Here is a 55,468-nt window from a genome sequence, read left to right as displayed (position 1 = left end):
AGGTGGCCGTCCCGCAGGCCGTGCCCACCCGCTCGCTGAACAGCACCGTCCGCGCCGTCTCGTACCGGCCGCCGCGCCGCGCGTACTCCGCCCGCCAGTAGTCCTGCACGCTGTTGACCACCCCCACGATCCGGCAGTCCTCCCGGGTGTTGGCGTCCGAACCCCGGCGGCAGGCGGCGGCCACCCCCTCCGCCGCCGTGGAGCTCGCCGCCGGATCGGGGCCCTCCTCGGTCAGCCCCAGCTCCTCCGGTCCCACCCCGAAGAACAGCCCCAGCAGCAGCGCGATCACCCCCACGATCCCGCCGCCCACCGTCGCCCGGCCGCCGGGCACCCGGCTGCCCCGCACATCCGACACCTCGGAGGTGTCCAGGTCCGCGTCATCGTCGAACCGCACGGCCGGCCCACCGCCCTCCACCGCCGCCGGCACGCCCCGGACCCTGCCGCCGGGGCCGGCGGTCTCCTTCCGTGAGCATGTCCGAAAAGCAGTTGCCGATGCCCGTTAGACTGGCCCGTATGGCCATTCTCCTTGCGCATTAGAGCGGCGTCGAAGCCCCGCCGAGCCGTCCTTCCGCCGTTCCGCCCCTTCCGCCGCCCTGGAGTCTGTCCGTGATCACCGCTTCCGGTATCGAGCTGCGCGCCGGTGCCCGCGTCCTCATCGAGTCCGCTTCCTTCCGTGTCGCCAAGGGCGACCGCATCGGCCTGGTCGGCCGCAACGGGGCGGGCAAGACCACCCTCACCAAGTGCCTGGCCGGCGAGGGCCAGCCCGCCGGCGGCACCATCAGCCGCTCCGGCGAGGTCGGCTACCTCCCGCAGGACCCGCGCACCGGCGACCTCGACACGCTCGCCCGCGACCGCGTCCTGTCCGCCCGCGGCCTGGACGTGCTGCTGAAGAAGATGCGCGCCAACGAGGACCGCATCGCCAACGGCACCGGCGCCACCCGCGACAAGGCGCTGCGCCAGTACGAGCGGCAGGAGACCGAGTTCCTCACCAAGGGCGGGTACGCCGCCGAGGCCGAGGCGGCCACCATCGCCGCCGCCCTCGGGCTGCCCGACCGGGTGCTCGGCCAGCCGCTGCACACCCTCTCCGGCGGCCAGCGCCGCCGGGTCGAGCTGGCCCGCATCCTCTTCTCGGACGCCGACACCCTGCTGCTGGACGAGCCGACCAACCACCTCGACGCCGACTCCATCGTCTGGCTGCGCGACTACCTCAGGACCTACCGCGGCGGCTTCATCGTCATCTCCCACGACGTCGACCTGGTCGAGACGGTCGTCAACAAGGTGTTCTACCTGGACGCCAACCGCTCCCGGATCGACGTCTACAACATGGGCTGGAAGCTCTACCAGCAGCAGCGCGAGGCCGACGAGAAGCGCCGCAAGCGCGAGCGGGCCAACGCCGAGAAGAAGGCCGCCGCGCTCAACACCCAGGCCGACAAGATGCGCGCCAAGGCCACCAAGACGGTCGCCGCGCAGAACATGGCCCGCCGCGCCGAGCGGCTGCTGTCCGGACTGGAGGAGGTCCGCCAGTCCGACAAGGTCGCCAAGCTCCGCTTCCCGGAGCCCGCGCCCTGCGGCAAGACCCCGCTGACCGCCGAGGGGCTCTCCAAGTCCTACGGCTCGCTGGAGATCTTCACCGACGTCGACCTGGCCATCGACAAGGGCTCCCGGGTCGTCATCCTGGGCCTCAACGGCGCCGGAAAGACCACCCTGCTGCGGCTGCTGGCCGGGGTGGAGAAGCCCGACACCGGCGAGGTCACCCCCGGTCACGGCCTCAAGATGGGCTACTACGCGCAGGAGCACGAGACCCTCGACCCGGACCGCACCGTCCTGGAGAACATGCGCTCCGCCGCGCCCGACCTGGACCTGGTCGAGGTCCGCAAGACGCTCGGCTCGTTCCTGTTCTCCGGCGACGACGTGGACAAGCCGGCGGGCGTGCTGTCCGGCGGTGAGAAGACCCGGCTGGCGCTGGCCACCCTGGTCGTCTCCTCGGCCAACGTGCTGCTGCTGGACGAGCCCACCAACAACCTCGACCCGGCCAGCCGCGAGGAGATCCTCGGCGCGCTGCGCACCTACAAGGGCGCCGTCGTCCTGGTCACCCACGACGAGGGCGCGGTGGACGCGCTCCAGCCGGAGCGGATCATCCTCCTCCCCGACGGGGTCGAGGACCTGTGGGGCGCCGACTACGCCGACCTGGTCGCCCTCGCCTGACCCACCCTCCGGCCACCCCCGGTATGGATCATTCGGCCTAGGCGTGATCCATCATCTGAGTGAGCGCGTCTGGTACTCCGGCGTGGCGGCGACTGAATCCCCCATTCCGCTCTGCCCCCGGTGTGGCCTGCATCACGCCGCTCTGACCTGCTGTTTCTTCCCCGGCCCTCGATTCCGGAGCGGCCGGGGCCGTCCCTTCGGGCCGTCCGGACCCGGCTTCGTGCCGTACGGACCTTGTCGAATGGGTGGCCAGGAGCGCCGGTAGGGGTGATCATGAGAAGACCAGAGCGCACTTCCCATGAGGAGGCACGGGTGGCCGAGACTCTGAAGAAGGGCAGCCGGGTGACCGGCGCCGCGCGCGACAAGCTCGCGGCAGACCTGAAGAAGAAGTACGACTCCGGTGCGAGCATCCGCGCGTTGGCCGAGGAAACCGGCCGTTCGTACGGGTTCGTGCACCGGATGCTGAGCGAGTCCGGAGTCACACTGCGGGGACGCGGCGGAGCGACCCGGGGCAAGAAGGCCGCTTCGACGGACTGACGCTCCGACGGTGAGGCCGTCCCCCTCCGCGAGCCCCCCGGCCCGCGGAGGGTGAGCCTTCCGGGTGCGCGCGCCGGACGGCGCTGCCGTGGTCACCGGTCCACCCGGTCCACGGCGCCGCCGACCGGGTGGTTACTGTGCAGTCACTTGTGTGGCGGCCGACCGTCCTGTGCGGCCGGTCGGCCGTCGCGCGCAGCCGTGACGCACGGCCGTGCCACGGCCACCGCACAGGACCCGGAGGAGCCATGACCTCGCCCGCCCCCGCCGATGTGCCCGCCCCCGCCGACGTGTTCGAGAAGGACGGTGTACGGCTCACCGTGGAGGATTCCGTCGCCACGGTGACGCTGGCCAATCCGGCCAAGCGCAACGCGCAGTCGCCCGCCCTGTGGCGGGCCCTGGTGGAGGCCGGGCGGTCGCTGCCCGGCAGCGTCCGGGTCGTCGTGCTGCGCGGTGAGGGCAGGTCCTTCTCCGCCGGACTCGACCGGCAGGCCTTCACCCCCGAGGGCTTCGACGGCGAGCCGTCCTTCCTGGACCTGGCGCGCGGTTCCGACGCCGAACTGGACGCGGTCATCACCGAGTACCAGGAGGCGTTCACCTGGTGGCGCCGGAACGACATCGTCTCCATCGCCGCGGTCCAGGGCCACGCCATCGGTGCCGGCTTCCAGCTCGCCCTCGCCTGCGACCTCCGGGTCGCCGCGCAGGACGTGCAGTTCGCCATGCGCGAGACCAGCCTCGGACTCGTACCCGATCTGACCGGCACGCATCCGCTGGTCGCCGCCGTCGGCTACGCCCGGGCGCTGGAGATCTGCGCCACCGGCCGGTTCGTCCACGCCGACGAGGCCGAGCGGATCGGGCTGGCCAACATCGTGGTGCCCACCGGTGAACTCGACGGCGCGGTACGGGACCTCACCGCCGCGCTGCTGGCGGCCCCCCGGGACGCGGTCGTGGAGACCAAGGCCCTGCTGCGGGGCGCCCAGGCCCGAACCTACGAGGAGCAGCGCACCGCCGAGCGCGCCGCGCAGGCCCGTCGGCTGCGCGACCTCGCCGGCCTCACCGACTGAGCCCTGTCGGCCCTGTCGGCCCTGTCGGCCCTGCCGGAGAGGGGCCGGCCGCCCTCAGCGCGTCCCGGTGACCACCACGACCACCGGTGGCCCGTCCTCCTCCGCCACGGCCCGGAGAGCGCCGCGCACCGCCCGGGCGACGTCCAGCGCCCGGCGGCCCGCGGCGGTGGCCAGCTCCACCCGCAGCTGATCGGCCGTCCGGTGCACCGGACGGCCGAAGGCGCCGGTCAGCCGTGCCACACCGGGAACGGCCGCGGCCACCGCCTCGGGTGACCCCACCTCCGCCCCGGCCGCCCCGGTCTCCGCCTCCGGTGCGCCCTCGGCCTCGGCGGGCGGGCGCTCCGGTGGGGCGTCCAGCAGCGCGGTCACCCGCAGGTCCACCGCGTCCACCCGCAGCCCCAGCAGCTCGTCCGCCGCCGCGAACAGCGCGGTGCGCAGCCGTTCCGCCACCTCGGGGAGCACCGTCCCGGCCACCGCCGCGAACTCCGCCTCCACCCGCAGCGGCCCCCGGGGCAGCGCACCGGGCGGTTCCGGTGCCACGGGCTCCGCCGCGGGCTCCGCCGCGGGCGAGCCCGCCGCCGAGCGCACCCGCACCCTGCCCGGCGCGGCGTCCGGCGCCGCCCGGCCCATCGCCTCGCCCAGCACCTCCGCGGCCGCCCGCTCGGCGATCCACGCCCCGTCCGCGAGATCGCCCAGCGGCAGCAGCAGCCCCGGGGCGAGCGCACCCCGGAGCGAGGCGGTCCAGCCACCGCCGCCCGTGCGCCCTCCTTCGCTCCCGACGCCGGCGTCTTCGCCCGCTTCACCCTCGGCCGTCTCCCTGCCCGCTCCCGTACTCATTCCTCCACCCTGCCGCATCCCCGACGCGCGACACGCGAACCACTCGTAATGTGGTCAAAAGAGGGCATTCGACTCAGGGAACATCAGACTCCGCCGGAACCAGGATCAGGATCGGGATCGCGTCAGGGATCAGGATCGGATCGGCTTCCGGCGTGACGTGGAAGGGATGGACGCTGATGACCGACACGTCGCAGTCCGTGCAGGCGGCCCAGTCCGAGAGGGCCTCCCGGGTCAGGGAGCCGGCGGCCGAGGAGAGCAGAAGGGCGTCCGGCGGGCGCCGCGGCGGCGACCCGGCCAGCCGGGGCCGTACCACCATCGCGGACGGCGTGGTCGAGAAGATCGCCGGCATGGCGGCCCGCGACGTCGTCGGCGTGCACGCCATGGGCGGCGGGCTGTCCCGCACCTTCGGCGCCGTCCGCGACCGGGTCCCGGGCAAGTCCAGTGTGTCCCGGGGAGTCAAGGCCGAGGTCGGCGAGGTGCAGACCGCCCTCGACCTGGAGATCGTCGTGGACTACGGCGTCTCCATCTCCGATGTCGCCGGTGCCGTCCGGGAGAACGTGGTCTCGGCCGTGGAGCGGATGACCGGGCTGGAGGTCGTCGAGGTCAACATCGCCGTCAGCGATGTGAAGCTCCCGGACGAGGAGGACGAGGACGAGGAGCAGGAGACCCGGATCCGATAGGGCCCGGCCGGTCGCCGAGGCGGCGCAGGCCCCGGCGGCGGCCGGTGCGGGCAAGGTGTGGGCAGCGTGCGAGAGGAACGGACGCATGAACATGGCGGTGGTCGGCCTGCTGGCCGGTATGGCGCTGGGCTTCGCCGGCTACTTCGGCGGATTCGGCGCGTTCGTGCTGGTCGCCGCTCTGGGCGCGATCGGCTTCGTGGTGGGCCGGTTCCTGGAGGGCGACCTGGAACCCGGCGAGTTCTTCCGGAGCCGCGACCGCGACGACCGGCGGCGGTGACGGGATGGCGGGGGCGACGGCCTCCCCGCCCGGCGCCCGGCGTGCGGCGGAAGGCGGAGAGACGGACGACGGGTCCCGGCCCGACGGCGGAGCGGACGGCGGCCGGGTCAGTGCCGCCGAACGCGGGGCGACGAGTATCGCGGACCGGGTGGTGGCGAAGATCGCCGCCCGGGCCGCGCGGGAGGCGCTCGGCGCCGCCCCCGGAACGGCTGACCGGGCCGATCAGGGCGGCGGCCTGCCACCCGGGGCCGGGCCGCCCCGGACGACGGTGGTCGTCCACCGGGACAGCGCCCGGGTGCACGTCAGCCTGGAGCTCGGCTACCCCTGCGACCTGGCCGCCCGGTGCGCCGCGGTGCGCCGGCAGGTGACCCGGCGGGTGGAGACCCTGGCCGGACTGGCCGTACAGGAGGTCGCGGTGCATGTGGAGCGGCTGCACTCGGCGCAGACCTCGGACAAGAGCGCGAGCGGCGGGAGGGTGCGATGAACGCGGCCGAACCGGACCCGGACCCGGCCCCCACCCGGCAGGTGGCGATGACGAAGACCGGGACCGGAGGGACGGACAAGTCCACCGGTACGGACGGGACGCCGGCCGCCGAAGCCCCCGCCTCCTCCCGCCGCCGCGGCCGCTTCTGGTCGGTGCGCCGGGTGCCCGCCACACTGCTCGCGCTGGTCCTGCTCGGCGGGTCGGGCCTGCTGCTGTACGACCTGGCCTCGGTGCGCGCCGGACGACCCGGCATGCGGTGGCGGCGGGCGCTCACCGAGGATCTGGCCACCCGCCCCCTGGACAACGTGTGGACGGTCGTCGCCGCGGCGGTGGCGGTGGTGCTCGGCGTGTGGCTGCTGGCTCTCGCCCTCACCCCCGGGCTGCGTGCGGTGCTGACGATGCGGCCCGGACCGCACGGCCTGCGCGCCGGCCTCGGCCGGGACGTGGTGGAGCGGGTGCTGCACGACCGGGCGATGGCGGTTCCCGGGGTGCGTTCGGTACGGGTACGGGCCAAGCGCCACAAGGCCGCGGTCCGGGCCGTCGCCCACTTCCGCGAACTGCCCGAGGTGCGCGGCGACGTGGAGGCGGCCCTCGCCGCCGGGGTACGGGAGCTGGGCCTGGCCCGGCCCCCGGCGGTGGCGGTGCATGTCGTACGCCCACCGGGCAAGCGGTGACGGGCGAGACGGGAGCAGAGAGGTGGCAGGGATGCTGCGGCGAGCGAACCGGGTCCTGGTGGGCCTGCTCGGACTGGTACTTCTCGGCGCGGGCGGTGTGCTGCTCGCCGCCGCGCTGGGGCTGGACGTGCCGTCCTGGTGGCCCTGGCACGGCCCGGACTCCGCGCTGCTGAGCGACGCCGCGCGGGACCGGGTGCCCTGGGTGGCGGCCGTCGCCGGCTCGGCCGCCCTCATGGTGCTCGCGCTGATCTGGCTGCTCGCCCAACTGCGCCGGCCGAGGCTGGCGGAGGTGCTGGTCGACACCGGCGACGGCGAGGGGGCCGTGCTGCGCGGGCGCGCCCTGGAGGACGCGGTGGCCGCCGAGGCCGAGTCCATGGACGGGGTCTCCCGGGCCCGGGTCCGGCTGACCGGCCGCCGTACCGCACCGGCCGCCCGGGTCTCGCTGCTGGTGGAGCCGTACGCGGCACCCGGCGAGGCCCTGACCCGGCTGGCGGACGGCCCCCTGCGCCACGCCCGCGAGTCCGCCGACCTGCCCGCCCTCCCGGCCGAAGCCCGCCTACGCGCCGCCCGCCACCCCTCCGGCCGCGTCAGCTGACCAGGGCCCCCGGGGCCGTCAGACCCCGCCCCCCCTTGCCCCGCCCTCCGAGGCACCGTCAGGCCCCGGCCCAGGAAGGCCCGAACCACCACCCCGGCCCCGTCCCCGCTGAACCCGCCACGGCCCCGGGCACGCCGCGACCACCGGCCCCGCCCCCCCTCGGGGCCACCGTCACACCCCGGTCTCCGGCTCCGGCCCCGGTGAGCATCGACCCCGGCCCGCCGAACGTCGGGACCCGGCCCGCCCCAACGGATGCACCGTCACACCCCGGCTCCGGCTCCGGTGAACGTCGTACCCGGTCCCCGCCCCGCCCGCCGGGGCCCCTCAGAAGCCGGCTCGGCTGCCGCCGTCGATCGGGACCATCACCCCGGTGATGTACGAGGCCGCGGGGGAGAGCAGGAAAGCGGCCGCCGTGCCGAACTCCTCCGGGGTGCCGTAGCGGCCCAGTGGAACCCGCTGCTCGGCGGCGGCGCGGGAGGCCGCCGGGTCGCCGCCCAGGGCGTCCAGCTCGCGGATCCGGTCGGTGTCGATCCGGCCGGGGAGCAGCCCGACCACCCGTACCCCGCGCGGCCCTACCTCGTCCGCCAGCGAGGCGGCGAAACCGGCCAGCCCGGGCCGCAGCCCGTTGGAGATGGTCAGCCCCGGGAGCGGCTCGTACACCGAGCCGGAGAGCACCAGGCCGATCGCCCCGCCGTCACCCGTCTCCACCAGCGCCGCCGCCGAGGCGCGGGCCAGCCGGACCGCGCCCAGGAAGACCGACTCGAAGGCGGCCCGCCACTGCTCGTCGGTGTTGTCCAGCGCCGAACCGGGCGGCGGGCCGCCCACGCTGACCAGGGTCCCGTCGAACCGGCCGAACCGTTCCCTCGCCGTCCCGATCAGCCGTTCGGCCGCATCGGGGTCGGCGTTGTCCAGGGGCACGCCCACCGCGCCCGGCCCCAGCGCCTCGGCCGCCGCTGCGACCGCCTTCTCGTCCCGTGAGGAGAGGACGACCTTCGCGCCCTCGGCCACCAGTGCCCGCGCGCAGGCGTGGCCCAGTCCGCGCGAGGCGCCGGTCACCACGTACACCCGGTCCTTCAGTCCCAGATCCATGCGCCTATCCTGCCGTGTCCGCCGCACCCGCCCCGTCGGGGGCTTCGGCCAAGGCGTCGGCCGGGGCGGCTGGTGCGGCCGGGGCGGCCGGGGCGTCCGCGTTCTCCCGTTCCAGCGCGAGGGCGGTGTTCACCAGCCCGATATGGCTGAACGCCTGCGGGTAGTTGCCGAGCTGGCGACCGGCCGAGGCGTCGTACTCCTCCGCCAGCAGCCCGACGTCGTTGCGCAGCGCCAGCAGCCGCTCGAACAGCTCCCGGGCCTCCTTCACCCGGCCGGTCATCAGCAGCGCGTCCGCCATCCAGAACGAGCAGACCAGGAACGTCCCCTCCTCGCCGGGCAGTCCGTCAACGGCCGCGCCCTCGGTGCTGTACCGGTGGATGAAGCCGTTGTGGCCCAGCTCCTCGCGGATCGCGTCCACGGTGCCGATCGCCCGCGGGTCGTCCGGCGGCAGGAAGCCGAACCGCAGCATCAGCAGGACCGCCGCGTCCAGCTCCTTGGAGCCGTACGACTGGGTGAAGGTGTTGCGGACCGGGTCGTACCCGTTCTCGCAGACGTCCTTGTGCACCTCGTCGCGCATCCGGCGCCAGCGGTTGACGTCACCGGGCAGCGACGGATCGTCCTCCATGGTCCGCACCGCCCGGTCCGCGGCCACCCAGGCCATCACCTTGGAGTGCACGAAGTGCCGGCGCGGCCCGCGCACCTCCCACAATCCCTCGTCCGGCTGGCGCCAGGTCGACTCCAGGAAGCCCAGCAGGCTCAGTTGGAGGTTCCAGGCGTGCCGCTGCGCCGGCAGCCCCGCCTCCCGCGCCAGCCACAGCGAGTCGATGACCTCCCCGTAGACATCGAGCTGCAACTGCTCCACGGCGGCGTTCCCGGTGCGGACCGGACTGGAGCCCGCGTACCCGCGCAGCCAGGGCAGCTCCGCCTCCGGCAGCCGCCGTTCGCCCGCCAGCCCGTACATGATCTGCAGGTCCGCCGGGTCGCCGGCCACCGCCCGCAACAGCCAGTCGCGCCACTCGGCGGCCTCGTCCAGATAGCCCGCGGCGATCAGCGCGCCGAGCGTGAGGGTGGAGTCCCGCAGCCAGCAGAAGCGGTAGTCCCAGTTCCGTACGCCGCCCAGCTCCTCGGGCAGCGAGGTGGTCACCGCGGCCACGATCCCGCCGGTGGGGGCGTAGGTCATCGCCTTCAGGGTGATCAGGGAGCGCAGCACCGCCTCCCGGTAGGGCCCCTGGTAGGTGCAGCGCCCCGCCCACTCGGCCCAGTCCTCCAGGGTGTGCTCCAGCGCCTCGAACGGGTCGATCTGCGAGGGGCGCACCTCGTGCGAGGGATGCCAGGTCAGCACGAACGCCACCTGCTCGCCCTCCGACACCTCGAACGCCGAGCAGGTGCTGAACTGCTGGCCCCAGGTGCGGACCTCCGGCTCGCTGCGGAGCCATATCGAGTCGGGGCCCGCGACCGCCACCCGGTGTCCGTCCACCCGGCGCACCCAGGGCACGATGTTGCCGTAGTCGAAGCGCAGCCGGAGCACCGAGGACATCTCCACCGTGCCGCTGACGCCCTCGACGATCCGCACCACGTCCGGGGCCTGGTCGCGCTGCGGCATGAAGTCGACGACCTTCACGGTGCCGGTACGGGTCTCCCAGACCGTCTCCAGTACCAGGGACTCGCCCCGGTAGCCGCGGGAGGTGCACCGCCCGGCGCCCTTGGGGGCGAGCCGCCAGTGCCCGTTGTCCTCCGTGCCGAGCAGCGCGGCGAAACAGGCCGCCGAGTCGAACCGCGGCAGGCACAGCCAGTCGATGGAGCCGTCCATGCCCACCAGCGCGGCGGTCTGCAGATCGCCGATGAGGGCGTAGTCCTCGATACGTTGTGTCACGCTCTGGCGTCTTCCCACCTGGTACGACGGCTAAGCCCGCCGCCGCGGCGGTCGCCCCCGCCCGGCCCACGGACCGAGGCCGCCCGCCCGGAAGCCGCGCCGCGCGGACGGTGGCCGGCCGGGCAGCCGCGGCCCGCCGGAACTGCCGGGACACGGCAATGACAGGCCCCGAGCGGGGGTGGGATCATGGTCACGGCCCCGGGAGTTCTCCGGGGCGGTGCGCAGGGCCGGTACGTCCCGTACCGGGGTCCGTACGAAGGGGGCGGGGGACATGGGGGTATTCCTCGGGCTGGGCATCGCCGGGATCGTGCTGCTCGTCGCCTCCCTGGTGCTCGACGGAGTGCTGGAGGGCGTCTTCGACGGGGTGGGCGGCCTGCTGGACGGCTGGCTCTCCCTGCCGGTGATCGCCGGGTTCGTCTCGATGCTCGGCTTCACCGGGGCGATCGTGCTCGGCACCACCGGGCTGGGCGCGGGCCCCGCCACCGAGGTCGGAGCCGTGGCCGGCGCCGGCGCCGGGTGGCTCACCTGGCGGGTCAGCCGGGCCCTGATGAACGACGGGGGTACGGGCGCCCCGCGCGGCGACGACCTCGTCGGCACCACCGGGACGGTGGTCACCGCCATCCCCGGCGAGGGGTACGGCGAGGTGCTGCTGCGGGTGGCCGGCCAGCCGGTGAAGTTCGCCGCCAGATCGGCCGGCCCGGTCGGGCGCGGCGCGGAGGTCTGGGTCGAGCAGGCGCTGTCGCCCAGCGCGGTCCTGGTGCGCCCGGTGGAACGCTGACGGATCGTTTCCCCACGCGTCCCCGCCCCTCCGGCTCCGCCACTCCCCCCCGTCGCCGCCTTCCGTTTTCCCTTCCGTGTCCGCTTTCTCTTCCCTTTCCGCATGTCAGCCCCATCGATCTGCCTCCTCGGGACGGCAGGAGGGAGACACGTCATGAGTCCGGTCGCCATCGCAGTGGTGGGAGTCGTCGTACTCCTGGTGCTGCTCGGCCTCGTCGTGATCACGCGCTACAAGGTCGCCGGTCCGAGCGAGGCGTTCATCATCACCGGCCGCCGCGGCAAGAAGTCCACCGACCCGGAGACCGGGCGGGTGTTCACCGACAACAGCGGCCAGAAGGTCGTGGTCGGCGGAGGGGTCTTCGTCGTCCCCTTCGTCCAGCAGCGGTTCACCCTGGACCTCTCCTCCCGGCACATCCCCGTCGCCGTGCGCGGTGCGGTGACCCTGCGCGGGGTCAAGGCCAACCTCGAAGGTGTCGCCATCGTCAAGGTAGGCGGCGGCGAGGACTCGATCCGGGCGGCCGCCCAGCGGTTCCTGATGCAGCAGAACGGCATCGTCGGCTTCACCCAGGAAGTGCTCTCGGGTGCGCTGCGGTCCATCGTGGGCCGGATGTCGGTGGAGGACATCATCCGCGACCGCGCGGCGTTCGCCGGGCAGGTCGCCGAGGAGGCCGAGGCCAGCTTGTCCGGGCAGGGCCTGGTGCTGGACGCCTTCCAGATCCAGGACATCACCACCGAGGGCTCCTATCTGGAGGACCTGGGCCGGCCCGAGGCCGCGCGCGCCCGCCAGGAGGCCGACATCGCCGAGGCCGTCGCCCGCCGGGCGTCGGAGCAGGCCCGGCTGAAGGCCGAGGAGGAGATCGCGATCGCCCAGCGGACGTTTGCGCTCAAGCAGGCCGAGATCAAGGCGGAGACCGACGAGGCGGCCGCGAAGGCGGCGGCCGCCGGGCCGCTCGCCGAGGCCGACCGGCAGCAGGAGATCCTCAGCCAGCAGGAGAAGGTCGCCGAGCGGCAGGCCGCGCTCACCGATCGGGAGCTGGACACCCAGGTGCGCAAGCCCGCCGACGCCGCCCGCTACCAGGCCGAGCAGGAGGCCGAGGCCCGCCGGATCGCCCAGGTCAAGGAGGCCGAGGCGGACGCCCAGCGGGCCCGGCTGACCGGTGAGGGCGAGAAGGCCCACCGGGCGGCGCTGGCCGACGCGGTGCGGATCGAGGGTGAGGCCGAGGCCGCCGCCATCGCCGCGAAGGGCTCGGCCGAGGCGGAGGCGATGCGGAAGAAGGCCGACGCGTTCGCCCAGTACGGGGACGCGGCGGTGCTCCAGATGCTGGTCGAGGTGCTGCCGCAGGTCGTCGGCAAGGCGGCCGAACCGCTGAGCGCCGTGGACAAGATGACGGTCATCTCCACCGACGGCGCCACCAAGCTGACCCGGACCGTCACGGACAACGTGGCCCAGGGCATGGAGCTGCTGGGCTCCGCCACCGGTCTCGACCTGGCGGACCTGCTGAAGGGGCTCACCGCCCGCAGCCTCGGCACGGCGCCCGTGCCGGAGCAGTCCGCCCCGACCGGCGGGCAGGCCGGCTGACGCCGACGGAGGCGAGGCCCTTGGGCAGGCGTCCGGAGGGGCCCGGGTCAGGTGGCAGGAGTCAGGAGGCGGTGCCCGGGGTCCCCGCCACCGCCTCCGGACGCTCGCCGTCCGCGCCCCCGGCCTCCGCTGCCGCCGCCGCTTCGGCCGCGGCGGCGGCCAGCCGGTCCCGGCGCTCACGCCGGACCAGGACCACCCAGCCCACCGGCACCGCGGCGACGAACAGCCACCACTGCACCGCGTACGCCATATGGGGGCCGATGGAGTCGTGGTCGGGCTCAGGGATCTGCTCGGGACGGCCGTCGGCGGGCGTCGGAGCGGTCTGCTCCACATACCCGCCGAGCACCGGTCGCCCCAGGGTCCTCGCCGCCTGCCCGCTGTCGATGAGCATCACCTGGCGGGGCGGCAGGCCCTTGAGATCCTTGATCCCGCTGGCCCCGGTCGTCTCGTCCGCCTTGAGCCGGCCGGTGATCGTCACCCGGCCCTTGGGCGCGGGCGGCACCTCCGGGTAGGTCATCTGGTCCGGGGCGGCGGGGACCCAGCCGCGGTTCACCAGCACCGCGCGGCCGTCGGGGAGCACCAGCGGGGTGAGCACCAGCACACCGATCCGCTCGTCGGCCGAGGTGCGCCGGCGCACCACCACCTCGTGCTTCGCGTCGAAGGTGCCGGTCACGGTGGTGCGGCGCCAGTAATCCGAACGGGGCACGGTGTGACCCGGGGAGGTCAGCTCCGTCACCGGTACCGGCTCCGCCCGCAGGTTGTCCTCGATCAGCCCGTTCTGCTCCACCCGGTGCTCGTGCCGGTGGTACTGCCAGAAGCCCAGCTCGACCATCACGGGCATGAGCACGAGGGCCAGCAGGGTGAGGATCACCCACTGCCGGGACAACAGGAAGCGGTACACCCCATGACCGTACAACTCGGGCCCCGGACCGCCAGGCCCGGGGTCCCGCGCAGAGCCCGGCCGACCGCGACCCGGCCCGGGGTCCCGGAGGGCCCGCCAGGAGCGGGGGAGGCGAGAGCCGGGAGCCCGACCCGGACGGAGCCCCGGTTGCCCGCCGATCCGGCTCGGGCCGCCCGGAGCGGGGGAGGCGAGGGCCGAGAGCCCACCCCGCGGAGCCCCGCTTGCCCGGCGACCCGGCCCGGGCCCCGGTGGTCCGGCCCGGCCCTTGCCGCCCGGTGGTCCCTTCCGCACGCAGCCGCCCGGCGGTCCGGCCCGGCCCTTGCCGCTCGGCGATCTGGCCGGGCCGTCACCGGCCTACGCGCCGAGCCGTCACCGACGGCCGACTCAGGCCCGGCCTGGGCCGGTGTTCCGGGGCCGCCCCGGACCACTGGCAGTTCGGGCCGACCCCTGCCTGCGAGTCCGGCCGCCTCGGCCTACGCGCCGGCCGCCCCGTGCCGGCAGCTCGTAGGGCACCGTACCGACGGTCCGGGGGCCGATCTCGGCCTACGGGCCCGGGGCCGTCCCCGCGTCGGCAGTCCGGGTCGGCGTCGGCCGACCGTCCGGGGCCGCCTCGCCGGCGATTCGGCGGAGGTGGGCCCGGGCGGTGATGCTGCCGGGCTTCGGGCCGCGCCCGACACCGCGCCGCTCAGACCTTATCGACGATGCCGACCGCCCCCCTCTCCGCGCGGGCGCAGTGCGCTCCGCAGAACCAGTGCCCCTCCACCTCGACGCCCTGCCCGATGATCTGGACCCGGCAGTGCTCGCAGATCGGCGCCATGCGGTGGATGGCGCAGGCGAAGCAGTCGAAGACGTGCACCGCGCCCTGCGCGTGCACCTCGAAGGACATGCCGTAGTCGTTTCCGCAGACCTCACAACGTGCCATGCGCCACAGGGTGCGGCGCGGCACGCCGCCCGCCGGGGAGCAACGCCCGGTCCGTCACCCGTCTGCCGCCGCGCTCCCGCCGGGGGCCGGGGCGACGTCCCGCAGCAGCTGGGTGAAGGCCGCCTCGTCGATCACCGGGGTGCCGTACGCCTTCGCCTTGACCGTCTTGGAGGTGGCCGAGTCCGGGTCGTTGGTGACCAGCACACTGGTGAGCCGGGAGACGCTGGTGGCGATGTGCAACCCGGCCTCGACCGCGCGGTCCTCCAGCAGCTCTCGCTCCACCGAGGTGTCACCGGAGAAGGCCACCCGCATCCCCTGCACCAGCGCCCCGCCGACCTCGTAGCGGCCCGGGTTCGGATACGGGCAGGGCGTCCGCTTCCTGGTGGGGCGCCAGCCGCCCGGGCGGTACGAGGCCTGCCGGCCGACCCGCGGGGTGGCGGGTCCTGAGACCCACTCGGTCAGCGGCAGGCACTCCAGCAGCGGGAGCCGCACACCTCCGGCGGCGGCCGCGTGCAGGCTCGGCCGGAACGCCTCCGCCAGCACCCGGGCGTCGTCCAGGGCATGGTGCGCGCGCTGCTGCACCACGCCGAAGTGGCTTGCCAGTGCCTCCAGGCGGAAGTTGGGCAGCGGCAGGGCCAGCTCCTTGGAGAGCGCGATGGTGCACAGCCGCTGGCGGACCGGAGCGGTGCGCTCCGCCCGGGCGTACTCGCGGGCGATCATCGACCAGTCGAAGACCGCGTTGTGCGCGACGAGCACCCGCCCGTCGAGTCTCGCCGAGAACTCGGCCGCGATCTCCGCGAAGAGCGGAGCCCCTTCCAGCACCTCGCTGGTCAGTCCGTGGATCCACACCGGGCCCGGGTCGCGCTCGGGGTTGACCAGGGTGTACCAGTGGTCCTCCACCTCGCCCCGGGCGTCCAGCCGGTAGACGGCAGCCGACACTATCCGGTCGTCGCGGGCGAGCCCGGTGGTCTCCACGTCGACCACCGCGTACCCCTGTGGGTAGGCGGCGGGCCAGATGCCTGCTGTCGTCGGATCGTCGAGCATGGTTCCCGAGAATAGAGCCCGCCACCGACAACGCGGTCGGCGGGCGGCCCGGACACCCGTACGGCATGGGCGGATTGACCGAGTGGAATGTCCGTTTCATTGCGGTACGGGGGTGTGGTGTCGGGTGTAGTACCAGGCGTGATGGCTCGTCAGGTCGGCGGTTTCCGCCCGTCGGTCCGCCGCCGCTCGCCGTCGTCATCCGTGGTCCGTCCACCGCGCCGGGTCCGCTCCCCATCGCCCCGACGGGCGGGCCCAGTCCACCGGGCCGCCCTGGTAGGACACCGGTGAGCGCGCATAGCCCAGCACACCCAGAGGCCCGGTCCTCTCCAGCATCCACCGCCCGGGGTCGTCTCCCTCCCGGTCGTCCATCCCTGGAGGCACCGCCGCCGGGGCGTGCTCCGGGCGCAGTTCGCGGAGCAGCCAGTGCGCGGTGCGGGCGAGGGTCAGCCGGGCGAGGGCGCCGCCGCCGTCCTGGTGCCGCTCGGTCAGCGAGCGGAGCACGGCGGCGGCCAGCAGATAGCCCGTACCGTGGTCCAGCGCCTGCGCCGGAAGGGCGCCCGGGGCGGCCGGGGAGCCTTCCAGCTCGGCGATGCCCGTGGCGGCCTGGACCAGGCTGTCGAAGCCGCGCCGTCCCCGCCAGGGCCCCTGGCGGCCCCAGGCGGACAGTTCCGCGACCACCAGCCCGGGGCGGGCGGCGGCCAGCTCCCGGGCGCCGAGCCCGAACCGGTCGAGGGCGCCGGGCCGGTAGCCGGTCACCACCACGTCCGCCTGCCCGAGGAGGTCCTCGAAGGTCCGGCGGTCGGCGGTCCGGCCCAGGTCGAGCAGGGCCGACCGCTTGCCGAGCCCGGTGTCGTTGTGCGCCTCCTGACTCTCCGGCAGGAAGGGGGCGTCGATCCGCAGCACCTCCGCACCGAGCAGCGCCAGCGTCCGGGTGGCGACCGGCCCGGCCAGCACCCGGGTCAGATCCAGCACCCGCACGCCCGCGCACGGCTGGGCGAGCGTGCCGCCGGCCGGGAGCGGGAGGGAACCGCCGGTGCGCTCCCTCGCCGTCAGCGGCTGCCCGGCCAGCAGGGCGCCCTGCTCACCGGCCGCCCAGCGGCCCGGGGACCGTACCGCCACGGCGAGGCCCCCGGCCGCGTACACCGCCTCCTCCACCTCCTCGGCGGTCCGGGCGGCGACCGCCCGCGCCATCAGGGCGGGGAGCGCGTCACCGCCGTCCGGCAACCCGAGGGCGGCGAGCAGCCGGGCGCGGTGGTGCGGGTAGTTGGCGTGGGTGCGCACAAAGCCGTCCGAGGCGCGCCAGAACCGGGAGAGCGGGGCGAAGGTGTCCCAGGCCCGTCCGTCCAGCCGGACCAGCCGGTCGCTGACGAAGGCGGCGGCCACCGCCCCGTCGTCCACCGTGACCGGGGGGACGGATCGCCGCCCGGCACGTGTCGCGGCCAGCTCGGCGGCGGCCAGCGAGCAGACCGCCACCGCCGAACGGGCCAGCTCCCGCACCGGCAGCCGGGCGGGCAGCGGAACGCCATCCCTGTGGGCGGCGACATAAGTGACCCGGTCGAGGAGCGCGGGCCCGCCGTCGAGCGCCCGCCATGCCCCCGCCGCACCACCGCCGATGACGACCGGTTCTTCCCGAGGTTCCATGATCTTGAGGATGGCATCCGGCGCCGGGCCGCGGAATGGTGCCACCAGGCGAATGCGAGCGGGGGCCTTCCGGAGCAGGCGAAGGGGGCCTCCCGGTGTCATCGACCTCCGGGAAGCCCCCCGTCACCTACCAGAAATAGCGGACCCGCGGGTCCGCTACTTGCGGACGGCCCTCAGCGCGTTGGTCAGACCGGCGCCGTAGAAGCTGTTGTCGTCCACACCGCCGGTGCAGACCGCGTCCACCGTGCCGTCGCCGTTGATGTCGTACGGCTCCGGGCAGGCGGTGCTCTCGGCCTGGCTGGTGATCAGCCGCTCCACCTTGTCCGCCGAGGCGCTGGGGTGGGTGGACTTGATCAGCGCGGCCACACCGGCCACATGCGGGGAGGCCATCGACGTACCGGCCTTGTAGCCGTACTTGCCGCCCGGCAGCGTGGAGAGGATGAGGCCGTTGGTGGCCGGGGCCTGCGGCGGCTGGTAGACGGTGGAGTCACCGCCCGGCGCGGCGATGTCCACCACGCCCAGGCCGTAGTTGGAGTACGAGGACTTCAGGTCCTTGGCGCCGGTCGCCGACACGGTGATCACACCGTCCAGCATGGTCGGCACGTCCGGGCAGACCGACGGGTCGACCTTGCGCTCGACCGGGGTGGTGTCGTTGGGGCTGGTGGTGTCGGTGACCTCGTCCGCCGCCAGGTCGGTGCGGGCGTTGCCGGCCGCCGCGACGTTGACGGTGCCCTTGTCCCAGGCGTACGAGGTGGCCCGCTGGAGCGCCTCGACCAGGGCGCCCTGGTCCAGGTCGTTCTTGCAGGTGAACTGCCACGGGTCCACGTAGTAGCTGTTGTTGGTGACCTCGACGCCGTTCTCGGCGGCCCACATGAAGCCGCAGACCACGGCCTCGGTGTAGAAGAAGCCGTCCGGGGTGGAGACCTTGATGCCGGAGACCTTCACCCCGGGGGCGACGCCGGTGATGCCGACACCGTTCTTGGCGGCGGCGATGGTGCCCGCGACATGGGTGCCGTGGTCGCTCTCGCCGGCGGCCGGGCGCCAGGAGCCGGGCGTGGTGTCCGCCTTGCCGCTCACGCAGTTGGCGGAGGCGGCGGTGTCGAAGTTGGGCGCCAGGTCCGGGTGGGTGTCGTCCACACCGGTGTCGATGACCGCGACGGTCACCTTCTTGCTGCCGAGGGTCTTCTCGTGCGCCTTGTCGGCCTGGATGGCCGGCAGGTCCCACTGCAGCGGCTGGAACGGGTCCTCGTCTTCCTCCGCCTTCGCCGCCGCCTCGCGCGCGTCCTTGGCGCTCAGCGGCTGCTCGGCGACGCGGACGTCGGTGGTGCTCGCGGCGGCCAGCGGGGCGGTCCGGGTGGCGCCCGCGGACTTCACGCCCCGCACGGTGCGTATCGTCTTGGCGAACTCGGGGTTCGTCGAGTGGACGACGATCACGCCTATCTTGTCGTAGGACGTGACGATCTCCCCGCCCGCCTGGGATATCGCCTTCTTCACCGCCTTGGCGGCCGCGTTCCCGCCCGAGACGTTCACCACGTACGACAGCTTCGGGCCGACCGTGCGGACGCTCGCCACGGCGGGCGCCTCCGTCTGCGGGACGGCCGCGGCGGCCGCCGGCATCAGACCGAGCGAGGCGGTGAGGGCCAGACCGGCGGGCAGCGCGAGTACGCGCCCGCGACCGGTTCCCAGATGAGCCATGGGTTCTCCACATCATCCGTGACGTCCGTCCGCACACGGCTGCGTGTGGACGGGTACATGACGAGCGAAGCTATCGCCGATCATCCCCGTCCTTCAATGGGTGCAGGGGAGTTGGCGGTCAAGTGGATCGGCGCCCTCCGGAACCGTCGCGTTCTCCCCGCCCATGAGGCGCCCGGCGCGGGGGCGCACGCGGCCCGGCGCGCGGTGGCCGAAGAACGACCGTCACCGGAAAGAGGCCGCAGGTGAACCGCGTCGCCGCGGCGTCCGTGCCGTTGTCATGTCAGGGGGGCCGCCTCAATCGAGCGCCGGCTCCCGGCCGATCGCCGGCCGTCACGTCCGTTGCCCAGCGCAGCCGCGTCAACGAGGAGAGTTCCGTGGCCACCGCAAGCCCGCCGCCGCCCGAGGACCGACCGGAGCGCCGTCCCGTCCAGCCCACGACCGAGGAGTTCGAGCAGGTTCAGGGGAGCGCCGAGTTCGGTGAACTGCGCCGGTCCTACCGCTCCTTCGCCTTCCCGCTGACCATCGCCTTCATCTCCTGGTACCTGCTGTACGTGCTGCTGTCCAACTACGCGGGCGGCTTCATGGGCACCAGGCTCTTCGGCAACATCAACGTGGCCCTGGTCCTGGGCCTCGCCCAGTTCCTCACCACCTTCCTCATCGCCTGGCTCTACTCGCGCCACGCCGCGGCGAAGCTCGACCCCAAGGCCGAGGCCATCAAGTCCCGTATGGAGGCCGGAGCATGAGCAGCACCCACAGCGTCCTGCTGACCACCGCGGCCGCCAACGACGCCTCCGAGCACCGGCCGCTGATCATCACCCTCTTCGCGGCCTTCGTCCTCGCCACCCTCGCCATCACCATCTGGGCCGGCCGGCAGACCAGATCCGCGGCCGACTTCTACGCCGGCGGGCGGCAGTTCACCGGCTTCCAGAACGGGCTCGCCATCTCCGGCGACTACATGTCCGCCGCGTCCTTCCTCGGCATCGCCGGCGCCATCTCCCTCTTCGGCTACGACGGCTTCCTCTACTCCATCGGCTTCCTGGTCGCCTGGCTGGTCGCCCTGCTGCTGGTCGCCGAACCGCTGCGCAACTCCGGCCGCTACACGATGGGCGACGTCCTCGCCTACCGGATGCGCCAGCGCCCGGTCCGCACCGCCGCCGGCACCTCCACCATCGTGGTGTCGATCTTCTACCTGCTCGCCCAGATGGCCGGCGCCGGCGTCCTGGTCTCGCTGCTGCTCGGCATCACCTCCGACGGCGGCAAGATCGCCATCGTCGCCCTGGTCGGCGTGCTGATGATCCTCTACGTGACCATCGGCGGCATGAAGGGCACCACCTGGGTCCAGATGGTCAAGGCCGTGCTGCTCATCGCCGGCACCCTGCTGATCACCTTCCTGGTGCTGCTGAAGTACGGCTTCAACGTCTCCGAACTCCTCGGCAAGGCCGCCGAGAACAGCGGCAAGGGCGCCGCCTTCCTGGAGCCCGGCCTCAAGTACGGGCTGACGCCCACCTCCAAGCTGGACTTCCTCTCCCTCGGCATCGCCCTGGTCCTCGGCACCGCCGGACTGCCGCACATCCTCATCCGCTTCTACACCGTGCCCACCGCCAGGGCCGCCCGGAAGTCGGTCAACTGGGCCATCGGCATCATCGGCGCCTTCTATCTGATGACCATCGCCCTCGGCTTCGGCGCCGCCGCCATCGTCGGTCCCGAGGAGATCACCGCCTCCAACAAGGCCGGCAACACCGCCGCCCCGCTGCTCGCCCTGCACATCGGGGGAGTGGACTCGGCCGGCGGCGCCATCCTGCTCGCGGTCATCTCCGCCGTCGCCTTCGCCACCATCCTCGCCGTGGTCGCCGGACTGACCCTCGCCTCCTCCTCGTCCTTCGCCCACGACATCTACGCCAACGTCATCCGCAAGGGCCAGGCCACCGAGAAGGAGGAGGTACGCGCGGCCCGCTACGCCACCGTCCTGATCGGCATCGTCTCCATCGGCCTCGGCGCCATGGCCCGCGACCTCAACGTGGCCGGCCTGGTCGCGCTCGCCTTCGCGGTCGCCGCCTCCGCCAACCTGCCCACCATCCTCTACAGCCTGTTCTGGAAGCGGTTCACCACCCAGGGCGCGCTCTGGTCGATCTACGGCGGACTGGCCTCCTCCGTGCTGCTGGTGCTGTTCTCGCCGGTCGTCTCCTCCAAGCCGACCTCGATGTTCCCGGGCGTCGACTTCGCCTGGTTCCCGCTGGAGAACCCCGGGCTGATCTCCATCCCGCTCGGCTTCCTCCTCGGCTGGCTCGGCTCGCTGCTCTCCAAGGAGGAGCCGGACCGCGGCAAGTACGCCGAGCTGGAGGTCAAGTCCCTCACCGGCGTCGGCGCCCACTGACCCCGGACCCGGCCCCGGACCCGGGCCCTTCCGGCCACCTCGGGTGACCGACCGCGGCCGTGTCGTGGCGATCTCGTAGATCCCTACGACACGGCCGCGCCGCTTGTGTGGTCAATGGCCCGTGTCGTTGTCCTACCCCTCACGTAGGCTCAATGAGGAGATGCGAACCGGACAGACAGCCGGACAGACAGCCGGGAAGACGGACTGCCGGGAAGGGGGCCCTACCGTGCTCATCGACACCTTCGGCCGCGTGGCCACCGACCTGCGCGTGTCGCTCACCGACCGGTGCAACCTGCGCTGCACCTACTGCATGCCCGAAGAGGGCCTGCAGTGGCTCGCCAAGCCCGACCTGCTCACCGACGACGAGATCGTCCGGCTGATCCACCTGGCCGTCACCGAGCTCGGCATCACCGAGGTCCGCTTCACCGGCGGCGAGCCCCTGCTCCGCCCCGGCCTCGTCGGCATCGTCGAGCGCTGTGCCGCGCTGGAGCCCCGCCCCACCCTCTCCCTGACCACCAACGGCATCGGGCTGAAGCGCGCCGCGCCCGCACTGAAGGCCGCCGGCCTGGACCGGGTCAACGTCTCGCTGGACACCCTGCGCCCGGACGTCTTCAAGACCCTCACCCGCCGCGACCGCCACCGGGACGTCATCGAGGGACTGCACGCCGCCCGGGACGCCGGCCTCACCCCCGTCAAGGTCAACTCCGTGCTGATGCCCGGGCTCAACGACGACGAGGCACCCGAGCTGCTCGCCTGGGCGGTCGAGCACGACTACGAGCTGCGCTTCATCGAGCAGATGCCGCTCGACGCACAGCACGGCTGGAAGCGCGACGGCATGATCACCGCCGGGGACATCCTTGCCTCGCTGCGCACCCGCTTCACCCTCACCCCGGAGGGCGACGAGCAGCGCGGCTCGGCCCCCGCCGAGCGCTGGGTGGTGGACGGCGGCCCGCACCGCGTCGGCGTGATCGCCTCGGTGACCAGGCCCTTCTGCCGGGCCTGCGACCGCACCCGGCTCACCGCCGACGGCCAGGTCCGCACCTGCCTGTTCGCCCGCGAGGAGACCGACCTGCGGGCCGCGCTCCGCTCCGGTGCCCCGGACCGGGAGATAGCCGAGCTGTGGCGGACCGCGATGTGGGGGAAGAAGGCCGGTTCCGGTCTGGACGACCCCAGCTTCCTCCAGCCCGAGCGGCCCATGTCGGCCATCGGCGGCTGAGGCGGACAGCTGGGTCAGTCGCCGGTGCCGCCCTGCCGGGATTCCCACTCGGCCAGCGCCACCACGTCCTTCAGGAACCCGCGCACCCCCAGGAACTGCGACAGGTGCTCGCGATGCTCCTCGCACGCCAGCCAGGTCTTGCGGCGGTCCGGGGTGTGCAGCTTGGGGTTGTTCCACGCCAGCACCCACTCCGCCGCGGCCCGGCAGCCCTTCGCGGAGCAGATCGGAGCGTCGGCCTCGACGGGTTCGGGACTCGGAAACACGCGTACACGTCCAACGTTCGCAGAGGATCAGCGGGGAGGAGAAGGGCGAAAAAGGCGACGCCGGGCAGCCACGGGGGGAGCTGCCCGGCGTCGGTCCGTCGCTCCGACGGGGGATGCGGAGCGCGTAGAAAGTATGTCACGGGCAGCGGCCCCACGGGCACGGAAACACACGATCGATCTGAGCTTTTCTTGAGCTTCGCAGGCCGGAACAGAGGCTGAACGAGGCCGGAACGGAGCCGTCCGCGCGGAACCCTCCGCTCCACCGGAGCGGGCCGGGTGGAACCCCGCGCTCCACCTGCCGCCGCGCTCAGGCCGCCGGGTGCTCCGCCCCGTCACGCGGTCCCTCCCGAGGCTCCTCGTCCGGGCGGTCGCGACGGTCGTCCGCCGTCGCATCGCCCTGCGGGGACCCGGAGTCGCCCTGCGGGGTCCAGGAGCCCGCGGTGAGCATCGGCCGCTCCTGCGGTCCCACCCCCATGAAGCTGGAGGGCAGCGAAGGGGCGCTCTCCCGGCCCGCGTTGGCGATCACCACGGCGACGTACGGCAGCACCGCGCCGAGCACCAGGGCCACGATCGCCACATGGCGCTCCACGTTCCACAGCGAGGCGGCCGCGATCACCGAGAGCGTACGGATGGACATGGAGATCACATAGCGCCGCTGCCGGCCCCGGACGTCGTCCGCCAGGCCCTGGCGGGCGCCCGTGATCCGGAAGACCTCATCGCTGCCGTGCTTCCGCATCATGTGCCCCACCGCCCGCGTCCGCGTCCGGCGCTTCCCCGGCCGGACCTGCCTCCCACGGTACGCCCGCCATCGGCCGGCCACGAGAGGGGGTCCCACCAGCGGGGATGCCCCCGCCGGCGCCGCCCCCGCCGCTCACGCGCCGAAGTCCGACATGCGCGTTGCGCCAAGGCGCTCCAGACTTGTCGGGACTGCTCACGTCGATCCGTCAGAGGAGGCAGCCATGGGCTGGTTGTGGGCGATCATCGTCGGATTCGTGCTGGGACTGCTCGCCAAGGCGATCCTGCCAGGCAAGCAGCACAGCCCGCTGTGGCTGATCACCATCTTCGGCATCATCGGTGGCATCGTCGGCAACGCCCTCGCGCGGGCCTTCGGCATCGAGGCGACCCCCGGCATCGACTGGGGCCGCCACATCCTCCAGGTGGTCGCGGCCGTCGTCATCGTCGGCCTCGGCGACATGCTCTACATGTCCACCCGCGGCAAACGACATCAGCAGCGCGCCTAGCGCACGCACCCGCGGGGCCGCGGCCCCGTCGCGTACGAGTGAAGGGCGGCGGCCCGGGCACCGCAAGGCACCCGGGCCGCCGCCCCGTACATCCCACCGCCGGCCTCAGCCCGCGGCCGCCACCTCGATCGCGGCCAGGTTCTTCTTGCCGCGCCGCAGCACCAGCCAGCGCCCGTGCAGCAGCTCGTCGGCGGACACCTCGGCGTCCTCGGCGGTGACCTTCACGTTGTTCACGTAGGCGCCGCCCTCCTTGACCGTACGGCGGGCCGCGGACTTGCTGGGGGCGAGGCCGACCTCGGCGAACAGGTCCACCACGGCCCCCGGCGCCGCCACCTTGGCGTGCGGCAGCTCGGCGAGCGCGGCGGCCAGCGTCGCCTCGTCCAGCTCACCCAGCTCGCCCTGGCCGAACAGCGCCCTGGAGGCGTTGATCACGGCGGCGCACTGGTCGGCGCCGTGCACCAGGGTGGTCAGCTCCTCGGCCAGCGCCCGCTGGGCGGCCCGGACCTGCGGCCGCTCCTCGGTGACCCGCTCCAGCTCCTCCAGCTCCTCCCGGCTGCGGAAGGAGAGGATCCGCGCGTACGCGGAGATGTCCCGGTCGTCCACGTTCAGCCAGAACTGGTAGAAGGCGTACGGGGTGGTCATCTCCGGGTCCAACCAGACGGCCCCGCCCTCGGTCTTGCCGAACTTGGTGCCGTCCGCCTTGGTCATCAGCGGGGTCGCCAGCGCGTGCACGGAGGCGTCCGGCTCCAGCCGGTGGATCAGGTCGAGCCCGGCCGTGAGGTTGCCCCACTGGTCGCTGCCGCCCTGCTGGAGGGTGCAGCCGTAGCGCCGGTACAGCTCCAGGAAGTCCATCCCCTGGAGCAGCTGGTAGCTGAACTCGGTGTAGCTGATGCCCTCCTGCGACTCCAGCCGCCGGGCGACCGAGTCCTTGGTCAGCATCTTGTTGACCCGGAAGTGCTTGCCGATGTCCCGCAGAAACTCGATCGCGGACAGCCCCGCGGTCCAGTCCAGGTTGTTGACCATGACCGCGGCGTTCTCCCCCTCGAAGGAGAGGAACGGCTCGATCTGGGACCGCAGCCGGGACACCCAGGCCGCGATGGTCTCCGGGTCGTTCAGGGTGCGCTCGGCGGTCGGACGGGGGTCGCCGATCTGGCCGGTCGCCCCGCCGACCAGCGCCAGCGGCCGGTGCCCGGCCCGCTGGAGCCGGCGGACGGTGAGCACCTGCACCAGGTGCCCGACGTGCAGACTGGCCGCGGTCGGGTCGAAGCCGCAATAGAATGTGACGGGACCGTTCGCCAGAGCCTTACGCAGGGCGTCCTCGTCGGTGGACTGGGCGAACAGCCCACGCCACTTCAGCTCGTCGACGATGTCCGTCACGGTCTCGCGTCTCCTCAGTCCGTCGTGTTCACAGGTTTCCGGGCCAGTCTAGGCGGGTCACACCCCCTTGCTGACCGAGCTCATGTTGAAGTCCGGCACCCGCAGCGGCGGCATCGCGGCCCGGGTGAACCAGTCGCTCCACTCCCGCGGCAGGGTCCGCTCGGTGCGGCCCGCCTCGACCGCCCGGGACAGCAGGTCCACCGGCGACTCGTTGAAGCGGAAGTTGTTCACCTCGCCGACCACCTCGCCGTCCTCGACCAGGTACACCCCGTCCCGGGTCAGCCCGGTCAGCAGCAGCGTCGCCGGGTCCACCTCGCGGATGTACCAGAGGCAGGTCAGCAGCAGCCCGCGCCCGGTGGCGGCGGTCATCTCCTCGATGGACCGCCCACCTCCGCCGTCCAGGATCAGGTTGCCCGCCGCCGGGGCCACCGGGAGCCCGGTCAGCTCGGCGCTGTGCCGGGTGGCGACCAGCCGCTCCAGCCGCCCGCCGCTCATCCACTCCACCGGCGCCACCGGCAGCCCGTTGTCGAACACCGAGGAGTCGTCGCCCGAGGAGTGCGCCACCACGAACGGCGCCGACTCCAGGCCCGGCGCGCCCGGGTCGCTGCGCAGGGTCAGCGGCAGCGGCGAGAGCGTCTCGCCCACCCGCGTACCGCCGCCCGGGCGGGAGAAGACCGTGCGGCCCTCCGCCGCGTCCCGGGCCGCCGCCGACCACAGCAGGTAGATCAGCAGGTCCGCGACCGCGGTGGGCGGCAGCAGCGTCTCGTACCGCCCGGCCGGCAGCTCCACCTTCCGCTCCGCCCAGCCCAGCCGGACCGCCAGCTCGGCGTCCAGGGCCAGCGGGTCCACATCGGCGAAGTCCCGGGTGGCGCGGCCCGCCCACGCCGAGCGGGTGCGGTCCGGGGACTTGGCGTTCAGCTCCAGCGTCCCGGACGGCTGGTCGTGCCGCAGCCGCAGCCCGGTGGAGGTGCCCAGATAGGTCGAGGTCAGCTCGTGGTTGGCGAAGCCGTACAGCTCCCGCCCGCCGGCCCGGGCCCGGCCGAAGGCCTCGCCCAGCGCCGGCGCGAACGCGGCGAACACCCCCGAGCCGGTCTCGGCCGGCGCGTCGGTGAAGTCCGGGCCGCCACCGCGGTACGCCGGCGCGTCCGCGACCAGCGGCCGGGCGTCCTCGGCCGGCCCCGCCGCCCGGGCCGCCGCCTCGGCGGCGCGCACCAGCGGCTCCAGCTCGTCGGCGGTCACCGCGGCCCGGGAGACCACCCCGGAGGCGGTGCCCTCGGAGCCGTCCACGGTGGCGATCACCGTCAGGGTGCGGCCCCGGGTGACCCCGTTGGTGGTCAGCGCGTTCCCGGCCCAGCGCAGATTGGCCGAGGACTGCTCGTCGGCGATCACCACGCAGCCGTCCGCGCGGGACAGCTCCAGGGCGCGCTCGACGATCTCGTACGGCTTGGCAGCGGGGCTCATCGGCCGGCCTCCTGGGTCGTGTTCAAGATGTTGACGCCGCGGAACAGGGCGGACGGGCAGCCGTGCGACACCGCCGCCACCTGCCCCGGCTGGGCCTTGCCGCAGTTGAACGCGCCGCCCAGGACGTAGGTCTGCGGACCGCCGACCTTCTCCATCGAGCCCCAGAAGTCGGTGGTGGTCGCCTGGTAGGCGACGTCCCGCAGCTGCCCGGCCAGCCGGCCGTTCTCGATGCGGAAGAACCGCTGCCCGGTGAACTGGAAGTTGTAGCGCTGCATGTCGATCGACCAGGAGCGGTCGCCGACCACGTAGATCCCGCGCTCCACCCCGCCGATCAGGTCCTCGGTGGACAGCCCGCCCGGCTCCGGCGCCAGCGAGACGTTCGCCATCCGCTGCACCGGCACATGGCCGGGGGAGTCGGCGAACGCGCAGCCGTTGGAGCGGCCCAGCCCGGTCAGCCGGGCGATCCGCCGGTCCAACTGGTAGCCGACCAGCCGCCCGTCCCTCACCAGGTCCCAGCTCTGCGCCGCCACGCCCTCGTCGTCGTAGCCGATCGTCGCCAGCCCGTGCTCGGCGGTCCGGTCACCGGTCACGTTCATGATCGACGAGCCGTAGGCCAGCTTGCCCAGCTGGTCGAAGGTGGCGAAGGAGGTGCCCGCGTACGCCGCCTCGTACCCCAGCGCCCGGTCCAGCTCGGTGGCGTGCCCGATCGACTCGTGGATGGTCAACCACAGGTTGGAGGGGTCCACCACCAGGTCGTAGCCGCCCGGCTCCACGCTCGGCGCGCGCATCTTCTCCGCCAGCAGCCCCGGCAGCCGCTCCAGCTCGGCGTCCCAGTCCCAGCCGGTGCCGGTCAGGTACTCCCAGCCGCGCCCCACCGGCGGCGCGATGGTCCGCATCGAGTCGAACTCGCCGGTCGTCGCGTCCACCGCCACCGCGGTCAGCTGCGGATGCACCCGCACCCGCTGCTGGGTGGTGACCGTGCCCGCCGTGTCCGCGTAGAACTTGTTCTCGTGCACGGCCATCAGGGAGGCGTCCACATGCGCCACCCCGTCGGCCCGCAGCAGCCGCGCGCTCCAGTCCGCGAGCAGCGCGCCCTTCTCCGCGTCCGCCACCGTGAACGGGTCGATCTCATACGAGGAGACCCAGGTGCGGTCCGCGTGCACCGGCTCCTCGGCCAGCTCCACCCTCCCCCAAGGACTTCGTCCAGGGGGGACCCCCACGTCCGAGCCCGCCGCCGCGATCACCCGCGCCGACAGCTTGGCCATCTCCACCGCCTGCGAGGCCACCTTCGCCGCCGCGTCCATGGACAGGTCCACCCCCGAGGCGAACCCCCACGCCCCGCCGTGCACCACCCGCACCGCGTATCCGAGGTCGGTGGCGTCGGAGGAGCCCGCGGGCTTGGCGTCCCGCAGCCGCCAGGAAGCGCTGCGCACCCGCTCCAGGCGGAAGTCGGCATGCTCGGCGCCGAGCGCGCGGGCCCGCGCGAGCGCCGCGTCGGCCAGCGCCCGCAGGGGCAGCGTGGTGAAGGCCGCGTCGATGGAATGAGGCACGGATTGTCTCCTGTCGTCGAGACGGGTCGCCCCGATCATGTCGCGCCCCGGGGACCGATTCCAGCGGGTTCGCCGACGGGGGAGCGGCCGGCCGGCCGCCCCGCCCCGCCCGCCGCCCCCCGGGGCCTTCCGGTGGATCCGGGGGAGTCAGGGGATCTTCTGTAGGGATCCGACAGCCCGTGCGGTACGCCACTGTCAGGGCCCGATTCTCCGTACCGCCCCCCCGACCGATAGTTTGCAGACGTACCAGACCGCAGAGCGAAAGGGTGAACCGTTGAGCCGCTCGGTTCTCGTCACCGGAGGAAACCGGGGGATCGGCCTCGCCATCGCCCGTATGTTCGCCGACGCCGGCGACAAGGTCGCCATCACCTACCGGTCCGGGGAGCCGCCGGCCGCCCTGACCGAGGCCGGCTGCCTGGCCGTGCGGTGCGACATCACCGACACGGAGCAGGTGGAGCAGGCCTACAAGGAGATCGAGGAGAGGCACGGTCCGGTGGAGGTGCTGGTGGCCAACGCCGGCGTCACCAAGGACCAGTTGCTGATGCGTATGACCGAGGAGGACTTCACGTCCGTCCTCGACACCAACCTCACCGGCACCTTCCGCGTCGTCAAGCGCGCCAACCGCGGCATGCTGCGCGCCAAGAAGGGCCGCGTGGTCCTCATCTCCTCGGTGGTCGGACTCCTCGGCTCGGCGGGGCAGGCGAACTACGCCGCCTCCAAGGCCGGCCTGGTCGGCTTCGCCCGCTCGCTCGCCCGTGAACTCGGCTCGCGCAACATCACCTTCAACGTCGTGGCACCCGGCTTCGTCGACACCGACATGACCAAGGCGCTCACCGACGAGCAGCGCGCCGGCATCGTCAAGCAGGTGCCGCTCGGCCGGTACGCGCAGCCGGACGAGATCGCGGCCGCGGTCCGCTTCCTGGCGTCCGACGACGCCTCGTACATCACTGGAGCCGTCATCCCGGTTGACGGCGGATTGGGCATGGGTCACTGAGTCACATGAGCGGAATCCTCGACGGCAAGCGCGTCCTGATCACCGGAGTGCTGATGGAGTCCTCCATCGCCTTCCACACCGCCAAGGTGGCCCAGGAGCAGGGCGCGGAGATCATCCTCACCGCCTTCCCCCGCCCGACCCTGACCGAGCGCATCGCCCGGAAGCTGCCCAAGCCCGCCAAGGTCATCGAGCTCGACGTCACCAACGACGAGCACCTGGCCCGCGTCGAGGAGGTCGTGCGCGCGGAGCTCGGCGGCCTGGACGGCGTGGTGCACTCCATCGGCTTCGCCCCGCAGGACGCCCTCGGCGGCAACTTCCTGAACACCCCCTTCGAGTCGGTCGCCACCGCGATGCACGTCTCGGCGTTCTCGCTGAAGTCGCTCACCATGTCCTGCCTGCCGCTGATGGAGAACGGCGGCTCGGTCGTCGGCCTCACCTTCGACGCGCAGTTCGCCTGGCCGCAGTACGACTGGATGGGCCCGGCCAAGGCCGCGCTGGAGGCCACCAGCCGCTACCTCGCCCGCGACCTGGGCGAGCGGAACGTCCGCTGCAACCTGATCTCCGCCGGGCCGCTCGGCTCGATGGCCGCCAAGTCCATCCCGGGCTTCGGCGACCTGGCCAAGGTCTGGGACGAGCGCTCCCCGCTGGCCTGGGACATGAGCGACCCGGAGCCGGCCGGCCGCGGCGTCGTCGCCCTGCTGTCGGACTTCTTCCCGAAGACCACCGGCGAGATCGTGCATGTCGACGGCGGTGTGCACATCATGGGCGCCTGACCGGCCCCCCGCGCCGTACGTATGTGAAGGCCGCGCCCCGTCCCGGATCGCCTCCGGACGGCGCGCGGCCTTCGCGCGTACCGGCCCGCCCTCCAGAGGGTCACCCCGCCGAGTCGTAGAGTCACCGCCACCACGGCAGAATGGGGACGGAACGGGACGAAGGTTCCGTGGCGTGTGGGGAGGTGTGGCTGTGCGTACGAAGCACCACCCGGCCGGTCGCCGGGTACGGCACCACCGGGGGCACCGGACGGCGGCGGCCCTGTCGGCCGTCGCGGCCCTCACGGCCGTACTCGCCGGCGGGGCCCTCGGAGCCAGGGCGTACGGCGGTGAGCGCGCCGACCGGGAGGCGGTCTGCCGCACCTCCGTCGAGGGCTCCCGGGTGACCGCGTACTGCCACAACCCCTACCCCCGCACCGACCGCGTCCAGCTCCATGTGGAGTGCGCGCGCTGGTGGGACATCGACTCCGACGGAGCGCCCGTGGACATCGCCCCGGCCGGCTACGCCGAGTTCGACGGCCGCTGCTGGAAGGAGATCACCACCGCCTGGCTCAGCCACCAGCCGGTGGCGGGCTGAGGCGGCGGGTCACCCGGCAGGCGCCGGGGGAGCGGCGACGTCCGCGGCCGATCCCGCACCCGGGCCGGTTTCCGCTGCCACGCCCGGGCCGGTGTCCGCTGCCGTGCCCGTGCCCGTGCCGGCATCCGTCGCCGTGCCCGTGCCCGCCGGCGCCCGCAGGCAGAGGAACGGATAGCCCGCCGCCTCCGACTCCGCCAGCTCCGCGTCGCCGGCCCGGATCGCCTCCACCAGCCGGGCGTGGTCCATGTGGTTCTCCGGCCGCAGCTCCTCGCCCACATCGGCCCGGAGCCAGTCCCGCAGCAGATGCCCCAGGTCGGCGTAGACCTCCGACAGCACCTCGTTGTGCGAGGCTGTCACCACGGCCTGGTGGAACGCCGCGTCCACCTGCACGAACAGCTCGGCGTCCCCGGCCTGCCAGGCGTCCTCCCGGCGCTCCAGGAGCGCGTCGAGCGCCCGCAGGTCCCGCTCGGTGCGGCGGGCGGCGGCCAGCCGGGCCGCCGAGGACTCCAGGGTGGAGCGCAGCTCGGCGACATGGCGCGGATCGGCCCCGGCGAACCGCCGGTGCATCACCCCGGCCAGCTCGCTGGTGGCGATGACATAGGTGCCCGAGCCCTGCCGGATGTCCAGCAGCCCGTTGTGGGCGAGTGCCCGGACCGCCTCGCGGACCGTGTTGCGGGCCACCCCCAGCTGCTCGACCAGCTCGGGCTCGGTGGGGATGCGCGAACCGACCGGCCACTCGCCGGACGTGATCTGGCCGCGCAGGGCGGCGATCACCTGGTCGGACAGCCCCGATCGGCGGGGCGAGCTGAGAGCCATGGTGCTCCTTGGCGGACGACGGGAGTGGCTGACGAGCTGGACAACCAATCATCCCATGATTCTATGATGGGGTCATGTCCGACCCGCAGCAGACCTCCGCGACCACCGCCGCCACTCTCGCCCCGCCCTCCCCTGCCGCCCCGGCCTCCCCGGTGGCGGCGAAGGCGCCGCGGCCGTCTGCGGGCTGGCTCACCCGGCTGCTGATGGCCGGACTCGTCCTCGCCGCGCTCAACCTCCGCCCGGCCATCACCAGCCTCGGCGCCCTGCTGGAGGAGGTCCGCGACGGACTCCACATGAGCGGTGGCACGGCCGGACTGCTCACCTCGGTGCCACCGCTCTGCTTCGCCGTCTTCGGCTCCCTCGCGCCCCGGCTCTCCCGGCGCCTCGGCCCGGGCAGGGTGGTCCTCGCCGGCATGGCCGCCATCACCGCCGGGCTGCTGCTGCGGCCCTTCGCCGGCGGGACGGCCGCCTTCCTGGCCGCCAGCGCCCTCGCGCTGATGGGCATCGCGCTCAGCAACGTCCTGATGCCGGTGATCGTCAAGCGGTACTTCCCGGACCGGGTCGGCACCATGACCGGCCTGTACTCCATGTCGCTGGCCCTCGGCACCTCCCTGGCGGCGGCCGCCACCGTGCCGCTCACCCAGGCACTCGGCGGCGACTGGCGCCTCGGGCTCGGCGTCTGGGCCGGCCTCGGCGTGCTGGCCGTCGCGGTCTGGCTGCCACTCGCCCGCACCCGCGTCCGGGCGGCCGAAGACACCCCGGAGGCCCCTCAGGCATCCGGCCCGGCTACGGCTCCGGAGGCTCCCGCCCTCCGGATGGCCCGCAGCCGCACCGCCTGGGCGCTCGCCTGCTTCTTCGGACTCCAGGCCACCGGCGCGTACATCACCATGGGCTGGATGCCGCAGATCTTCCGGGACGCCGGGGTCTCCGCCGGCACCGCCGGAGTGCTGCTGGCCGTCACCATGGTCATGGGCGTGCCGCTGGCCTTCGTCATCCCCCGGCTCGCCACCCGGATGCGCAACCAGGGGCCGATCGTGGTCGCGCTGGCCCTGTGCGGCCTGACCGGGTACGCCGGACTGCACCTCGCCCCGGCGGGCGGGGCCTGGGTCTGGGCGGTGCTGCTGGGCGTCTCGAACTGCGCCTTCCCGCTGGCCCTCACCATGATCGGCATGCGCTCGCGGACCGGTGCCGGGGTGGTCCGGCTCTCCGCCTTCGCCCAGAGCGTCGGCTATCTGATCTCCATCCCGGGCCCCATCCTGGTCGGCACCCTCTACGAGCACAGCGGCGGCTGGGACCTGCCGCTGACGCTGATGGCCGCGCTGATGGTGCCGCAGATGGTCGTGGGCGTGCTGGCCGGACGGGACCGGACGATCGAGGACGAGGGGTGAGGTGCGAGACTGGGCGCATGCAGCAGCCTGTGCTCGACCCGAATCCGCAGAACGGCCAGAAGAAGCTCCTCCTCGTCTTCGGCGCGATGCTCGCCATCGGCACGGTGATCGGCATCATCGCCACCCTCGTCTCCCCCTGAGGCCTGAGGCCTGAGGCCTGAGCCCTGGGGCCGAGACCGCCCATGGTTGCGGGGGACAACCCCAGCCCCCACTAGGGGGCCGGCCTCAGGGTGAAGTAGGTGGTCTGCCGGATGGGAACGGGGGCACCGGCTCCGTAGCGTGGAGATCACCGGGAGACGTCCGGCACCTGGCGTCGCCCGGCGATCTTCCCACCGCCACGGACCGGACCACGGAGGCGCCATGTCGGCCCGCACCCATCAGGGCGTTTCCCCCGCGCCCCCCATCGCCCCCGGCACCCGGCTACCCTGGTGGGCGGCCGCGCTCCCGGTCCTCGTCTTCACGGCCCTGCTCGCCCTGATGGCCACCGGCCCCGGAGCGCCCGCGGCCCGCGGCGACGCCGAGGTCGGCCGGGTGCTCCAGCGGATACAGCAGACCCTCACGCCCTGACCACGGCCAACGCCCCACGCCCACGGGCGGGTTTCATGCGAAGCTGGGAGACATGAGCGCCGACACACCCCGCAGGATCGTGCTCCTCCGGCATGCCAAGGCCGACTGGCCGCAGGTGTCCGACCACGAGCGGCCGCTCGCCGAGCGCGGCCGCAAGGACGCCCCGGTCGCCGGCCGCCGGCTCGCCGAGACCGGCATCCCCTTCGGCCTGGCCCTGTGCTCCACCGCGACCCGGACCCGGGAGACCTGGAAGCTCGCCGTGCAGGAGCTGTCCGACCGGCCTCGGACCGTCTACGAGGAGCGGCTGTACGAGGCCTCCGCCGGCGAGATCATCGCGCTGCTCAACGAGACCCCCGAGGACGTCCGCGACCTGCTGGTCATCGGCCACAACCCCGGCATGCACGCCGTCGCCGAGGCACTCTCCGGCGGCGCCGAGGGCGACACCCGGACCCGGATGAACCGCGGCGGCTTCCCGACCGCCGCGTTCGCCGTGGTCTCCTTCACCGCCCCCTGGAAGTCCCTGGAGATCGGCGTCGGCACCCTCACCGACTACTGGACCCCGAACGCCTGAGGCGCCCCGGGCCTGCCCGGGCCGGTCACGCCCACCACGCGCTGACGGGCGAGGGTGACGACCCGGCCCCGAGCTGGGCCGCCCGGTTCGCCACTGCCGAGTTCCACGTCACCGCCGGGGTGTGCGGCGGCGCCGTACCCGCCGACAGCGGCGCCGACCGTCGCCATCGGCCGTCATGCCCAGCCCCCGGTCGGCCCGCCGCCTTGGTACGCGTCACCCCACCGCCTCGGTACGCGGCGCCCCGCCTGGTCGGCGCAGCCGCACAGACAGGACCGCCGGGCGCCGCCCGCCGGTCCCGGCGACGGCCGCCACGGGCCGTACGGGCCTAGGGCCCGGGGCCGTCCCACGGGCCTACGCGCCTACGGGTCCGTGGGCGTCTGTCCCGGGCTGGGCTCCGCGGTGGGGCGGCCCTGCTGCCCGCCTTCGCGTCTCGCGCGTCTCCGGCTTCCGCGTCTGCGGCCTGCCCCCACGGCCGGCCAGCCCACACTCCCCGTCCACCGGCCCTGTCCGCCGTCCCCGCGCGCGGCCCCGGGCTCCGGGTCTCAGCCCCGTACCCCGCGACCGTCGGCCCCGCGCGTACCCATGCGGCCCGCACTCCCTGTCGGCCGGCCCTGTCCGCCGTCCCGCTCGCGGCCCCCGGCTCCGGGCTCCGGCCCCCGGCTCCGGGCCTCGGCCCCGTACCCCGCGACCGTTGGCCCCGCGCGTACCCATGCGGCCCGCCCGCCCCGGCCGGACCCCATACTCCCCGGCATCGGCGAAAGTGGCCGGGCGGCCTGCACTCCCCGTCCACCGGCCCTGTCCGCCGTCCCGCTCGCGGCCCCCGGCTCCGGGTCTCAGCCCCGTACCCCGCGACTGTCGGCCCCGCCCGTACCCCGCGACCGTCGGCCCCGCGCGTACTCCATGGGGCCCGCCCGCCCCGGCCCGTCGCCTCTGCTCCTGGCCCTGGCCACTCCCCGCGACCGTCGGCCCCGCGCGTGCCCCATGCGGCTCGCCCGCCCCGGCCCGCCGCCCCTGCTCCTGCCCCCGGCCACCCGCCCGCGACCGTCGCCCCGGCATCGCCCAGGGCGGCCGGGCGGCGGCCTCGGCCCGCGTCCTCCGTGACCGCCGCCGGGCCCCGCCCCACCCCGTACCGCTTCGGGCCGGGGCGCGGCCCCTACTGTCCGGCCCGGTCCTCCGCGTCTGCGTACCTGTCGTCCCCGTACCCGTCGTCCTCGTCCCCGTCTCCGGCCTCCGCGTCCGCGGATTCGACCTCCTCGCGGGTGATGCCCAGCAGATACAGCACCGTGTCCAGGAACGGCACATTGACCGCGGCGTGGGCGGCGCGGCGGACCACGGGCTTGGCGTTGAACGCCACCCCGAGCCCGGCCGTGTTGAGCATGTCCAGGTCGTTGGCGCCGTCGCCGATCGCCACCGTCTGGGCCAGCGGCACCCCCGCCTCGGCGGCGAACCGCCGCAGCAGCCGGGCCTTGCCCGCCCGGTCCACCACCTCGCCGACCACCCGCCCGGTCAGCTGCCCGTCCACGATCTCCAGGGTGTTGGCGGAGGCGAAGTCCAGCCCCAGACGCCCCTTCAGGTCGTCGGTGACCTGGGTGAAGCCGCCCGAGACCACCCCCACCTGGTAGCCCAGCCGCTTCAGGGTGCGGATCAGCGTGCGGGCGCCCGGTGTCAGCCGCACCTCGGCCCGTACCTTCTCCACCACCGAGGCGTCCAGCCCGGCCAGCAGGGCCACCCGCGCGTGCAGCGACTGCTCGAAGTCCAACTCCCCGCGCATCGCCCGCTCGGTCACCTCGGCGACCTCCGCCTCGCAGCCGGCGTGCGCCGCGAAGAGCTCGATCACCTCGTCCTGGATGAGCGTCGAGTCCACGTCCATGACGACCAGCCGCTGCGCCCTGCGCTGCAACCCGGACGCCACCACCGCGATGTCCACCCCGATCTCGTGCGACTGGGTGGCGAGCGTGGTGCGGAGCAGCCCGGTGTCGGCGCCCGACACCGCGAACTCCACCGCCGTCACCGGGTATTTGGCGAGCCGGAAGATACGGTCGATGTTGCCGCCGGTGGCGGTGATCGCGGACGCTATGGCCGCCGTCTTCTCCGAGGTCAGCGGGTTGCCCAGAACGGTCACATGGGAGCGGCCCATCCCGCGCGGCCGGTTGTCGCCCCGGCCGGAGATGATCTCCGCCTGGAGTCCGAGCGACTCGGCCCAGCTGTGCACGGTGGCCCGCAGCCCGCCCTCGCCGCCCGCGGCCGGCGCGGTGACCAGCGCGCACAGCACGATCCGGCCACGGGTGACGACCTGCTCGATGTCGACCACGTCGAGGGAGTAGGCGGCCAGGGTGTCGAAGAGCCCGGCGGTGATCCCGGGCCGGTCCTTCCCGAAGATCTTGACGAGAAGGGTGGGGACGTCGGCGGGGACCTCGGAGGTCTGCGAAGCGCTCATGGTCCTCCCACCGTATCCGGCCCCTGCGCCCGGGCGATTCCGCATCCCGCGTACCGGACAGCCGGGCGGCGCAGGCGGTCGGGCAGCCGGGACGGCGCCGGACCGCCCGGACAGCGGGGCCCGAACCCGCACAAGGCGTACACCCCGCGGCACCGCCCCACGCGGATCGCGAACCGGCCCCCGCATCGCCCGACTTTCGAATAGGGGACCGGGCCTGAAATAGTTCCCCAGGATGTTCGACATCCCCAGCCTCCCTCAGGGGGGAGACACTCGGGGGACGACTAGTGGGGCATGGAGTGCCGGAACTCGTACTGGAACTGAACGGAAGGACCTGGGCCCTCGATCCGTCCAGGTCGTACACCCTGGGACGCGACCCGCAGGGCGACGTGGTGATCGACGACGCCAGGGTCTCGTGGCGGCACGCCACCCTCACCTGGAGCGGCCGGGGTTGGGTCATCTCGGACCACGGCTCGACCAACGGCACCTACGCGCAGGGCCAGCGGGTGGCGCAGGCGGAACTGGTACCGGGCTCGCCCGTGCACCTGGGCAACGCCACCGACGGCCCCCGGCTCACCGTGAGCCCGGCCGGGGCCGGCACCGGGGCGTACGCGGGCACCGCGGCCCCGCAGGCGCAGCGGCCGCAGTCGCAGTCGCACGCACCGGAGGCCCCGGCGCAGCAGCCGCACTGGCAGCAGCCGGCCGCCGCCCCGCACGCCCAGGCGCCGCACGCCCAGGCCGGGGCCGGGGTCCCGCCCCAGGCGCCGGCGTCCTCCGACTGGCAGCAGCCCCCGGCGCAGGGGCAGGTCCCGCCCCAGGTGAGCAAGGCCCCCGGCCAGCCGGGCCCCGGCCAGGACGGTGGCGGGCCGGCCTACGGCGACCGCAGCCCCACCACCTTCCACCAGGTGGCCCTCGGCCGGGTGATGCGGATCGGCCGTGCGCTGGAGAACGACCTGGTCGTCTCCGACCTCCAGGTCTCCCGCCACCACGCCGACTTCCACGCCACCCCCGACGGCCGCTTCGAGATCCGCGACCTGGGCTCGCACAACGGCACCTACGTCAACGGCCAGCCGCTCGCCAAGTCCGGCACCGCACTGATCGGCGCGGGCGACATCGTCGGCGTCGGCCACTCGACGTTCCGGCTGGTGGGGGACCGGCTGGAGGAGTTCGTCGACACCGGCGAGGTCTCCTTCTCGGCCCGCCACCTCACCGTCACCGTCGACGGCGGCAAGCAGATCCTGCGGGACGTCTCCTTCGGCGTACCGGAGAAGTCGCTGGTCGCGGTCATCGGCCCGTCCGGCTCCGGCAAGTCCACGCTGCTGAAGGCGCTCACCGGCTACCGCCCGGCGAACGAGGGCGATGTCCTCTACGACAACCGCAACCTCTACAAGCAGTTCGCCGAGCTGCGCCAGCGCATCGGGCTGGTGCCGCAGGACGACATCCTGCACAAGGAGCTGACCGTCCGGACGGCGCTGAAGTACGCGGCCAAGCTGCGCTTCCCCGCCGACACCACCGCGCAGGAGCGCGAGGCCCGGATCGACGAGGTGCTGCGCGAGCTCAAGCTCGACATCCACAAGAACAAGAAGATCACCGCGCTCTCCGGCGGCCAGCGCAAGCGCGTCTCGGTCGCCCTGGAGCTGCTGACCAAGCCGTCGCTGATCTTCCTGGACGAGCCCACCTCCGGGCTGGACCCGGGCATGGACCGCGATGTGATGCAGCTGCTGCGCGGGCTCGCCGACGACGGCCGCACCGTCCTGGTGGTCACCCACTCCGTCGCCGAGCTGGCGCTCTGCGACAAGCTGCTGGTCATGGCGCCCGGCGGTTCGGTGGCCTACTTCGGCCCGCCGGAGGAGGCGCTGAACTTCTTCGGCTACGAGTCCTGGGCGGACGTCTTCTCGGCGTTCGAGAACTACCGCGACTACGACTGGGCGGGCCGCTGGAAGGGCTCGCAGCACTACCAGCTGTACGCGGCGGACATCGACAGCCAGGCCCCGCAGTCCGTGCAGATGCCGTCCGCGCAGGCGATGCGGCCGCCCAAGCCGCAGGGCTGGGGCGCCCAGCTGCTCACGCTGATCCGGCGCTATCTGTCGGTGATCGCCTCCGACAAGGGCTTCATGGCCCTGATGGTGATCCTGCCGGCGGTGCTGGGCACGGTCTCCGTGCTGGTCAGCTCCGACTTCGGGCTGCGGCCCGGCCCGCGCGGGCCCAACGGCAGCGCGGCGGTCATCCTGCTGATCCTGGCGGTGGGCGCCTGCTTCGCCGGTGCGGCCAACTCCGTACGAGAACTGATCAAGGAACGGGTCATCTACGAACGGGAACGTGCCACCGGCCTGTCCCGCTCCGCCTATCTGATGTCCAAGGTGATCGTCCTGGGCATGATCACCGTGCTCCAGGGCGCGATCATCGGCGGTATAGGCTTCGGTCTGCGCGACCTCCCCGACGAGGGGCTGATCTTCGGCTCCTCGCTGGTCCTGCTGGAGCTGACCCTGCCGATCATGGCGCTGGGCTTCACCGCGATGATGTTCGGCCTGATCATCTCCTCGCTGGTGAAGACCGCCGAGAAGACCATGCCGCTGCTGGTGATGTTCGCGATCATCCAGGTCGTCTTCACCGGCTGCCTGTTCACCCTGCACGGCCAGGTGGGCGTCAACGAGCTCTCCTACCTGATGCCGTCCCGCTGGGCGGTCGCCGCGGCCGGCGCCACCGCCCAGCTGAACGTCCTCTTCCCCAACCAGGACGACCCCACCGACACCGACCCGCTCTGGGACCACGAGCTCGGCGTGTGGGTCTTCGACATGGGCATCCTGCTCGCCCTCGGCGTGCTGTGCGGGATCGTCGTGGCGCGGCTGCTGCGCCGCCACGAGCCGGAGGTCATGCGCAAGTGACCCGCTGAGTCCGCCGGGGAGCGGACACCTCCCCCCGGGCCCCCGGGAGCGGACACGGGAAGGGCGGCACCCGCGAGGGGTGCCGCCCTTCCCGCGTTCCGGCGGTCCCACACCGGAAGCGTCCCCGGCGCGTCCGACCGGCCCAAGCCCGCTCGGGCGGTCGCGCGCCGGAAGTCTCAGCGGGGGTACGCGGCCCGGACGGGGGCCGCGCCCACACGCGCCGATCCGGTCGGATCAGTAGGCGCTGTTGACGTTGTCCATGGAGCCGTAGCGGTCGGCCGCGTAGTTGCAGGAGGCGACGATGTTCGCCACCGGGTCCCACTGGCTCTTCTTGGTGCCGTCGACGTGGTAGGTGTCGAAGGTCGGCTTGATGATCTGCAGCAGGCCGATGGACGGCACGCCGTTCTGGGCGTTGATGTCCCAGTTGTTGATCGCCTTCGGGTTACCGCTGGACTCACGGATGATGTTGCGGTGGATGCCCTCGTAGGTGCCGGGGATGCCCTCCTTCTTCATGATGGAGAGCGCCTCCTTGATCCAGCCGTCCAGGTTGTCGGCGAAGACCGGCTTGCGGGCGGCGGCGCGGCTCGCGGCGGCCTTGACGGCGGCGCGCTCCTTCGCGGCGGCCTCGGCCTTGGCCTTGGCGGCCGCGGTGGCCTTCACCTTGGCGGCGGTCTGCGCCTTCGCCTTGGCCGCGGCGGCGTCCGCCTTGGCCTTCAGCTCGATGGTGGTCTGCTGCTGGGACAGGCCCAGGTGGAGCGGGGTGCCCTCGGTCTTGCCCAGCGAGGCGACGGTCGCGGCGGCGGGGGCGACGGCAACGTTCTGCGGCTCGGTCTGCGCAGAGGCGGCATTGCCGGGGATGACGGTGAAGCCGATCGCGGCGGCGCTGAGCGTGGCGACGCCGGCGAGGGAGAGCTTGTGGTTCTTCTTGAGACGGCTGAAGCCGTTGCGCGTGCTGGCGGACATGCAGTCGTACCTCTTCGAGTTCGCGGAGTGTCGCCTTCGGCCGGGAGCGGCGCTGCGCCTGCTCGGCGGGCAACGGCTGCAATTGTTAGCGGCCGCAAAATCGGGTGGCAAAGGTGTGACGTACGAAGCCGCCTAGTGGATCAGCGGGGACCGAGATGTCCGATCAGCCCCACTACCTACTCGTTCGACCAGCACTCATTTCGGACTTATCTTTCCACTACTCCCGTTCGTAAGTGATGTAGGCCCTATGTGCGGGCTCACATCGGGCCCCTCGCGATTTCACCGATTGTTGCACTGGCAATGCGCTCAGTAAGGCATTTCCTCCCCAAGGATGAGGTGCACGTCGCCGAACTCGTGCCAGAGGTAGCGACGGCCAAGCGCCTCGGCGTACGCGACCCTCAGCGCCGCCCGCCCGGCGACCGCCTCCAGCATCAGCAGATGCGAGGCCTCGGGCTCGTGCAGCCCGGTCAGCAGCCCGTCCACCGCGCGCACCCCGCGCCGGGGCGTCACCACCAGATCCGTCCAGCCCCGCGCGGCCCGTACGGTGCCGTCCGGCCCGGTCGCCGACTCCAGTGCCCGTACCGCCGTCGTCCCCACCGCCACGATCCGCCCGCCACCCGCCCGGGCCGCGTTCACCAGCCGGGCGGTGGCCGCCGGCACCTCGTACCGCTCCGGATACGGCGGCTCATGCGCCTCCGCCGACGCCACCCCCGTATGCAGCGTCAGCGCCGCGAACCAGACCCCCCGGCCCACCAGCTCCGCCACCAGCGGCGCCGTGAAGGGCCGCGCCGCGCTCGGCATCTCCGCCGACCCGGCCCCGTCCGGCCCCGGCCGGGCGAAGACCGTCTGGTACGCGGCCAGGGGCTGGTCCCGCTCGGTGTACCCGTAGCGGATCGGCCGCCCGTACCGCGCCAGCAGCCCCGCCACCCCGCACCGCTCCCCACCCGCGGCCCCCGCACGCGCCCCCGGCCACCCCACCGACACCCACCGCAGCCGCCCCGACCCCGGGACCAGCGGCTCCTGCACCCCCAGCCGCGCCCCGCCGGGCAGCCGCACCACCGCGCCCTCCCGGACCGCCGGGCCCGGCCGGGTGCTGCCCCGGCCGTCCGGCTCCCGCAGCTCCACCGCCCAGCGGCCGTCGTCCCCCCGGGTCGAGAAGTGGACCACCACCGCCTCCCCGGCCCCGTCCGCCCCCAGCCGCCCGGTCACCGCGGCCGGCAGCGTCGCCGAGGTGTTCACCACCAGGACGTCCCCGGGGCGCAGCAGCCCCGGCAGCTCACGGAAGGCGTGGTGCGACGCCGCCCGCCCCCGCGACACCATCAGCCGTACGTCATCCCGCCCCGCACCCCGTACCTCCGCGGGCACCCGCGCCGACAGCTCCGCCGGCGGCGCCGCCGACACCGGCCCCTCTCCTTTCCCCGTCCCAGGACCGGCCCCGTCCGCGAGCCCCCGCTCCCCGGCCGCCTCGCACCCGGCCCGCACGCCTCCACCAGCCCTCATGCCTCCTCCCCCTCCCTCTCCCCCTCGCCCTCCAGCAGCGCCGCCGCGGTGTACCGCCCGCTCGGCGGACGCTCGGCCACCAGCCGCAGGAAGGCAGGCGCCACGGACTCCGGGCTCGGCCGCCCGGAGACGTCCTCCGGCACCGCGGCCGCGTACAGGTCCGTCGCCATGTCACCCGGATCCACCGCCCACACCCGCAGCCCCGGCTCCTCCACCGCCAGCACCGCCGCCAGATGGTCGAGCGCCGCCTTGGACGCCCCGTAACCGCCCCAGGTCCCGTACGGCTCCACCGCCGCGTCCGAACTGACCGCGACCACCGCCCCCACCGCACTCGCCCGCAGCGGCGGCAGCGCCTCCTGCACCAGGCCCAAGGCCGCCACCGTGTTCACCTCCAGCGCCGTCCGCAGCCCCGCCGGCGGCAGCTCGGCCAGCCGCACCAGCGGCTCCGCCCCCAGCGCGCTCGCGTTGTGCACCAGCAGGTCCACCCCGCCCAGCCCCCGGGCGGCCGCCACCAGCTCCGCCCGGTGCGCTGCGTCCGTCACATCCCCCGGCACCGCCACCACCCGCGTCCCGTGCCCCCGCACCCGCCGCGCGCTCTCCACCCTCCCGGGAGGGAGGAGCGGCCCCACTTCTCCGGGGCCCGACCCCCTCAGCGTCCGCGCCCGCCACCCCCACCCGCCTCGTCCGCCGGAACCGGGCCGGGAGGGGACTTCGGCCTAGGCCGAGCGACCCACCCCCCGGCCGTCCACAGCCCGATACGGACGGTCACCGCCCCCGGGTAACGTGAACTCATGACCGATCGACCACCCCGCACCGGCCTCGCCGCCGTCAGCACCGCGCTGCTGGCCATGAGCCGCCACCTGGAGGTGCGGGACGTCCTCAAGACGATCACCGCCTCCGCCCGGGAGCTGCTCGACGCCGAGTACGCGGCGCTGGGCGTCCCGGACGACCACGGGGGCTTCGCCCAGTTCGTCGTGGACGGCGTCAGCGAGCAGCAGTGGAAGGCGATCGGACCGCTGCCGCGCCAGCACGGCGTCCTCGCGGCGATGCTCCAGGAGGCCCGGCCCGAGCGGCTGGCCGACGTCCGCAAGGACCCCCGCTTCGAGGGCTGGCCCTCGGCCCACCCCGAGCTGACCGACTTCCTCGGCATGCCGATCCGGGACGGCGAGGAGACCATCGGCGCCCTCTTCCTGGCCAACAAGCACTGCCCGGCCCCGCAGGAGGGCCGCTGCGGCTTCACCGCCGAGGACGAGGAACTGCTCGGCATCCTCGCCCAGCACGCCGCCATCGCCCTGGCCAACGCCCGCCTGCACGAGCGCAGCCGCGAGCTCACCATCGCCGAGGAGCGCTCCCGCCTCGCCCACGAGCTGCACGACGCCGTCAGCCAGAAGCTCTTCTCCCTCCGGCTCACCGCGCAGGCCGCCGCCGCGCTGGTCGACCGCGACCCGGCCCGCGCCAAGGGCGAGCTCCAGCAGGTCGCCGCCCTCGCCGCCGAGGCCGCCGACGAGCTGCGCGCCGCGGTGGTCGAGCTGCGCCCCGCCGCGCTCGACGAGGACGGCCTCGTCCACACCCTGCGCACCCAGATACAGGTCCTCGACCGCGCCCACACCGCCCGGGTGACCTTCGACAGCTGCGGGGTGCGCGCCCTGCCCGCCACCCAGGAGGAGGCCCTGCTACGGGTCGCCCAGGAGGCCCTGCACAACGCGCTGCGCCACTCCGGCGCCGGCAAGGTCGCCGTCTCCCTGGCCCGCCGCGGCCAGGGCGCGGTCCTCAGCGTCACCGACGACGGCAAGGGCTTCGAGCCCCGGACGGTCCGCCGGGCCGGCCGCCACCTCGGCCTGGTCTCCATGCACGACCGGGCCGGCGGCGTCGGCGGCACGCTCACCGTGCGCTCCACGCCCGGCAAGGGCACCACGATCGAGATGGAGGTCCCCGGTGGCTGACAAGACCATCCGCGTCCTGCTGGTCGACGACCACCAGGTGGTCCGCCGCGGACTGCGCACCTTCCTGGAGGTCCAGGACGACATCGAGGTCGTCGGCGAGGCCGGTGACGGCGCCGAGGGCGTCGCCCTCACCGAGGAGCTGCGGCCCGACGTCGTCCTGATGGACGTCAAGATGCCCGGGATGGACGGCGTCGAGGCCCTGCGCACCCTGCGCGAGCGGGACAACCCCGCCCGTGTCCTGATCGTCACCAGCTTCACCGAGCAGCGCACCGTGGTCCCCGCCCTGCGCGCCGGCGCCTCCGGGTACGTCTACAAGGACGTGGACCCCGAGGCGCTCGCCGGCGCCATCCGCTCCGTGCACGCCGGGCACGTCCTCCTCCAGTCCGAGGTCGCCGGCGCCCTGCTCTCCCACGACGAGGTGGGCGGCGCGGGCACCGGACGCGGCGGCACCCTCACCGAACGCGAACGGGAGGTCCTCGGCCTGATCGCCGACGGCCGCTCCAACCGCGAGATCGCCCGCGCGCTGGTCCTCTCGGAGAAGACCGTCAAGACCCACGTCTCGAACATCCTGATGAAGCTCGACCTCGCCGACCGCACCCAGGCCGCGCTGTGGGCCGTACGCCACGGCTTGTCCGGTTAAGCCCGGCCTGACATTCATACCGTCGGGTGTATGTCACCCACTCGGCGCAACCCGAGGAGCCCTCCGCCGTTGTTCAGTGCCCCGGTGCGGTGATCACCGCACCCCGACCAACGGAGGAATCCCCATGCAGAACCTCAAGAAGGCCGCCGCCCTCACCCTGCTCGCCGGCGGCCTCGTCGCCGCCACCGCGGGCGCCGCGTCCGCCACCGACGGCGCCCACGCCCACGGCACCGCCATCGGCTCCCCGGGCGTCGCCTCCGGCAACCTCGTCCAGGCCCCGGTCCACGTCCCGGTGAACGTCAGCGGCAACAGCGTCAACGTCATCGGCCTCCTCAACCCGGCCTTCGGCGACGTAGCCCTCAACCACTAAGCGGCCCCCGCGCGGGCAGCGTGGGCGACGTGGGCGGCTTGCGCCGCCGGTGACCGGGCCGGGCTGCTGCCCGGTGGCCTCGCTGACGCGGGTGGGTCTGCCCTGGTTTCGGTCCGGTGGCCTTTCGCCGGTCCGGTGGTCGGGTCCGCTCTGCGGTGGGTGGGGGCGTGGGCACTCCGGGCTCACGTGCTCGCCGCTCGCGCTTGCCGTTCGACGGTCAAGCGCACCGCCTCATTACGCTCGGCGGCTCCGCGCGCGACCCTGCGTACCCCCACCCGACCGGCGGCGCACTGACCCCATCGCCGTGGCTGATGACCTCCGGGCCGCCCCCCACCCGACCGGCGGCACATCGTCCCGTTTCGCTGTGGGTGGTGACCTCCGGACCGACGGCCCGCACCCGGCCGGCGATGCACTGACCTGTTTTGTCGTGGGTGATGGCCTCCGGGCCGATGGCCCTCACCCGCCCGGCGAGGCACTGCCCCCTTTCGCTGTGGGTGGTGACCTCTGGGCCGATGGCCCCCACCCGACGGGTGATGCGCTGCCCCGCTTCGTCGTGGGTGGTGACCTCTGGGCCGACGGCCCGCACCCGGTCGGCGATGCACCGCCCCGTTTCGCCGTGGCCGATGACCTCCCGGCCGATGGCTCCCACCCGGCCGGCGGCGCACCGCCGTTTCGCGGTGGTTGCGCACTACCGGGCCGAGAACCCGGACCGCCTCGTCCGGACCCCACCGGACCGGCGTGGGGACCCCGCCCACCCGGTAGGGCGACTGCCCCTCCACGGCGGCGGCCAGTCTTCCGGGCCATGGGCCTGCACCGGCCGGACGTCACCGCCCGGCGGGTGATACGGCCGGCCCGGGAGACCGCAGGTGTCCTGCGGTCTCCCGGGCCTCGGGCCCGTACGACCGGGTACGGCCTTCCGGTTTCGGTCCCCGACCGCCGCCCGGAGGCTGGCCCGTGGCGAACCAGGTCCTGCCGGGCCGAGGGCCCGCACCGCTCGGACGCTACTGCCCGGCGGGTGGTACGGCCCCCCGGGCTCGTACAACCAGCTGCGGCACCCTTTCGGCCTGGGGCCCGTACCGCCGCGTCGAACGTTGGTCCCGGCCGTCAGGCCGGGAGATGGGGCCACCGGGGGTGCACTCGCCCTCCGGACGTTGGGTGGGGTACGCAGGGTCGCGCGCGCAGCCGCCGAGCGTAATGAGGCGGTGAGATTGACCTCGAACGGTCAGCGCGAGCGGCGAGCACGTGAGCCCGGAGTGCCCCGCCCCCCACCCACCGGGCAGAGTGCACACCCACCGGACCGGCAAACCGCCACCGGACCGAAACCAGGGCAGACGCAGACGCGTCAGCGAGGCCACCGGGCGGACCCGGTCAACGGCGGCGCCAGCCGCCCACGTCAGCCGCGCTCCCGTTCCCGCTCCTCGACCCACGCGTTGAAGGCCGCCACCTGCGCCCGCCGGGCCACCCGCTCCACCGGGCGCAGCGCCTCCGCACGCGCCGCCATCTCCGACGCGCTCACCGCCCCGCCCGCACCCCGCAGGGGCTCGTACGCCAGCGAGACCATCAGCCCCACCCGCTGGGCCAGTTCCAGCACCCGTACCGCCCGCGGCGGATACCCCGGGGCCAGCAGCTCCCGACCCGCCGCCGCCCGCGCGCGGTACGCGTCGATCGCCGCCTCCGCGACCGGACCGGAGGCCGCCACGTCCAGCTTCGTCAGCACCACCGTCGCCTCCCGCAGCGCCTCCGCCAGTTCGCGCTCCGCCTCACCGAGCGAGGGCACGTCCGCCGGCGGGGCCTCCCGTACGGGCAGGCAGTGCCAGACCACCTCCACATGGACGTCCTCGGCGTGCGCCGCCCCGCCGGGACCCGCCTCGTATACCTCGGGCACCAGACCGAACGGCGCTCCGGTGCCGACCACCGCCTCCTCGGCCTCCAGGGCCCGCGCGTTGAACTCCGGCGGGCCGCTGAGCCCCAGCGGATGCCCGGGCGCGGGCAGCGCCACCCGCCATCCGGAGACCCCGAGGGCCCGCAGCCGGCCCAGCGCCAGCGTCAGCCCGACCGGCGAGGACTCACCCGGCAGCCCCTCCACCCGGTGCACCGCGTCGTCCCCGACGACCGCGAGCACCGCGTCGTCCGGCGACACCAGACCTGCCAGCAGGGCGTTCCCCCATGCGGCCAACCGTCCTGAGCGTGGTTCCGAGAGCATCCCCCCAGCCTAGGACCACCCGTGGCCGGCTCGGACGGCCGGAACCCGTGGCCGGATCCGGCCCTCGCGCCCGGCGTCCTCCACCGGTGGCGTAGGTTTTCCCTGGACGCCACGTACCCGCACGTGCACCGCGTCCACGGACGCGCACCGCGTGGACGAGAGACCCGACAGGACAGGGGAGACAACGCACTCATGAGCGATGTGCTGGAGCTGGTGGACGTATCCGTGGTCCGCGACGGACGCGCTCTGGTGGACGACGTCTCCTGGTCGGTCAAGGAGGGCGAGCGCTGGGTGATCCTCGGCCCCAACGGAGCGGGCAAGACCACCCTCCTCAACATCGCCTCCAGCTACCTCTTCCCCAGCCGCGGCGACGCCACCATCCTCGGTGAGCGGCTCGGCCGGGTCGACGTCTTCGACCTCCGCCCCCGCATCGGCATGGCCGGGATCGCGATGGCCGAGAAGCTCCCCAAGCGCCAGACCGTCCTGGAGACCGTGCTGACCGCCGCGTACGGCATGACCGCCACGTGGAACGAGGACTACGACGCCGTGGACGAGGACCGCGCCCGCGCGTTCCTCGACCGGCTCGGGATGACGGAGTACCTGGACCGCCGCTTCGGGACCCTCTCCGAGGGCGAGCGCAAGCGCACCCTCATCGCCCGCGCCATGATGACCGACCCCGAGCTGCTGCTGCTGGACGAGCCGGCCGCCGGCCTGGACCTCGGCGGCCGCGAGGACCTGGTGCGCCGCCTCGGGCGGCTCGCCCGCGACCCGTACGCCCCCTCGATGATCATGGTCACCCACCATGTCGAGGAGATCCCCCCGGGCTTCACCCATGTCCTGATGATCCGCCAGGGCAAGGTGCTCGCGGCCGGCCCCATGGAGATGGAGCTGAGCTCGCGCAACCTCTCCCTCTGCTTCGGGCTGCCGCTGGTGGTCGAGCACGTCGGCGAACGGTACACCGCCCAGGGCCTCCCGCTCTCCTGACTCACGAACCCGCCCGCGTACGGGGCCGGTTGACCGGGCGTCGCACGGTGGCGGGAGTCCGCCGCGCCCTGTCGGCGCGCACTCCCGCGACCTACCATGACCAGGTGGACATCGACGCATGGGTCTGGTGGCTGATCGGCGCGGTGGGGCTCGGCATCCCGCTCGTCCTGACCGCGATGCCGGAGTTCGGGATGTTTTCCGTCGGCGCGATAGCCGGAGCCGTCACCGCGGCCCTCGGCTTCGGCGTCGTCGCGCAGGTGCTGGTGTTCGCGCTGGTCTCCGTGGCGCTCATCGCGGTGGTCCGCCCCATCGCCGCCCGCCACCGCGACGGCCGCCCCCAGCACGCCAGCGGGGTGGACGCCCTGAAGGGCCGCCAGGCCGTCGTACTGGAACGGGTGGACGGGGCCGGCGGCCGTATCAAGCTCGCCGGTGAGGTCTGGTCCGCCCGCGCCCTCGACGCCGACGCGGTCTTCGAACCGGGCCACAAGGTCGACGTGGCCGAGATCGACGGGGCGACCGCCGTCGTCATGTGACGATGCCGGTGGATGACGGCCCGCCACACCGGCCTCGGCGCAAGGCCCTTGAGCCGAACCGGCACACGCACACCCGCGCATCTGGAAGACTCGATCTCGATCAAGAAGAGTTCAGAGAAGAGCTCAGAGCCAACCGGCAGCGACCGGCAACCGGCAGCAAAGGGGCACGGGGAGCACGATGCCATCAGTCATCATCGTCCTGGTCATCCTGGTGGTGCTTGTCTTCATCGCCCTGATCAAGACCATCCAGGTCATTCCACAGGCCAGCGCCGCCATCGTGGAGCGCTTCGGCCGCTACACCCGCACCCTCAACGCGGGCCTCAACATCGTCGTCCCGTTCATCGACTCCATCCGCAACCGGATCGACCTGCGTGAACAGGTCGTCCCCTTCCCGCCGCAGCCGGTCATCACCCAGGACAACCTGGTCGTCAACATCGACACCGTCATCTACTACCAGGTGACCGACGCCCGCGCCGCGACCTACGAGGTCGCCAGCTACATCCAGGCCATCGAGCAGCTCACCGTCACCACCCTGCGCAACATCATCGGCGGCATGGACCTGGAGCGGACCCTCACCTCCCGCGAGGAGATCAACGCCGCCCTGCGCGGTGTGCTCGACGAGGCCACCGGCAAGTGGGGCATTCGCGTCAACCGCGTCGAGCTGAAGGCCATCGAGCCCCCCACCTCCATCCAGGACTCGATGGAGAAGCAGATGCGCGCCGACCGCGACAAGCGCGCCGCCATCCTCACCGCCGAGGGCATCCGCCAGTCCCAGATCCTCACCGCCGAGGGCGAGAAGCAGTCCGCCATCCTCCGCGCCGAGGGCGAGGCCAAGGCCGCCGCCCTGCGCGCCGAGGGCGAGGCCCAGGCCGTCCGCACCGTCTTCGAGGCCATCCACGCCGGCGACGCCGACCAGAAGCTGCTCTCCTACCAGTACCTCCAGATGCTCCCGAAGATCGCCGAGGGCGATGCCAACAAGCTCTGGATCGTGCCCAGCGAGATCGGTGACGCCCTCAAGGGCCTCTCCGGCGCCTTCGGCAACCTCGGCAACGGCGCCACCGGCTTCAACCCCGGCGGGCCCGGCGGCAGCAGCGGCGGCGGCAAGGCCGCCCCGCCCGCCCAGCGCCGCGAGGAGCCCCCGGTCGACTGACCCACCCGCCCTTCGTGCATGATCGGTCCCTGAGGAGGCGGCCGGTACGGCGCCCGCGGCCCACCCGCCGCGACGCACCGCGCCGACCGCCTCACGCCGTACCAGGCACCGACCAGCGCACCGATCAGCGCCGGCCCCGGCTCTCCCCGGCCCCCGGCACCGAACGAAGGGCACACCGTGACGATCTGGGAGATGCTCGCCGTCTTCGCCGCGGGCATCGGCGCCGGCACCATCAACACCATCGTCGGCTCCGGCACACTGATCACCTTCCCGGTGCTCCTCGCCACCGGACTGCCCCCGGTCACCGCCACCGTCTCCAACGCCCTCGGGCTCATCCCCGGCTCCATCAGCGGAGCCATCGGCTACCGGGCCGAACTCGCCGGCCAGCGCCGCCGGATCCTGCGCCTGGGGATCGCCGCCGCCATCGGCGGACTGTGCGGAGCGGTCCTGCTCCTCCTGCTGCCGTCCACCGCGTTCGAGACGATCGTGCCCGTCCTCGTCGCCCTCGCCCTCGTCCTGGTCATCCTGCAACCCCGGATCTCCCGCGCCGTCCAGCGCCGCCGCGAACGCGAGAACACCGAGACCAGCCCGACCGGCGGCCCGTTGCTCTTCGTCGCGCTCCTGCTCGCCAGCGTCTACGGCGGCTACTTCACCGCCGCCCAGGGGATCATCTACCTGTCCCTGATGGGCATGCTGCTCAACGACACCCTGCAGCGGCTCAACGCGGTGAAGAACGTCCTCGCGGCCATCGTCAACTCCATCGCCGCGCTCTTCTTCCTCTTCGTCGCCCACTTCGACTGGACGGCCGTCGTGCTCATCGCCGTCGGCTCCACCATCGGCGGCCAGATCGGCGCCAAGGCGGGCCGCCGCCTCCCGCCGACCGCGCTGCGGATCGTCATCCTCGTCGTCGGCACCCTGGCGATCGTCCAGCTCCTCCTCCGCTGAATCTCCATGGCGAAATGCGGATGCCCCGGGCCGACCGCCCCGGTAGCGTGCGCGCCATGTCGAGCCCCGAATCGGACGAGTCGGGGGCTCACGGTCACGCCGTCAGCCCCCGGAACCCCTGAGCCCCAGGCCCCGTAGCCGCCCGATCCCGGGCACGGGGTCCCGGACACCAGCCGGAGAGCCGGTGTCCGGACACCGCTCCCTGCCCACGCCCTGCCCATTCCTCCGCCTTCCGCCGCGCCGTCCGCGCGGCGCGTGCGCGGACGGGTGGCTCATGCGCGGAGGGGTGGCGGTGGCCGCCCCGGGGCGCTGACCGCGGTGACGAGACGTCTCCTTCTCGTTCTCCTCACCCCGGAGCCACTCGATGCCCCTGCCGCTCTATCTGCTCGCCCTGGCCGTCTTCGCCATGGGCACCTCCGAATTCATGCTGGCCGGCCTCCTGCCGGACATCGCCACCGACCTCGACGTCAGCGTCGGCACGGCGGGCAGCCTCACCTCCGCGTTCGCCGTCGGAATGATCGCCGGAGCGCCGCTCCTCGCCGCACTCGCCCGCGACCTCCCCGCCCGCGCGAGCCTCCTCGGCTGCCTCCTGCTGTTCGCGGCGGCCCATGCCGTGGGCGCCGCCACCACCAGCTTCCCGGCCCTGCTGGCCACCCGGATCGCCGCCGCGCTCGCCAACGCGGGCTTCCTCGCGGTCGCCCTGACCACCGCCACCGCCCTGGTGCCTCCCGACCGGAAGGGACGGGCCATGGCGGTGCTCTTGTCCGGCACGACGGTCGCCACCATCGCCGGAGTCCCCGGCGGATCGGCCCTCGGTACCCTGCTCGGCTGGCGGGCCGCCTTCTGGGCCGTCGCCCTCCTCTGCCTGCCCGCCGCCCTCGGCGTCCTCATAGGACTGCGGGGGAGCGGAGAGCCCGCGCGGCCCCTTTCGGAGGACGGCACCGCACCACCCGCCCTGCGGTCCGAGCTCGGCCGGCTGCTGCGGCCCCGACTGGCCCTGACCATGCTGCTCGGGGCCCTGGTGAACGCCGCCACCTTCGGCAGCTTCACCTTCCTCGCCCCCGTGGTCACCGTCACCGCCGGACTGGACGACCTGTGGATCACCACAGTCCTGATGCTCTTCGGCGCCGGCTCCCTCACCGGAGTGACCCTCGCGGGGCGGCTGTCCGACCGGCACCCCGGCCTCGTCCTCGCGGTCGGCGGCCCGCTCCTGCCGGTCGGCTGGCTCGCCCTCGCCACGCTGGCCGGCAAGCCGGCCGCGCTGTTCACCCTGGTCTTCCTCCAGGGCACGCTGTCCTTCGCGGTGGGCGCCACCCTGATCGCCCGCATCCTTTACGAGGCCGCCGCCGGAGCACCCGTCATGGCCGGTGCGTACGCCACCGCGGCACTCAACACCGGCGCCGCGGCCGGTCCCCTCGTCGCCGCGACCGCCCTGGGCACCGCCGCGGCGGAGCGCGGGCCGTTCTTCGCGAGCGGAGTCCTCGCCCTCGCCGCCCTCGCCCTCCACACCGCGTCCATCCGGCGGGGCGAGCCGCCCCGTTGACGCCCGGCGGCAGGGGGCAGACACCCCCTGCCGAACCGGCACACCCCTCCCGGGCTCAGGCCGCCGTCGCCGCCACCCCACCGGCCCCCGCGACCGGCACCACACCGCCCGGCGTCAGCCACTCCGGCAACTGCGCCCGCTCACCCGTCCGCAGCCCCAGCAGCATCGCCTCCGCGGGCGACGGCACGAACGGCTGGTGCAGCAGCGGCATCCCCGCCTGCTCCGGAGTCCGGTCCGCCTTGCGGTGGTTGTCCTCCGCGCAGGACGCCACCGTGTTCAACCAGGTGTCCCCGCCGCCCTGCGCCCGCGGCACCACGTGGTCCACCGTCGTCGCGCGCCGCCCGCAGTACGCGCACCGGTGCTGGTCCCGCACCAGCACCCCCCGCCTCGACCACGGGGCCTGTCTTCGGAACGGCACCCGTACGTACCGGCAGAGCCTGATCACCCGGGGCACCGGGAGCTCCACGGCGGCCGCGCGCATCCGCAGCCTCGGGTGCTCCTGCTCCACCACGGCCTTGTCCGTCAGCACCAGCACCACCGCACGGTTCAGCGTCACCGTCGACAGCGGCTCGAAGCTCGCGTTGAGTACCAGAGTGTCCCGCAACCTGCCCACCTCCCGTGTGCCGGCCCGCCCCCCGGCGGGCTTGGACCAACTCTGGCCGGGCCCCGGGGCGAGGACAACGCAATATCCGCTCCCCGCCCCCGGCCATCCGGCGACGCTGGAAAAGAAATTTGCCCGCTCCTGATCTCTCCAAGACCAGGAGCGGGCAAACAACGGGAGAACGACGGACCCGGATCAGCCCTTGGCGGGAGCCCCGTACTCGGCCACCAGCTGCGCCCGCGCCAGGGCGTGGAAACGCAGATGGAAGCCGACCGCCGCCGGCGTCGACTCAGCGTCCGTACCGAGCTTCTCGGTGTCCACCGCGTACACCGTGAACACATACCGGTGCGCCGGATCGCCCGGCGGCGGGGCGGCCCCGCCGAAATTCGTGGAGCCGTAGTCGTTGCGCGCGTGCACCGCGTCCTCCGGCAGGTCCTCGAACCCGTCCCCGCCCGCGCCGGCCGGAAGCTCCGTCACCGACGCCGGGATGTCGAACAGCACCCAGTGCCAGAAGCCGCTGCCCGTGGGCGCGTCCGGGTCGAAGCAGGTCACGGCGAAGCTCTTGGTCTCCGCCGGAAAGCCCTCCCAGCGCAGATGCGGCGAGGTGTCCCCGCCGACCTGCACCTGAGCGTCCGCCAGCACGCCTCCATGCTTCATGTCATCGCTCACCACGGTGAACGACGGCACCGGCGGATGGAAGTCATGAGGAAGCGGAGCCCGCTGTCCCTCGGCCACGTGTGCACCTCCGTATCGATCGACTGCTCACCGGTCCGGCCGGACCGGCCGGACCGGCGTCCGGGTCCCGGGTACCCCGGGGTGGCGGGGATCAGAACCAGTTGCGACGGCCGCCGACATCGGCGAGCCACTGGTTGAGGTACGCCACCCAGTCCGTGCCCGCGAAGTCGTTCAGCCCCACCTGGAACGCCCGGTAGGAGTCGCTGCCCTCGCTGAACAGCCCCGGCTTCTTGTCCATCTCCAGGATGACGTCCATCTCGCGCCCGTCGGCGACGAACGTCACCTCCACCTCGTTCAGCCCCCGGTACTGCTGCGGCGCCGCGAACTCGATCTCCTGGTAGAACGGCAGCCGCTGCCGCGTACCGCCGATGTGGCCCCGCTCCATGTCCGCGCTCTTGAAGCGGAAGCCCAGCTGGATGAAGGCGTCCAGGATCGCCTGCTGCGCCGGCAGCGGGTGCACGGTGATCGGGTCGAGGTCACCCGAGTCCACCGCCCGCGCGATCTCCAGCTCGGTGCGCACCCCGATGTCCATACCGCGCAGCTGCTGCCCGGCGACGGCGGTGACCGGGGTCTCCCACGGGATGTCCAGCCCGAACGGCACCACGTGCACCGCGCCCGCCTGCAGCTCGAAGGCCCCGCCGAGCCGCACCTTGGCGAACTCGATGTCCTGCTTCACCTCCTGGTCGCCGCCCTCGACCTCGACCCGGGCCTGCAGACCGACGGACAGCGCCTCGATCCGCTGGTCCACCGAGCCGCCCTGGATCCGCACCTCACCCTGGACCACACCACCGGGCACCACGTTCGACTCGGTCAGCACCGTCTCCACCGACGCGCCACCGGCTCCCAGGCTCGCAAGCAGCTTCCTGAACGCCATGTCCACTCCCTCTCGGTCTCCGGACCCCTTCGGTCCGGCAGCCCAGTCTCCACTGACCGGGTCCTTCGTACGTCGACGTCGTCCCCGGTCCTTCTCGGATCCCTCGCACCCGCGAGGTGTCACGCGAGTCCTTGCCGGGCCCCTTGCCGGGCCTCTTGTATACGGGCATACGCGCCGGCCACCGGTCCGGTTCCCCGCCCGGGCCCGCGGCACCCGTACGACCGACCCCCGAAGGACCCGGACGGACACCGGATCCGTACGACTACGCTCGGACGCCATGATCGAGAGCCCGGACCGCCCCGACCGTACGCCGCTGCCGCGGGACTTCTTCGACCGCCCCGTCCTGGAGGTCGCCCCCGACCTGCTCGGCCGCACCCTGGTGCGCATGACCGACGACGGCCCCATCGAACTGAGGCTCACCGAAGTGGAGGCGTACGCGGGTGAGGACGACCCCGGCTCGCACGCCTACCGGGGCCGCACTGCCCGCAACGCCGTCATGTTCGGCCCGCCCGGCCACGCCTACGTCTACTTCACCTACGGGATGTGGCACTGCCTGAACCTGGTCTGCGGCCCCGAGGACCGGGCGAGCGGTGTCCTCCTCCGTGCCGGGGAGGTACGCGTCGGCCAGGAGCTCGCGCGTAAGCGGCGGGTTTCGGCCCGGTCGGACAAGGAACTGGCCAAAGGCCCGGCCCGTCTGGCCACCGCGCTGGACGTCGACCGCACCCTCGACGGCACCGACACCTGCGCCGGCCCGGACTCTCCCCTCGCCGTTCTCACCGGTGCCCCCGTACTGCCTGACCAGGTGAGCAGCGGCCCGCGCACCGGGGTCGGCGGGGAGGGCGCGGCCCACCCCTGGCGCTTCTGGATCGACGGCGACTCCACGGTCAGTCCCTACCGGGCGCACACTCCGCGCCGACGGAGGTCTTGACAGGGCTTGACTTGGCAGGCGCGACCGCCTAGTGTCGACCAAGCCGCAAGAGCAGGGCGTGCCGTTCGTGCACCCCTGGGGCGGCAAAACCCACCACAGCAATCTACCACCTCTCTTGAGGGCGGTTTCCGTCATGCGCGGATTCTGTTCTCGCCGACTCGATTATGAATCGGCAGAGGAAATGGTCTAACGTAGTGGACA

General features: G+C 73.4%; 54 protein-coding genes (1 of these 54 cut by a window edge). 31 read left to right on the top strand and 23 right to left on the bottom strand.

The annotated features are described in order from the left end of the window. A protein-coding gene (gene ypfJ / locus M1O15_RS16605) for a KPN_02809 family neutral zinc metallopeptidase (RefSeq protein ID WP_248634647.1) crosses the window boundary here: on the bottom strand, positions 1 to 394 show its beginning. It extends 497 nt beyond the left edge of the window; only the first 394 of its 891 coding nucleotides appear in the window; its start codon is at positions 392 to 394; its stop codon lies beyond the left edge, outside the window. 212 nt (positions 395 to 606) lie between these two features. Here ypfJ and M1O15_RS16600 point away from each other — a divergent pair, with 212 nt between their 5' ends. From M1O15_RS16600 to M1O15_RS16590, 3 genes are all read left to right on the top strand, one after another. Then, positions 607 to 2,205 carry an ABC-F family ATP-binding cassette domain-containing protein gene (locus M1O15_RS16600; RefSeq protein WP_248634646.1) on the top strand — a complete coding sequence of 533 codons (1,599 nt, stop codon included), beginning with the start codon at positions 607 to 609 and terminating at the stop codon, positions 2,203 to 2,205. A 312-nt stretch (positions 2,206 to 2,517) separates the two neighbouring features. Beyond that, the gene (locus M1O15_RS16595; RefSeq protein ID WP_248634645.1) at positions 2,518 to 2,742 is read left to right on the top strand and encodes a helix-turn-helix domain-containing protein; all 225 of its coding nucleotides are present in this window, start codon (positions 2,518 to 2,520) and stop codon (positions 2,740 to 2,742) included. A gap of 245 nt (positions 2,743 to 2,987) precedes the next feature. Next, positions 2,988 to 3,803, top strand: a complete 816-nt coding sequence (locus M1O15_RS16590; protein WP_248634644.1) for an enoyl-CoA hydratase/isomerase family protein — start codon at positions 2,988 to 2,990, stop codon at positions 3,801 to 3,803. A 54-nt stretch (positions 3,804 to 3,857) separates the two neighbouring features. Here the strand turns inward: M1O15_RS16590 and M1O15_RS16585 are convergent, their stop codons facing one another. Beyond that, positions 3,858 to 4,640 carry a hypothetical protein gene (locus M1O15_RS16585; protein WP_248634643.1) on the bottom strand — a complete coding sequence of 261 codons (783 nt, stop codon included), beginning with the start codon at positions 4,638 to 4,640 and terminating at the stop codon, positions 3,858 to 3,860. A gap of 176 nt (positions 4,641 to 4,816) precedes the next feature. Here M1O15_RS16585 and M1O15_RS16580 point away from each other — a divergent pair, with 176 nt between their 5' ends. From M1O15_RS16580 to amaP, 5 genes are all read left to right on the top strand, one after another. Next, positions 4,817 to 5,320, top strand: coding sequence for an Asp23/Gls24 family envelope stress response protein (locus tag M1O15_RS16580; RefSeq protein WP_248634642.1), 504 nt, complete (start codon positions 4,817 to 4,819; stop codon positions 5,318 to 5,320). An 85-nt stretch (positions 5,321 to 5,405) separates the two neighbouring features. Next, positions 5,406 to 5,597, top strand: coding sequence for a hypothetical protein (locus M1O15_RS16575; protein ID WP_248634641.1), 192 nt, complete (start codon positions 5,406 to 5,408; stop codon positions 5,595 to 5,597). A 4-nt stretch (positions 5,598 to 5,601) separates the two neighbouring features. Beyond that, positions 5,602 to 6,081, top strand: a complete 480-nt coding sequence (locus tag M1O15_RS16570; RefSeq protein WP_248634640.1) for an Asp23/Gls24 family envelope stress response protein — start codon at positions 5,602 to 5,604, stop codon at positions 6,079 to 6,081. Further along, positions 6,078 to 6,755: a DUF6286 domain-containing protein gene (locus tag M1O15_RS16565; protein ID WP_248634639.1), complete on the top strand. Its 678-nt coding sequence runs from the start codon at positions 6,078 to 6,080 to the stop codon at positions 6,753 to 6,755. The genes M1O15_RS16570 and M1O15_RS16565 overlap by 4 nt, the downstream gene beginning before the upstream one ends. Before the next feature lie 31 nt (positions 6,756 to 6,786). Beyond that, positions 6,787 to 7,350: an alkaline shock response membrane anchor protein AmaP gene (amaP, locus tag M1O15_RS16560; protein WP_248634638.1), complete on the top strand. Its 564-nt coding sequence runs from the start codon at positions 6,787 to 6,789 to the stop codon at positions 7,348 to 7,350. 324 nt (positions 7,351 to 7,674) lie between these two features. Here the strand turns inward: amaP and M1O15_RS16555 are convergent, their stop codons facing one another. Further along, positions 7,675 to 8,439, bottom strand: coding sequence for an SDR family oxidoreductase (locus tag M1O15_RS16555; RefSeq protein ID WP_248634637.1), 765 nt, complete (start codon positions 8,437 to 8,439; stop codon positions 7,675 to 7,677). A 4-nt stretch (positions 8,440 to 8,443) separates the two neighbouring features. Then, positions 8,444 to 10,312, bottom strand: a complete 1,869-nt coding sequence (locus M1O15_RS16550; RefSeq protein ID WP_248634636.1) for a glycoside hydrolase family 15 protein — start codon at positions 10,310 to 10,312, stop codon at positions 8,444 to 8,446. A gap of 271 nt (positions 10,313 to 10,583) precedes the next feature. Between M1O15_RS16550 and M1O15_RS16545 the strand changes: the two genes are divergently transcribed. Further along, entirely contained in the window at positions 10,584 to 11,090 is a 507-nt protein-coding gene (locus tag M1O15_RS16545) for an NfeD C-terminal domain-containing protein (RefSeq protein WP_248634635.1), read from the top strand. Positions 11,091 to 11,243: 153 nt separating this feature from the next. After that, on the top strand, positions 11,244 to 12,668 hold the full coding sequence (locus tag M1O15_RS16540) for a flotillin family protein (RefSeq protein WP_248634634.1): 1,425 nt from the start codon (positions 11,244 to 11,246) through the stop codon (positions 12,666 to 12,668). 61 nt (positions 12,669 to 12,729) lie between these two features. Here the strand turns inward: M1O15_RS16540 and M1O15_RS16535 are convergent, their stop codons facing one another. From M1O15_RS16535 to M1O15_RS16515, 5 genes are all read right to left on the bottom strand, one after another. Beyond that, positions 12,730 to 13,569, bottom strand: coding sequence for an SURF1 family cytochrome oxidase biogenesis protein (locus M1O15_RS16535; protein WP_248634633.1), 840 nt, complete (start codon positions 13,567 to 13,569; stop codon positions 12,730 to 12,732). A gap of 685 nt (positions 13,570 to 14,254) precedes the next feature. Then, the gene (locus M1O15_RS16530) at positions 14,255 to 14,491 is read right to left on the bottom strand and encodes a metallothionein (protein ID WP_248634632.1); all 237 of its coding nucleotides are present in this window, start codon (positions 14,489 to 14,491) and stop codon (positions 14,255 to 14,257) included. A 54-nt stretch (positions 14,492 to 14,545) separates the two neighbouring features. Beyond that, positions 14,546 to 15,535 carry a DEDDh family exonuclease gene (locus tag M1O15_RS16525; protein WP_248634631.1) on the bottom strand — a complete coding sequence of 330 codons (990 nt, stop codon included), beginning with the start codon at positions 15,533 to 15,535 and terminating at the stop codon, positions 14,546 to 14,548. A gap of 195 nt (positions 15,536 to 15,730) precedes the next feature. After that, positions 15,731 to 17,176: a CoA transferase gene (locus tag M1O15_RS16520; RefSeq protein WP_248634630.1), complete on the bottom strand. Its 1,446-nt coding sequence runs from the start codon at positions 17,174 to 17,176 to the stop codon at positions 15,731 to 15,733. A gap of 156 nt (positions 17,177 to 17,332) precedes the next feature. Next, the gene (locus tag M1O15_RS16515; protein ID WP_248634629.1) at positions 17,333 to 18,871 is read right to left on the bottom strand and encodes a S8 family serine peptidase; all 1,539 of its coding nucleotides are present in this window, start codon (positions 18,869 to 18,871) and stop codon (positions 17,333 to 17,335) included. A gap of 374 nt (positions 18,872 to 19,245) precedes the next feature. Between M1O15_RS16515 and M1O15_RS16510 the strand changes: the two genes are divergently transcribed. The 3 genes from M1O15_RS16510 (at position 19,246) to moaA (ending at position 22,461) form a co-directional block, all read left to right on the top strand. After that, the gene (locus M1O15_RS16510; protein WP_248634628.1) at positions 19,246 to 19,614 is read left to right on the top strand and encodes a DUF485 domain-containing protein; all 369 of its coding nucleotides are present in this window, start codon (positions 19,246 to 19,248) and stop codon (positions 19,612 to 19,614) included. Next, the gene (locus M1O15_RS16505) at positions 19,611 to 21,245 is read left to right on the top strand and encodes a monocarboxylic acid transporter (RefSeq protein ID WP_248634627.1); all 1,635 of its coding nucleotides are present in this window, start codon (positions 19,611 to 19,613) and stop codon (positions 21,243 to 21,245) included. Before M1O15_RS16510 ends, M1O15_RS16505 begins: the two co-directional genes overlap by 4 nt. A 226-nt stretch (positions 21,246 to 21,471) precedes the next feature. Next, positions 21,472 to 22,461, top strand: a complete 990-nt coding sequence (gene moaA, locus M1O15_RS16500) for a GTP 3',8-cyclase MoaA (RefSeq protein WP_248634626.1) — start codon at positions 21,472 to 21,474, stop codon at positions 22,459 to 22,461. 14 nt (positions 22,462 to 22,475) lie between these two features. Here moaA and M1O15_RS16495 read toward each other — a convergent pair whose 3' ends face one another. Both M1O15_RS16495 and M1O15_RS16490 read right to left on the bottom strand, forming a co-directional pair. After that, positions 22,476 to 22,724, bottom strand: coding sequence for a hypothetical protein (locus tag M1O15_RS16495; RefSeq protein WP_248634625.1), 249 nt, complete (start codon positions 22,722 to 22,724; stop codon positions 22,476 to 22,478). Between the two features lie 307 nt (positions 22,725 to 23,031). Then, positions 23,032 to 23,460 carry a DUF3099 domain-containing protein gene (locus M1O15_RS16490; RefSeq protein WP_248634746.1) on the bottom strand — a complete coding sequence of 143 codons (429 nt, stop codon included), beginning with the start codon at positions 23,458 to 23,460 and terminating at the stop codon, positions 23,032 to 23,034. 223 nt (positions 23,461 to 23,683) lie between these two features. Between M1O15_RS16490 and M1O15_RS16485 the strand changes: the two genes are divergently transcribed. Then, a complete protein-coding gene (locus tag M1O15_RS16485) occupies positions 23,684 to 23,965 on the top strand; it encodes a GlsB/YeaQ/YmgE family stress response membrane protein (protein WP_248634624.1) in 282 nt (93 codons plus the stop codon). Positions 23,966 to 24,070: 105 nt separating this feature from the next. Here M1O15_RS16485 and tyrS read toward each other — a convergent pair whose 3' ends face one another. Genes tyrS through M1O15_RS16470 form a run of 3 tightly spaced genes read right to left on the bottom strand, consistent with a single transcriptional unit; the run spans position 24,071 to position 28,353 of the window. After that, positions 24,071 to 25,342, bottom strand: a complete 1,272-nt coding sequence (gene tyrS / locus M1O15_RS16480) for a tyrosine--tRNA ligase (RefSeq protein WP_248634623.1) — start codon at positions 25,340 to 25,342, stop codon at positions 24,071 to 24,073. A 57-nt stretch (positions 25,343 to 25,399) separates the two neighbouring features. Then, positions 25,400 to 26,803, bottom strand: coding sequence for a metallopeptidase TldD-related protein (locus M1O15_RS16475; RefSeq protein WP_248634622.1), 1,404 nt, complete (start codon positions 26,801 to 26,803; stop codon positions 25,400 to 25,402). Next, on the bottom strand, positions 26,800 to 28,353 hold the full coding sequence (locus tag M1O15_RS16470; RefSeq protein WP_248634621.1) for a TldD/PmbA family protein: 1,554 nt from the start codon (positions 28,351 to 28,353) through the stop codon (positions 26,800 to 26,802). Before M1O15_RS16470 ends, M1O15_RS16475 begins: the two co-directional genes overlap by 4 nt. A 274-nt stretch (positions 28,354 to 28,627) precedes the next feature. Here M1O15_RS16470 and fabG point away from each other — a divergent pair, with 274 nt between their 5' ends. The 3 genes from fabG to M1O15_RS16455 all read left to right on the top strand — a co-directional run bounded on the left by fabG (position 28,628) and on the right by M1O15_RS16455 (position 30,694). Next, positions 28,628 to 29,347: a 3-oxoacyl-[acyl-carrier-protein] reductase gene (fabG, locus tag M1O15_RS16465; protein ID WP_248634620.1), complete on the top strand. Its 720-nt coding sequence runs from the start codon at positions 28,628 to 28,630 to the stop codon at positions 29,345 to 29,347. A 5-nt stretch (positions 29,348 to 29,352) separates the two neighbouring features. After that, positions 29,353 to 30,120 (top strand): enoyl-ACP reductase FabI, encoded by a 768-nt coding sequence (gene fabI / locus M1O15_RS16460; RefSeq protein WP_248634619.1) that lies wholly within the window; start codon positions 29,353 to 29,355, stop codon positions 30,118 to 30,120. A 190-nt stretch (positions 30,121 to 30,310) separates the two neighbouring features. Next, positions 30,311 to 30,694, top strand: coding sequence for a hypothetical protein (locus M1O15_RS16455; RefSeq protein WP_248634618.1), 384 nt, complete (start codon positions 30,311 to 30,313; stop codon positions 30,692 to 30,694). A gap of 9 nt (positions 30,695 to 30,703) precedes the next feature. Here the strand turns inward: M1O15_RS16455 and M1O15_RS16450 are convergent, their stop codons facing one another. After that, positions 30,704 to 31,510: a FadR/GntR family transcriptional regulator gene (locus M1O15_RS16450; RefSeq protein ID WP_248634617.1), complete on the bottom strand. Its 807-nt coding sequence runs from the start codon at positions 31,508 to 31,510 to the stop codon at positions 30,704 to 30,706. Between the two features lie 74 nt (positions 31,511 to 31,584). Between M1O15_RS16450 and M1O15_RS16445 the strand changes: the two genes are divergently transcribed. The 4 genes from M1O15_RS16445 (at position 31,585) to M1O15_RS16435 (ending at position 34,036) form a co-directional block, all read left to right on the top strand. Beyond that, entirely contained in the window at positions 31,585 to 32,898 is a 1,314-nt protein-coding gene (locus M1O15_RS16445) for a CynX/NimT family MFS transporter (protein WP_248634616.1), read from the top strand. Positions 32,899 to 32,915: 17 nt separating this feature from the next. Continuing rightward, positions 32,916 to 33,038 carry an SGM_5486 family transporter-associated protein gene (locus tag M1O15_RS31445; protein WP_282576832.1) on the top strand — a complete coding sequence of 41 codons (123 nt, stop codon included), beginning with the start codon at positions 32,916 to 32,918 and terminating at the stop codon, positions 33,036 to 33,038. 220 nt (positions 33,039 to 33,258) lie between these two features. Then, entirely contained in the window at positions 33,259 to 33,465 is a 207-nt protein-coding gene (locus M1O15_RS16440; protein WP_248634615.1) for a hypothetical protein, read from the top strand. 52 nt (positions 33,466 to 33,517) lie between these two features. Continuing rightward, positions 33,518 to 34,036: a SixA phosphatase family protein gene (locus tag M1O15_RS16435; RefSeq protein ID WP_248634614.1), complete on the top strand. Its 519-nt coding sequence runs from the start codon at positions 33,518 to 33,520 to the stop codon at positions 34,034 to 34,036. Positions 34,037 to 35,189: 1,153 nt separating this feature from the next. On the opposite strand, the gene serB is transcribed toward M1O15_RS16435, so the two are convergent. Beyond that, complete coding sequence (gene serB, locus M1O15_RS16430) at positions 35,190 to 36,473, bottom strand: phosphoserine phosphatase SerB (RefSeq protein WP_248634613.1); 1,284 nt, start codon at positions 36,471 to 36,473, stop codon at positions 35,190 to 35,192. A 296-nt stretch (positions 36,474 to 36,769) separates the two neighbouring features. On the opposite strand from serB, the gene M1O15_RS16425 reads away from it, so the two are divergent. Further along, a complete protein-coding gene (locus tag M1O15_RS16425; RefSeq protein ID WP_248634612.1) occupies positions 36,770 to 39,355 on the top strand; it encodes an ABC transporter ATP-binding protein/permease in 2,586 nt (861 codons plus the stop codon). Between the two features lie 234 nt (positions 39,356 to 39,589). Here the strand turns inward: M1O15_RS16425 and M1O15_RS16420 are convergent, their stop codons facing one another. From M1O15_RS16420 to M1O15_RS16410, 3 genes are all read right to left on the bottom strand, one after another. Beyond that, entirely contained in the window at positions 39,590 to 40,318 is a 729-nt protein-coding gene (locus M1O15_RS16420) for a transglycosylase SLT domain-containing protein (protein WP_248634611.1), read from the bottom strand. Between the two features lie 306 nt (positions 40,319 to 40,624). Then, a complete protein-coding gene (locus M1O15_RS16415; RefSeq protein WP_282576831.1) occupies positions 40,625 to 41,818 on the bottom strand; it encodes an S-adenosylmethionine:tRNA ribosyltransferase-isomerase in 1,194 nt (397 codons plus the stop codon). Continuing rightward, positions 41,815 to 42,471, bottom strand: a complete 657-nt coding sequence (locus tag M1O15_RS16410) for an SDR family NAD(P)-dependent oxidoreductase (RefSeq protein WP_372499488.1) — start codon at positions 42,469 to 42,471, stop codon at positions 41,815 to 41,817. Before M1O15_RS16410 ends, M1O15_RS16415 begins: the two co-directional genes overlap by 4 nt. A gap of 138 nt (positions 42,472 to 42,609) precedes the next feature. Between M1O15_RS16410 and M1O15_RS16405 the strand changes: the two genes are divergently transcribed. The 3 genes from M1O15_RS16405 (at position 42,610) to M1O15_RS16395 (ending at position 44,771) form a co-directional block, all read left to right on the top strand. Continuing rightward, a complete protein-coding gene (locus M1O15_RS16405) occupies positions 42,610 to 43,761 on the top strand; it encodes a GAF domain-containing sensor histidine kinase (protein WP_248634609.1) in 1,152 nt (383 codons plus the stop codon). Next, complete coding sequence (locus M1O15_RS16400; protein ID WP_248634608.1) at positions 43,754 to 44,401, top strand: response regulator; 648 nt, start codon at positions 43,754 to 43,756, stop codon at positions 44,399 to 44,401. The genes M1O15_RS16405 and M1O15_RS16400 overlap by 8 nt, the downstream gene beginning before the upstream one ends. Before the next feature lie 124 nt (positions 44,402 to 44,525). Continuing rightward, the gene (locus M1O15_RS16395) at positions 44,526 to 44,771 is read left to right on the top strand and encodes a chaplin (RefSeq protein WP_248634607.1); all 246 of its coding nucleotides are present in this window, start codon (positions 44,526 to 44,528) and stop codon (positions 44,769 to 44,771) included. Positions 44,772 to 46,164: 1,393 nt separating this feature from the next. Here the strand turns inward: M1O15_RS16395 and M1O15_RS16390 are convergent. Next, a complete protein-coding gene (locus tag M1O15_RS16390) occupies positions 46,165 to 46,974 on the bottom strand; it encodes an Rv1486c family protein (protein ID WP_248634606.1) in 810 nt (269 codons plus the stop codon). Positions 46,975 to 47,166: 192 nt separating this feature from the next. On the opposite strand from M1O15_RS16390, the gene M1O15_RS16385 reads away from it, so the two are divergent. The 5 genes from M1O15_RS16385 to M1O15_RS16365 all read left to right on the top strand — a co-directional run bounded on the left by M1O15_RS16385 (position 47,167) and on the right by M1O15_RS16365 (position 52,129). Further along, entirely contained in the window at positions 47,167 to 47,958 is a 792-nt protein-coding gene (locus M1O15_RS16385; protein WP_248634605.1) for an ABC transporter ATP-binding protein, read from the top strand. Positions 47,959 to 48,062: 104 nt separating this feature from the next. Further along, positions 48,063 to 48,491, top strand: a complete 429-nt coding sequence (locus M1O15_RS16380; RefSeq protein WP_248634604.1) for an NfeD family protein — start codon at positions 48,063 to 48,065, stop codon at positions 48,489 to 48,491. 178 nt (positions 48,492 to 48,669) lie between these two features. Then, positions 48,670 to 49,641, top strand: coding sequence for an SPFH domain-containing protein (locus tag M1O15_RS16375; protein ID WP_248634603.1), 972 nt, complete (start codon positions 48,670 to 48,672; stop codon positions 49,639 to 49,641). 177 nt (positions 49,642 to 49,818) lie between these two features. Beyond that, positions 49,819 to 50,586, top strand: coding sequence for a sulfite exporter TauE/SafE family protein (locus M1O15_RS16370; protein WP_248634602.1), 768 nt, complete (start codon positions 49,819 to 49,821; stop codon positions 50,584 to 50,586). A gap of 364 nt (positions 50,587 to 50,950) precedes the next feature. Next, complete coding sequence (locus M1O15_RS16365; RefSeq protein WP_248634601.1) at positions 50,951 to 52,129, top strand: Cmx/CmrA family chloramphenicol efflux MFS transporter; 1,179 nt, start codon at positions 50,951 to 50,953, stop codon at positions 52,127 to 52,129. A 55-nt stretch (positions 52,130 to 52,184) separates the two neighbouring features. Here M1O15_RS16365 and M1O15_RS16360 read toward each other — a convergent pair whose 3' ends face one another. The 3 genes from M1O15_RS16360 to M1O15_RS16350 all read right to left on the bottom strand — a co-directional run bounded on the left by M1O15_RS16360 (position 52,185) and on the right by M1O15_RS16350 (position 54,339). After that, the gene (locus tag M1O15_RS16360) at positions 52,185 to 52,733 is read right to left on the bottom strand and encodes an HNH endonuclease (protein ID WP_248634600.1); all 549 of its coding nucleotides are present in this window, start codon (positions 52,731 to 52,733) and stop codon (positions 52,185 to 52,187) included. Between the two features lie 192 nt (positions 52,734 to 52,925). Continuing rightward, positions 52,926 to 53,465: a YbhB/YbcL family Raf kinase inhibitor-like protein gene (locus M1O15_RS16355; RefSeq protein ID WP_248634599.1), complete on the bottom strand. Its 540-nt coding sequence runs from the start codon at positions 53,463 to 53,465 to the stop codon at positions 52,926 to 52,928. 91 nt (positions 53,466 to 53,556) lie between these two features. Continuing rightward, on the bottom strand, positions 53,557 to 54,339 hold the full coding sequence (locus tag M1O15_RS16350) for a sporulation protein (RefSeq protein ID WP_248634598.1): 783 nt from the start codon (positions 54,337 to 54,339) through the stop codon (positions 53,557 to 53,559). Positions 54,340 to 54,616: 277 nt separating this feature from the next. Between M1O15_RS16350 and M1O15_RS16345 the strand changes: the two genes are divergently transcribed. Further along, positions 54,617 to 55,267 carry a DNA-3-methyladenine glycosylase gene (locus tag M1O15_RS16345; protein WP_248634596.1) on the top strand — a complete coding sequence of 217 codons (651 nt, stop codon included), beginning with the start codon at positions 54,617 to 54,619 and terminating at the stop codon, positions 55,265 to 55,267. The last annotated feature ends 201 nt before the right edge of the window (positions 55,268 to 55,468 follow it).

Origin of the sequence: Streptomyces lichenis (genome assembly GCF_023218175.1) — a bacterium.
GTDB classification, from domain to species: Bacteria; Actinomycetota; Actinomycetes; order Streptomycetales; family Streptomycetaceae; genus Streptomyces; species Streptomyces lichenis.
This window is presented reverse-complemented; position numbering and strand designations above follow the sequence as displayed.

What these genes read in the sequence shown, in the direction of transcription:
- M1O15_RS16590 (WP_248634644.1), top strand. Translation starts at nt 2,988, where the DNA reads ATGACCTCGCCCGCCCCCGCCGATGTGCCCGCCCCCGCCGACGTGTTC.
- M1O15_RS16585 (WP_248634643.1), bottom strand. Translation starts at nt 4,640, where the DNA reads ATGAGTACGGGAGCGGGCAGGGAGACGGCCGAGGGTGAAGCGGGCGAA.
- M1O15_RS16580 (WP_248634642.1), top strand. Translation starts at nt 4,817, where the DNA reads ATGACCGACACGTCGCAGTCCGTGCAGGCGGCCCAGTCCGAGAGGGCC.
- M1O15_RS16575 (WP_248634641.1), top strand. Translation starts at nt 5,406, where the DNA reads ATGAACATGGCGGTGGTCGGCCTGCTGGCCGGTATGGCGCTGGGCTTC.
- M1O15_RS16570 (WP_248634640.1), top strand. Translation starts at nt 5,602, where the DNA reads ATGGCGGGGGCGACGGCCTCCCCGCCCGGCGCCCGGCGTGCGGCGGAA.
- M1O15_RS16565 (WP_248634639.1), top strand. Translation starts at nt 6,078, where the DNA reads ATGAACGCGGCCGAACCGGACCCGGACCCGGCCCCCACCCGGCAGGTG.
- amaP (WP_248634638.1), top strand. Translation starts at nt 6,787, where the DNA reads ATGCTGCGGCGAGCGAACCGGGTCCTGGTGGGCCTGCTCGGACTGGTA.
- M1O15_RS16555 (WP_248634637.1), bottom strand. Translation starts at nt 8,439, where the DNA reads ATGGATCTGGGACTGAAGGACCGGGTGTACGTGGTGACCGGCGCCTCG.
- M1O15_RS16545 (WP_248634635.1), top strand. Translation starts at nt 10,584, where the DNA reads ATGGGGGTATTCCTCGGGCTGGGCATCGCCGGGATCGTGCTGCTCGTC.
- M1O15_RS16540 (WP_248634634.1), top strand. Translation starts at nt 11,244, where the DNA reads ATGAGTCCGGTCGCCATCGCAGTGGTGGGAGTCGTCGTACTCCTGGTG.
- M1O15_RS16530 (WP_248634632.1), bottom strand. Translation starts at nt 14,491, where the DNA reads ATGGCACGTTGTGAGGTCTGCGGAAACGACTACGGCATGTCCTTCGAG.
- M1O15_RS16525 (WP_248634631.1), bottom strand. Translation starts at nt 15,535, where the DNA reads ATGCTCGACGATCCGACGACAGCAGGCATCTGGCCCGCCGCCTACCCA.
- M1O15_RS16520 (WP_248634630.1), bottom strand. Translation starts at nt 17,176, where the DNA reads ATGGAACCTCGGGAAGAACCGGTCGTCATCGGCGGTGGTGCGGCGGGG.
- M1O15_RS16515 (WP_248634629.1), bottom strand. Translation starts at nt 18,871, where the DNA reads ATGGCTCATCTGGGAACCGGTCGCGGGCGCGTACTCGCGCTGCCCGCC.
- M1O15_RS16505 (WP_248634627.1), top strand. Translation starts at nt 19,611, where the DNA reads ATGAGCAGCACCCACAGCGTCCTGCTGACCACCGCGGCCGCCAACGAC.
- M1O15_RS16490 (WP_248634746.1), bottom strand. Translation starts at nt 23,460, where the DNA reads ATGCGGAAGCACGGCAGCGATGAGGTCTTCCGGATCACGGGCGCCCGC.
- M1O15_RS16485 (WP_248634624.1), top strand. Translation starts at nt 23,684, where the DNA reads ATGGGCTGGTTGTGGGCGATCATCGTCGGATTCGTGCTGGGACTGCTC.
- M1O15_RS16475 (WP_248634622.1), bottom strand. Translation starts at nt 26,803, where the DNA reads ATGAGCCCCGCTGCCAAGCCGTACGAGATCGTCGAGCGCGCCCTGGAG.
- fabI (WP_248634619.1), top strand. Translation starts at nt 29,353, where the DNA reads ATGAGCGGAATCCTCGACGGCAAGCGCGTCCTGATCACCGGAGTGCTG.
- M1O15_RS16450 (WP_248634617.1), bottom strand. Translation starts at nt 31,510, where the DNA reads ATGGCTCTCAGCTCGCCCCGCCGATCGGGGCTGTCCGACCAGGTGATC.
- M1O15_RS16445 (WP_248634616.1), top strand. Translation starts at nt 31,585, where the DNA reads ATGTCCGACCCGCAGCAGACCTCCGCGACCACCGCCGCCACTCTCGCC.
- M1O15_RS31445 (WP_282576832.1), top strand. Translation starts at nt 32,916, where the DNA reads ATGCAGCAGCCTGTGCTCGACCCGAATCCGCAGAACGGCCAGAAGAAG.
- M1O15_RS16440 (WP_248634615.1), top strand. Translation starts at nt 33,259, where the DNA reads ATGTCGGCCCGCACCCATCAGGGCGTTTCCCCCGCGCCCCCCATCGCC.
- M1O15_RS16435 (WP_248634614.1), top strand. Translation starts at nt 33,518, where the DNA reads ATGAGCGCCGACACACCCCGCAGGATCGTGCTCCTCCGGCATGCCAAG.
- serB (WP_248634613.1), bottom strand. Translation starts at nt 36,473, where the DNA reads ATGAGCGCTTCGCAGACCTCCGAGGTCCCCGCCGACGTCCCCACCCTT.
- M1O15_RS16420 (WP_248634611.1), bottom strand. Translation starts at nt 40,318, where the DNA reads ATGTCCGCCAGCACGCGCAACGGCTTCAGCCGTCTCAAGAAGAACCAC.
- M1O15_RS16415 (WP_282576831.1), bottom strand. Translation starts at nt 41,818, where the DNA reads ATGAGGGCTGGTGGAGGCGTGCGGGCCGGGTGCGAGGCGGCCGGGGAG.
- M1O15_RS16405 (WP_248634609.1), top strand. Translation starts at nt 42,610, where the DNA reads ATGACCGATCGACCACCCCGCACCGGCCTCGCCGCCGTCAGCACCGCG.
- M1O15_RS16395 (WP_248634607.1), top strand. Translation starts at nt 44,526, where the DNA reads ATGCAGAACCTCAAGAAGGCCGCCGCCCTCACCCTGCTCGCCGGCGGC.
- M1O15_RS16390 (WP_248634606.1), bottom strand. Translation starts at nt 46,974, where the DNA reads ATGCTCTCGGAACCACGCTCAGGACGGTTGGCCGCATGGGGGAACGCC.
- M1O15_RS16385 (WP_248634605.1), top strand. Translation starts at nt 47,167, where the DNA reads ATGAGCGATGTGCTGGAGCTGGTGGACGTATCCGTGGTCCGCGACGGA.
- M1O15_RS16375 (WP_248634603.1), top strand. Translation starts at nt 48,670, where the DNA reads ATGCCATCAGTCATCATCGTCCTGGTCATCCTGGTGGTGCTTGTCTTC.
- M1O15_RS16365 (WP_248634601.1), top strand. Translation starts at nt 50,951, where the DNA reads ATGCCCCTGCCGCTCTATCTGCTCGCCCTGGCCGTCTTCGCCATGGGC.
- M1O15_RS16350 (WP_248634598.1), bottom strand. Translation starts at nt 54,339, where the DNA reads ATGGCGTTCAGGAAGCTGCTTGCGAGCCTGGGAGCCGGTGGCGCGTCG.
- M1O15_RS16345 (WP_248634596.1), top strand. Translation starts at nt 54,617, where the DNA reads ATGATCGAGAGCCCGGACCGCCCCGACCGTACGCCGCTGCCGCGGGAC.